35 protein-coding genes (2 of these 35 only partly in view) are annotated in these 57,671 nt (G+C 35.2%); 23 read left to right on the forward strand and 12 right to left on the reverse strand.

All coding sequences use genetic code 11. The annotated features are described in order from the left end of the window. From M0214_RS07050 to M0214_RS07060, 3 genes are all read left to right on the forward strand, one after another. Positions 1–1,597: the 3' portion of a DUF6531 domain-containing protein gene (locus tag M0214_RS07050; RefSeq protein ID WP_248724761.1), read on the forward strand. The gene continues 53 nt to the left of window position 1, outside the view; 1,597 of the gene's 1,650 nt are visible here — the last part of the coding sequence; its start codon lies beyond the left edge, outside the window; its stop codon occupies positions 1,595–1,597. A 12-nt stretch (positions 1,598–1,609) separates the two neighbouring features. After that, the gene (locus M0214_RS07055) at positions 1,610–4,951 is read left to right on the forward strand and encodes a CHAT domain-containing protein (RefSeq protein ID WP_248724762.1); all 3,342 of its coding nucleotides are present in this window, start codon (positions 1,610–1,612) and stop codon (positions 4,949–4,951) included. A gap of 115 nt (positions 4,952–5,066) precedes the next feature. Next, positions 5,067–10,235: a caspase family protein gene (locus tag M0214_RS07060; RefSeq protein ID WP_248724763.1), complete on the forward strand. Its 5,169-nt coding sequence runs from the start codon at positions 5,067–5,069 to the stop codon at positions 10,233–10,235. 3 nt (positions 10,236–10,238) lie between these two features. Here M0214_RS07060 and M0214_RS07065 read toward each other — a convergent pair whose 3' ends face one another. The 9 genes from M0214_RS07065 to M0214_RS07105 all read right to left on the reverse strand — a co-directional run bounded on the left by M0214_RS07065 (position 10,239) and on the right by M0214_RS07105 (position 23,374). Then, positions 10,239–11,018, reverse strand: coding sequence for a hypothetical protein (locus tag M0214_RS07065; RefSeq protein WP_248724764.1), 780 nt, complete (start codon positions 11,016–11,018; stop codon positions 10,239–10,241). Beyond that, the gene (locus tag M0214_RS07070) at positions 10,994–12,160 is read right to left on the reverse strand and encodes a CHASE2 domain-containing protein (RefSeq protein WP_248724765.1); all 1,167 of its coding nucleotides are present in this window, start codon (positions 12,158–12,160) and stop codon (positions 10,994–10,996) included. The genes M0214_RS07065 and M0214_RS07070 overlap by 25 nt, the downstream gene beginning before the upstream one ends. A 99-nt stretch (positions 12,161–12,259) precedes the next feature. Beyond that, positions 12,260–12,535 (reverse strand): F0F1 ATP synthase subunit epsilon, encoded by a 276-nt coding sequence (locus M0214_RS07075; protein ID WP_248724766.1) that lies wholly within the window; start codon positions 12,533–12,535, stop codon positions 12,260–12,262. Positions 12,536–12,577: 42 nt separating this feature from the next. Beyond that, positions 12,578–14,086 (reverse strand): F0F1 ATP synthase subunit beta, encoded by a 1,509-nt coding sequence (gene atpD, locus M0214_RS07080; RefSeq protein WP_248724767.1) that lies wholly within the window; start codon positions 14,084–14,086, stop codon positions 12,578–12,580. 169 nt (positions 14,087–14,255) lie between these two features. Further along, positions 14,256–15,935: a G-D-S-L family lipolytic protein gene (locus M0214_RS07085; RefSeq protein ID WP_248724768.1), complete on the reverse strand. Its 1,680-nt coding sequence runs from the start codon at positions 15,933–15,935 to the stop codon at positions 14,256–14,258. Positions 15,936–15,944: 9 nt separating this feature from the next. Further along, positions 15,945–18,695: a TonB-dependent receptor domain-containing protein gene (locus tag M0214_RS07090; RefSeq protein WP_248724769.1), complete on the reverse strand. Its 2,751-nt coding sequence runs from the start codon at positions 18,693–18,695 to the stop codon at positions 15,945–15,947. 190 nt (positions 18,696–18,885) lie between these two features. Beyond that, on the reverse strand, positions 18,886–20,733 hold the full coding sequence (gene glmS, locus M0214_RS07095; RefSeq protein ID WP_248724770.1) for a glutamine--fructose-6-phosphate transaminase (isomerizing): 1,848 nt from the start codon (positions 20,731–20,733) through the stop codon (positions 18,886–18,888). A 144-nt stretch (positions 20,734–20,877) separates the two neighbouring features. Next, on the reverse strand, positions 20,878–22,542 hold the full coding sequence (locus M0214_RS07100) for a DUF4270 domain-containing protein (protein WP_248724771.1): 1,665 nt from the start codon (positions 22,540–22,542) through the stop codon (positions 20,878–20,880). A gap of 22 nt (positions 22,543–22,564) precedes the next feature. Next, positions 22,565–23,374 (reverse strand): glycogen/starch synthase, encoded by an 810-nt coding sequence (locus M0214_RS07105; RefSeq protein WP_248724772.1) that lies wholly within the window; start codon positions 23,372–23,374, stop codon positions 22,565–22,567. Positions 23,375–23,574: 200 nt separating this feature from the next. Here M0214_RS07105 and panC point away from each other — a divergent pair, with 200 nt between their 5' ends. The 9 genes from panC (at position 23,575) to M0214_RS07150 (ending at position 38,252) form a co-directional block, all read left to right on the forward strand. Beyond that, complete coding sequence (gene panC / locus M0214_RS07110; protein WP_248724773.1) at positions 23,575–24,426, forward strand: pantoate--beta-alanine ligase; 852 nt, start codon at positions 23,575–23,577, stop codon at positions 24,424–24,426. Positions 24,427–24,439: 13 nt separating this feature from the next. Beyond that, the gene (gene panD, locus M0214_RS07115) at positions 24,440–24,790 is read left to right on the forward strand and encodes an aspartate 1-decarboxylase (RefSeq protein WP_248724774.1); all 351 of its coding nucleotides are present in this window, start codon (positions 24,440–24,442) and stop codon (positions 24,788–24,790) included. Between the two features lie 7 nt (positions 24,791–24,797). Further along, entirely contained in the window at positions 24,798–25,757 is a 960-nt protein-coding gene (locus M0214_RS07120) for a lysylphosphatidylglycerol synthase transmembrane domain-containing protein (protein WP_248724775.1), read from the forward strand. A 73-nt stretch (positions 25,758–25,830) separates the two neighbouring features. Further along, positions 25,831–26,979 carry an alpha/beta hydrolase gene (locus tag M0214_RS07125; RefSeq protein WP_248724776.1) on the forward strand — a complete coding sequence of 383 codons (1,149 nt, stop codon included), beginning with the start codon at positions 25,831–25,833 and terminating at the stop codon, positions 26,977–26,979. Then, entirely contained in the window at positions 26,979–28,337 is a 1,359-nt protein-coding gene (gene radA, locus M0214_RS07130) for a DNA repair protein RadA (RefSeq protein ID WP_248724777.1), read from the forward strand. The genes M0214_RS07125 and radA overlap by 1 nt, the downstream gene beginning before the upstream one ends. Before the next feature lie 247 nt (positions 28,338–28,584). Next, positions 28,585–33,558 (forward strand): LamG domain-containing protein, encoded by a 4,974-nt coding sequence (locus M0214_RS07135; protein ID WP_248724778.1) that lies wholly within the window; start codon positions 28,585–28,587, stop codon positions 33,556–33,558. A gap of 115 nt (positions 33,559–33,673) precedes the next feature. Next, complete coding sequence (ileS, locus tag M0214_RS07140; RefSeq protein WP_248724779.1) at positions 33,674–37,093, forward strand: isoleucine--tRNA ligase; 3,420 nt, start codon at positions 33,674–33,676, stop codon at positions 37,091–37,093. Between the two features lie 4 nt (positions 37,094–37,097). Continuing rightward, on the forward strand, positions 37,098–37,478 hold the full coding sequence (locus M0214_RS07145; protein ID WP_248724780.1) for a TraR/DksA C4-type zinc finger protein: 381 nt from the start codon (positions 37,098–37,100) through the stop codon (positions 37,476–37,478). A 147-nt stretch (positions 37,479–37,625) separates the two neighbouring features. Then, positions 37,626–38,252: a lipoprotein signal peptidase gene (locus M0214_RS07150; protein WP_248724781.1), complete on the forward strand. Its 627-nt coding sequence runs from the start codon at positions 37,626–37,628 to the stop codon at positions 38,250–38,252. On the opposite strand, the gene M0214_RS07155 is transcribed toward M0214_RS07150, so the two are convergent. The 3 genes from M0214_RS07155 to rimK are packed head-to-tail and all read right to left on the reverse strand — an operon-like array spanning position 38,249 to position 40,679. Then, a complete protein-coding gene (locus M0214_RS07155; RefSeq protein WP_248724782.1) occupies positions 38,249–38,812 on the reverse strand; it encodes a 5-formyltetrahydrofolate cyclo-ligase in 564 nt (187 codons plus the stop codon). The genes M0214_RS07150 and M0214_RS07155 overlap by 4 nt on opposite strands. Beyond that, complete coding sequence (locus M0214_RS07160; RefSeq protein ID WP_248724783.1) at positions 38,799–39,776, reverse strand: succinylglutamate desuccinylase/aspartoacylase family protein; 978 nt, start codon at positions 39,774–39,776, stop codon at positions 38,799–38,801. Before M0214_RS07160 ends, M0214_RS07155 begins: the two co-directional genes overlap by 14 nt. 27 nt (positions 39,777–39,803) lie before the next feature. Continuing rightward, positions 39,804–40,679, reverse strand: a complete 876-nt coding sequence (gene rimK / locus M0214_RS07165) for a 30S ribosomal protein S6--L-glutamate ligase (protein WP_248724784.1) — start codon at positions 40,677–40,679, stop codon at positions 39,804–39,806. A 214-nt stretch (positions 40,680–40,893) separates the two neighbouring features. Here rimK and uvrC point away from each other — a divergent pair, with 214 nt between their 5' ends. The 11 genes from uvrC to M0214_RS07220 form a co-directional block, all read left to right on the forward strand. Then, entirely contained in the window at positions 40,894–42,687 is a 1,794-nt protein-coding gene (gene uvrC, locus M0214_RS07170; RefSeq protein ID WP_248724785.1) for an excinuclease ABC subunit UvrC, read from the forward strand. Between the two features lie 8 nt (positions 42,688–42,695). Beyond that, positions 42,696–44,939 carry a patatin-like phospholipase family protein gene (locus M0214_RS07175; RefSeq protein WP_248724786.1) on the forward strand — a complete coding sequence of 748 codons (2,244 nt, stop codon included), beginning with the start codon at positions 42,696–42,698 and terminating at the stop codon, positions 44,937–44,939. Positions 44,940–45,158: 219 nt separating this feature from the next. Further along, positions 45,159–46,313 carry a homogentisate 1,2-dioxygenase gene (locus M0214_RS07180; protein ID WP_248724787.1) on the forward strand — a complete coding sequence of 385 codons (1,155 nt, stop codon included), beginning with the start codon at positions 45,159–45,161 and terminating at the stop codon, positions 46,311–46,313. Positions 46,314–46,463: 150 nt separating this feature from the next. Next, positions 46,464–47,621 (forward strand): 4-hydroxyphenylpyruvate dioxygenase, encoded by a 1,158-nt coding sequence (gene hppD, locus M0214_RS07185; RefSeq protein ID WP_248724788.1) that lies wholly within the window; start codon positions 46,464–46,466, stop codon positions 47,619–47,621. A gap of 144 nt (positions 47,622–47,765) precedes the next feature. Then, positions 47,766–48,548 carry a DUF3108 domain-containing protein gene (locus tag M0214_RS07190; protein ID WP_248724789.1) on the forward strand — a complete coding sequence of 261 codons (783 nt, stop codon included), beginning with the start codon at positions 47,766–47,768 and terminating at the stop codon, positions 48,546–48,548. Further along, positions 48,548–49,474, forward strand: a complete 927-nt coding sequence (locus M0214_RS07195) for a tryptophan 2,3-dioxygenase family protein (RefSeq protein ID WP_248724790.1) — start codon at positions 48,548–48,550, stop codon at positions 49,472–49,474. Before M0214_RS07190 ends, M0214_RS07195 begins: the two co-directional genes overlap by 1 nt. Then, positions 49,429–50,745 carry a peptidoglycan DD-metalloendopeptidase family protein gene (locus M0214_RS07200; protein ID WP_248724791.1) on the forward strand — a complete coding sequence of 439 codons (1,317 nt, stop codon included), beginning with the start codon at positions 49,429–49,431 and terminating at the stop codon, positions 50,743–50,745. Before M0214_RS07195 ends, M0214_RS07200 begins: the two co-directional genes overlap by 46 nt. A gap of 3 nt (positions 50,746–50,748) precedes the next feature. Further along, entirely contained in the window at positions 50,749–52,368 is a 1,620-nt protein-coding gene (gene pgi, locus M0214_RS07205) for a glucose-6-phosphate isomerase (RefSeq protein WP_248724792.1), read from the forward strand. A gap of 450 nt (positions 52,369–52,818) precedes the next feature. Next, entirely contained in the window at positions 52,819–55,365 is a 2,547-nt protein-coding gene (locus tag M0214_RS07210) for a TonB-dependent receptor (RefSeq protein WP_248724793.1), read from the forward strand. Positions 55,366–55,377: 12 nt separating this feature from the next. Next, positions 55,378–56,526 carry a hypothetical protein gene (locus M0214_RS07215; protein WP_248724794.1) on the forward strand — a complete coding sequence of 383 codons (1,149 nt, stop codon included), beginning with the start codon at positions 55,378–55,380 and terminating at the stop codon, positions 56,524–56,526. Between the two features lie 80 nt (positions 56,527–56,606). Beyond that, positions 56,607–57,671 carry the 5' portion of an endonuclease gene (locus tag M0214_RS07220; RefSeq protein WP_248724795.1) on the forward strand. It continues 285 nt past the right edge of the window, so 1,065 of the gene's 1,350 nt are visible here — the first part of the coding sequence; its start codon is at positions 56,607–56,609; its stop codon lies beyond the right edge, outside the window.

Here is a 57,671-nt window from a genome sequence, read left to right on the forward strand (position 1 = left end):
ATGTTATGCTGGTGTCAATCTTAAGAACGGAAACTATTATGTGTCTTACACAGATATTGAAATGAATGCATTTCGTTCTGCCTATACAAGTATTGTAAGGACTTATAACTCGAAATCTACAACTGTTGGATTGTGGGGTTACGGTTGGGGTTCTGAAATTGAGACTAAATTGTATGCTTATCCAGATGGAACAATTTTAATTCAAGAGTTTGGTTCTGGTGCAACTACGTATTACAAATCAGATTTGGTAACCGATGATATGATAGAAATTATGGTCGATGAACTTTTAGACATCACACTGTCTGAAGGCGATTTAACAGATTCACCAGATGCCATCATTGCAAGACGAAATAAACTCATGAAAGACATGGAATATAGGTCAAAGCAATGGGATAAATATGTAGAAAAAGGACTGTTGGATTATGCTTTAGATTTTCCAGAAGGTATGGAATGGGAATCTTATCAGAGAGGGAATTCGGCATTAGTTAGAACATCTAATGGTTATACAAGAACTTCACGAAGAGAAATAGAAACTTTTGATTTTAACGGAAACCTTACAAAATACGATAAAGGTAATGGCGTATATAGCATCCTAGAATATGTTGATAACAGACTTTCTAAAATGATAAGTGCCGATGGAAAAGAATTGGTCTTTACACTTAATGACGATGGATTTATAGTAAGTATAGCCTCTAGTGCAGGAAATTCCAGTTACATCTATGAAGGTAAGAAGCTGGTAGAGACTAAAGATGCCATTTCTAATATATTCAAACATACTTATGATGATTTGTATAATATGACTTCGATAAGTTATCAAGATGGTAGTGTTTTTAGAATTGAATATCACCCTAAAACCTATAATGTAAAAAAAATTGTTGGTAGGGATGGTACTGTCACAGGTTACGAATATCATACTTTTTATAACGAAGATGGTTCAATAAATAAAAACCATTATGCTACTTCTGTAATTAAAGAATATTATGGGACTACAAACTCCAATTATTATGAATACCTTATTGGAAGAAAGTCCAACGGCGAACCTTATAATAAAATGATTAAGACCATTGTAAATGGGATAACAACTCAAACGCATTACGACGAGTTGTGTGGCAATCCAACAGCAATCTCCAGAAATGAACAAAAGACCACATTTAAGTACAACAACCGTTGTCTCTTAATCGAAAAGCTGTCAACCTTGGGCGACTCTATTTATTTAAAATATCACCCTAAATTTGAGAAGATAACCTATGTTAAAAATAACGATGTTGAAACCGAATTTGGGTATGATGATAGAGGGAACTTGATTACTGCCAAAAAAGATGATGGCAACCAAATGGAATTGGTTTATGATTCTAAGGGACAAATCATCAAGATGATTCAATTTGAAAGTATTTTAATTTTTGAATATAATGACTACGGTAAAACCATTAAAATCACTAAACAAGGTTATGGTACTGTGAACATAGACTATGACAAGAATGGAGATATGCTAAAAGTTACTAAGAAAAAAGAAAAAAGAATAATGCAAGAGGTCAATGAGGCCTTTCAAAATATGCTGACTTTGGTAAAGCCAGCGGGTGTTAATTTACAGATGTAAAAATGAAATCTAATGTACATCAAAAGGATTACCTGTATTATAATAATGGTTTTTACCATGTCTTTAAGTGCTCAAGAGGGTGAAGCTATAAAAAAGCAATGGGAAGAAAGTCTTAATCTTGGAGTGGCTTTTTTTAAAACAAACAATTTTCTTGATGCTAAGACAAAATTTAAAGAAGCCATTAAGCTTTCTAAAGAGTTATCAAATTCTTTTCCATGGGCAGGTATTAATACAAAGTACTTCTATGCAGCAACCTTATTTAGGTTAAATGATTTTGACTCTGCTAGAGCGAATTATGAGGCGGCTCTAAAAGGAGCACAGGAAACATCTGAAAGAAATATAGAGTTTGAAATCCTTGTTAAAAAGGAGATTATTGGCATTATCTCTAAACTTGGTAATTATCAAGAAGCCATCACGAAACATAAATCGCTTAATGATTTTATAAAAAATAATTATGGCGAGAATTCAGAATTTTATGCTGGTATCCTCACCAGTTTTGGACAGCTATATTTTTCTTTAGACGACTGTGAATCTGCTTTGAGATACTACAAAAAAGCAGAGATTATATTTAATAGACTTGGAATCCAAACACAAGATGTTTCTATATTAAATAATAATCTAGGTTTATGTTATTTTCAGTCTGGGAACTATATTGATACCGATAATGCATATTCAAAAGCTTTTGATATTTTAGAAAAGGTTGGTTTTGAAGATCAAATCTATTATTCCAAACTCTTAAGTAATATTTCTGCTCTTGGATTAGTTCAGGGAGATTATGATAATGCTAAAATTCTTCAGCAAAGATCTTTAGAAATATTATTTGAATTAAATCTTCATAATTCTATTGATTATGCAGATGGATTATTTGTTTATAGTCAATTATTGAAAGAATTAGGGAAGTTTGACAATGCGCTTTATGAAGCAAATAGAGTGATGAAATTATACTTGGAATTATTGCCGAGTAATCATCTCAAATTTGCTAACGTATATAATATTTTAGGGGAGCTGTATCTTAATAATGGCAATACCAAATTGGCTTCTAAAAACTATAATGACGCATATAATTTATTAGAAAAATCTGAATCACAAAATTCCCCGGCTTACGGTTATACTATGCTTGGATTGGGCTATCTCAATCAAGCTTTGGGTGACTATGATAAGTCTTTAGAATATTATATTTCAGGAGCTAATCACTTAAAAACCAATTTTTCTGAAAAACATAAAGATTACGGAATTGCCTTAATGAATATTGGAGGAATCTATAGAGCCAGAGGTGACTACCAAACAGCCTATACATTTTTAGAGACCGCAATAGATATAATTGCAGATTCTATAGGAACAGATAATACTACCTATGGTCAATTGTGCGTTATGATTCTTCAAGTAGCATTTGCAAATCCAGAAGAAACGCTTTCAGAATTGGAGTTTTTGGCAGATTATGCTATAAAAATCTTCAGTTCCAAAGAGAACATAAACAACCTATTTTACAATTATGCACATTTTTTCAAAGCAGTGGCAAGAATGGAAAATAAGGAATATCAAGAGGCCGTTGACTTGTTGCTTACTGTTGAGAAGGAAATAAAAAAAGATGTTGAAGAAAGTAGTCAGCTCCACAATAACGTGGTTTGTCTAATTGCCGTTAACTATCAAAACTTAAACGATTTTGAAAAGGCTTTTTCTTATTATAAAAAAGCCAACAAGTTTACTTTACAATCTATAAATGAGATATTTTCATTTAGAAGTGAAAAAGATAAAAAGAGCTATTTAAAGACCATTGAAAATTGGTTTTCAAATGTCACTTCAATTTCTATGAAAGAGGGATTCGTTAATTCAGAGTTAACAGAATTATCCTTAAACAATCAACTGTTAAGAAAAGGTTTGTTGCTAAACAGTTCAAAAGACATTCTTACTCAATTAGAATCTCTAAAAAACGATAGTATTAGTGCTTTGGTAAAAGAATATAAATCATTTAAAGACATCATTATATATTTAGGAATACTGCCCGAACTAGATGGGGTGAAAGAGGTAGAAGCGGTGAAGAATGATATCAATCGAATTGAAACCCAATTGGTAGAATTGTATAATGAAAACTTTGATACCGAATCGGATTTTAACAAAGATTGGAAAACTATAAAATCTAGTCTAAGAGAAAATGAGGTTGCTATTGAATTTGTTTCTTATATCAATAGTGAATTAGTTGTAAAATACATAGCTTATTTAATAAAGAGTGATTCAAAAGTTCCTGAAGTGGTAACACTTTTTGATGAGCAAGACTTGAAAAATGTTTTAAGTAGAAAAACACCCAGACAACTCTATGCAACTAGGGGCTCTAAGGGAAAAAGTATAACTGTTTCTAAAAGTATGTCTGATATCATTTGGGAACCACTTGAACGGTTTGTTGGCAATGCTGAAACTATATATTATTCACCTGTTGGCTTGCTTAATCAAATTCCATTTGCTGCTATTAGTACAAAAGAAAGTCAACTGTTAAGCGAAAAATATAACTTGTTACAATTGAGCAGTACTAGTTTGTTGTCAAATAGTTTTAATGAACCGAATGCAGAAAACACGTTATTTGTTGGTGGAGTTGATTATGAGTTTGTACCAAGTGCTAAAATTGAAAGTAAAAAAGACTCTGTGTTTGAGTTCTTAAAATCATCTAAGGGCACACGTAGTTTGGGGGCAAATTGGGATTATTTACCAGGAACTTTAAAGGAGGTAAAGGAATTAGGAGCTTTATTTAAACAAAACAATAAAACTTATAGTAGCTTAACTAAAAAAGCTGCAACAGAAGAAACATTTAAAGCTTTGAGCGGGAAAAGCCCAAACATTTTACATATTGCAACACATGGTTTTTTCTTCGAAAATCTTGATATATCAAAAGAAGCCCGTGACCAATTGGCTTGGTCTCAAGAATCTGTTTATAGAATTTCAGAAGATCCGCTTATGCGTTCAGGCTTGATTCTTGCCGGGGCAAATTATGCGTGGGAGCATAACACTAATCCTCATACTAAGGAAAATGGAATTTTAACTGCTTTAGAGATTTCAAACCTCGATTTATCGAATACCGATATGGTCGTGCTATCTGCATGCGACACGGGTTTAGGGGATATTGATGGTAGCGAAGGTGTTTACGGTTTACAGAGAGCGTTTAAAATGGCAGGGGTAGATATTATTGTCATGAGCCTGTGGGAAGTGCCAGATAAAGAAACTGCAGAGTTTATGAAATTGTTATACAGTAATTGGTTAGGCGGAATGAAAGTAAGAGAAGCATTCAATACTACCCAAAGAACGATGTCTGCTAAGTATAAAGATTCACCAGAAAAATGGGCGGCTTTTGTGTTATTTGAGTAGAGAAAATATTGTAAACTGTACAACGTGCCTTAAGGAGCAGACCTTTATAAGTTTAGAATTTACATTAATAAAAAAAGAGTAATTTATAGCTATAGAATTAGCTTTGAGTTTATTTATGAAACCATCCAAAATTTTAAGCACCACTTTAGCTTTACTATTATACACTTGTTTTACTTTAAATGCACAAAATCAAAAGGTTAACCTAAGTCCAAGTAAAGGGTTAAGCATTTCTAGTTTTGATGTTTCTTCTAACGGAACAAAGATTGTTGTGTCAATTTCCCCATTTGAAGAAACAATAGTTTATGATGTGTTTTCGGGAAATGAAATTGCGAGACTATCCGGATACCAAGGGTCTAGTTTTAAAACGATTTACTACGATAATTTAAGAGAACGGATAGTAGTTGTGCATGACTTGAAAGTTGATGTATGGGATTCAAATAATTATCAACTATTAAGTAGTTTCGATAAGCCAAATTATTGTTGGGTTAGTCATTATTGCGAGCTAACAGGTGAATTGGCATTTTTACAACCCAATTCTATCACAGTATTAAATATTGAAAGTGGCAATAATCAATTAATCCCAATACAAGAAGAGACGAATTATACAAGGAAAATCCGGTTTTCAGGATCCGGTAACCAACTAGTTTATTTAAAGAATAAAGACAAAATAGGGGTTTTAAATAGGTCTGATAATTTTTCGAAAGTATCTTTTATAAAAGTTAAGAATGTAGAAGATTTTACGGTTAGTAAAACAAGCTTAGCTACACTTCAGAAAGACGAAAATTTAAATGCCTCATTTCAGTTTTTTCAGTTTGATGGAAGTCCCTCTGGTATTCCAAACCTTACAGGCAGAGGGGCTAACACTTTGTTTAATACCATGCAATCGTTTACAGATGAATTAGCATTATACAACTCTTATGATGGTATTTCGCTTATTGCAAAAAGCGGAAGGCCATATACCTTTAATTATCCAGAAGGTATTGAACAGTTTAAGTTTATAAAAAATGTAGGCTTTGTTACAAGTCATAAAAAGTATTTAGACTTTAAAGATTTTGATGGGAGATTACTAACAAGAATATATGTTAATTCCTTTTTTCATGCCAGTATGGTTTATAATACTTCAAAAAAGGTTAGTGAAGCATCTAGTTACTGTTTTATAGGTGATAAAAAATTATTTTTTATAGAAGATGAGCATTCGAAACCCGAAACTTTCGATTTAGAAAGTGCCTATATTAACAAATATGGTCTCGATAAAAATGTACTGGCTTTTGGATCTAGGGATGGAAAACTTCATATCTGGGATTTAGATGCCAAAAAAAAGGTAAAAAGCATAGTTACAAATAAAGGATACCCCCAAGATATATTGATTAATAAATGGAATGGTTTATTGGTGGCGTCTTACCATCAAGATAAAACCATAGATATTTATAATTATAAAACGAATACATTAATTAAGAAGATACAGTTAGAAGATGCTTCTCCATCGGCAATGGCTATAAGTGATTATTGGTTGTGTCTTGGCACCTCTAAGGGAGATTATTATAGTTGGAAATTAGATAGAAATAATGTTTCTGAAGTTCTAGTTAAGGAACCAGGATTAGGTAATGCTATAACCAGTTTGGAGATAATTGGCAATGAGTCTTACCTAGGGAGCTTTGGGCGAATTTTAAAGGCGCCTTTAGAAGTTAAGCTAAAGCGTGATGAAGGTGAAATTATTAAAGGGCATAACGGATTTATAGAATCTATAAAATCCAGTAGAGATGGCAAGTATTTGGCAAGTACCAGTAGAGATGGAACTACTTTGCTTTGGGATACTAAAACAGGATATGCCTTAGAGAATTTTAAAACCGACTCTACTTGGACCAATCAACTTTTACTTAACGATGAACTTATTGTTTTAGGAAATGGGCCAGGTAATACAGGTACGCTTTTTGGCGATGATGCTTTAATAAATAAATTGGAAAACCCTAATCCAGAATTAGTTATTCAATCTTCTAATGCTTCAGCGGTTCGTCAAATGCAGTTTTCACCCAATGGCAAATTAATAGCCAGTTCTGAAACCGATAAAGTATACGTAAGAGAAGTCAATACCGGTTTTCTTATTAGTGAGTTTACTACAAGTAAAAAAGTTGTAAATGATTTTGCCTTTGATCGCGAAGGAAAGTCAATTATAGTTGCTACAGGAAACGGTGTGGAATTTATAGATCCTTTTACGGGTAAGAGTAAAAAGAATATTTCCATGGAAACGCGAGGTAGAAGCATTCATCATATCGATGTTTTTCCAGATAGAAATAGCTTTGTTGTAAATAACATTCATGGCTGGCACCCACCTCTTTTTTACCACTCTAACTCTGGCGCGTTTTTGGGAGAGCTTAATATAAATCCTAATAGAAATCAAAAAGATAATATAATTTTTGATGTTAAAATATCTACTAGCGGAAAGATGTTGGCAACTTATGGAAGCCATTTCATAAAAGTTTTTGAAGTGGACTCTATTTTAAGAACCAAACAAATACTGGCAATTCCACGTAAGAAAATAAATGGTTCTAACACATATTGGAATAACTATCTAGATTTTAGTGATGATTCACAATATCTGTCTTATGTAGAAATGGATCAAGGAAACAATACGGTTATTTACGATATTAAAGAAAAGAAGGAGTTATATAGGTCACCCGGTAAATTGTCAAAGTTTGGGCAAGGAAACGAGTTTCTTTACATGAATAGCGATGTAGGCTTAAGTTTAAAAAAAGTTAACTCCTCCAGTACACTAAATAGGTTTTATCCCAGTACAAATCATTATAGTTTGATTTCGGCAATTGATTATGATTCCAATAACAAACTTTTTGCAACTGCAGATATATGGGGAAATACCAAAGTATGGAATGCCAATACAGGAAAAACTTTAAATGAGCTTAATCGATTTGATAATTATGTATATAGCGCAGATGTTAGTACAAAAGGCGACTACATTGCTTATAACAATAAAACAGGTATCTATTTATTCGATTTAAGAAACTTTAAAGTCATAAAATTAAAAGGTAATAATTACCCCTATTTTGGTGCTTTTTCAAAGCAAGGAGATATGTTTTACTACCGTAACGGTAATGACTATATGGCTTTTAATCTCTTGACTCAAAAAGTTACTAAGCTTTTCGATTCAGGAGTATCTCACGAACACGCCAAAGGAACACAGCTCTCTAGAGATGGGGCGTATTTAATGTTTGTAAATTCCGAAAACAACCACTTATTGTGTTACAACATCTCTAAAAAAGAGAAATACTTTGAATTAAATCTCGATGGTATTGGAGATTATTTAAAAGTATCTTCACCAGAACTGGTAGACTCCAATAAAAAAGTAATTAGAGCAACAGGACTCAAGAATATTAATGGTAAGCAGGTAGAAATTGAGCTTTTCAACTATAATATAGAAACCAAGAAACTTGATAGGTTATCCCCAAAGCGAATACTTAATTTAGAAGATAAATTTAAAGATTTCTATATCAAGGCTAATATGGCTGTAAACCGTGTTTCTCCTAATGAGAAATATTATGCCTTTCAGGATGACTATCATTTAAAAATTCACGATTTAGTGACCAAAAATATTATATATAATGAGTCTTTAAAGAATATAACAAATACTATAGTCTCGGCTAGATTTTCTAGCAACAGCGAATATTTAATCTTAGCTTATCAAGATGGTAAGATTAGAATTCTATCTATTCCCGATTTTAAAGAAGTTAAGCGTTTTTACGGGGCTACTGGTGGGATTTCTGATATTGATATTAAAAGTCATTTTTTAATGGTTTTAGGAACAGACAATAAAATTAATGTTTACGACTTTAAACAAGATTTTAAGCTATTGTACACCTCTACGTTTAAAGAAGGGGGAGAGTTTCTCATAGCTAATAAAGAAGGCTTTTATTATGCTACAAAAGGAACGATTAAATCTGTTGCCTTTAAAAAAGATGAGAAAATATATCCCTTTGAACAATTCGACCTTTATTATAACAGACCAGATAAGGCTTTGGAAAATTTGGTAGATTTAGGTATAGTAGATTCTGTAAGAACAAAAGCGTATCGTCAGGCCTATTTTAAGCGAATTAGCAAGATGGGATTTGAAAAACTCGAGTTAACAAAAGAACTTCATATACCAGAGATTGAAATAAAGACGGCTAATATACCGGTAACGTTAGAAAACAAGAATTTCACATTTGAGATTAAGGCTAAAGATAGTGTCTACAATTTAAATAGAATTAACCTTTGGGTAAATGACATACCTGTCTATGGCAGAAAAGGAAAGTCGTTAAAACCACTTCAATCTAAAGAAATTACTCAAAATATTGACCTTACTTTAATTAGAGGGGGTAATAGGATACAGGTTTCTGTTACCAACGATAAGGGTGTAGAAAGTTTAAGAAAGACCTTTAATATTAATCATGTTGCTCCCAAAGCAAAAAGTAATTTATATGTAATAAGTATTGGGGTGTCTAATTATTTGAATAGTGATTATAACTTAAAATATGCTAAAAAAGATGCAATCGATGTTGGTTCATATTTTCAATCTTTAAGTGATAAATATGCTACTGTAAATAATATTAAAATATTAAATGAAAATGCAACTACTGAAAATATTCTTAAAGTGAAAGACACATTAGAGAATACAAAACCTAACGATATCGTAATCGTTTTTTTTGCAGGGCATGGCGTATTAGATAAGCACTTTGATTATTATCTCGCAACTCACGATATGAATTTTGATGCCCCAGATTTAAAAGGCTTAGCATATGAAGATTTAGAGAGTCTTTTAGACGGGATACCAGCTAGAAAAAAGATACTTTTATTAGATGCCTGTCATTCTGGAGAGATTGATAAAGATAACACTGAGTTTACTAGTACAACTAATAACAATGGTAACATTAAAGTTGCTTACAGGGGCTCTAAAGCTAAAAGCACAAAAAAAGCAAATGTTGGGTTGAAAAATTCATTTGAACTCATGAAGTTATTATTTGCAGATTTAAGAAAAGGTACTGGGGCTATGGTAATTAGTTCGGCTAGTGGTGTGGAGTTTGCTTATGAAGGCGATAAGTGGCAAAATGGGGTGTTTACATATGCTCTGTTAGAAGGGTTAAGAAGTGAAAAATCTGATATTAATGGAGATGGGGTGATTTCAATTTCTGAAATAAAAGATTATGTAGGTAATGAAGTGTCGCGTTTAACGAATGGGCTTCAAAACCCTACATCTCGAGCAGAAAATTTGGAATGGGATTGGAAGTTATACTAAGTGTTATTTACAAAGTTTGAAGCGTTCACAAAGTATAGCTTCAATTTCTTCCTCTGAAACACCTAAACTTTTTAGGTCTAAGATGAAATCTTTGTAAGCCGTTTTTTCTTCTTCGTACTGGTTTCTATCAATTAATTCAAAGGCGAAAAAAGTTAAATTATCTAAATTGGGAAATGCATCTTGCGAAACGGCCCATTCAAAGTGTGTGCTATCATAAAATATAGGAGACTCATTATATAGTGCCAATTGCGAACCGTTGGTTTCGATTTTCAGTAATTCATCCGTTTTAATATTTCTCAAAAACACATAGTAGAATTCGGTGTTTTCTAAAATCTGCCATTTAAATGTAATTTTAGAACTTGCTATTTTAGAATTATTATTTGGTGAAACCATTAACAAATCACTTCTAAAAACACCTGCAATTAAGGCTTTGTCTTCTTTGGTTTTTAGTAATTCATCCCATATATGTTTAAAGTACGCAGCAGTTAAGTTGGATTTCTTTTGCTCTGACTTAAAATTTAGAATATCTCTAAAACCGTATTTCCCATTAACATTAACAAGATAGGTGTTTCCTGAATTGTCAATAGCCGTAAATTCTGCTTGTGGCAGTACTTTTACAAGGTGCTTTTTATTGATCAACGTGCCTTTTTGAAGAAGATTTAATTTGTTATTGTGCTCAACCATAAAAGCGCCTTTACTTTTATATACACACAAGGTGTCCTGAGCTCCCAGATATTGAAAACACAGTAATAATAAAACTAATCTAAAAGGTAACTTTTCCATTGGTATCGCTTTTTTAGATAATCTAAAAGATATGCATAAAAATCTATCATTTCTAGCCCAAATAAGATAAGGATCAATATGGGCGTAACAGATAAGTATACGTTAACCTTTAACAATAAGAGTGCCAAGTATAACAATACAATTGAGATGCTTAGTTGGTATAATTTAATTAAGACATCAAATGCCAAAGTACTTCTTTTGTAAAAACGCATACCGAACATAGTTAGGAAAAAGCAACAGATTATAGCTATTAAATAAACAAGGTAATCGGGAACTTTAGTTATAAAATTTCCACTGGTTAGCATTTTAATAACATTGGCGTGAATGAGCACACCATACATATCGGGAGTGGATTTTCCTGCAAAATTCTCATTTAAAGGCGTGAAGTGTTTGTCTTCAATATCAAAAGGATTTCCAGTAGGCGTTCCTAGGTACCCTAATAACACAATTTTATCCCTCATTGAAGGTATTGATTCTAACTCCAGTAATTCTTGAATATCAAAAATTAAGAACGCATTTAAATTTCCAAAGTAGTTAATGGGTATGCCTTCATTTAGTTTTTTTGAATCAAAATGGCTTAATTTTCCAGATTTTAGAGCCACTTGAGTAGCAAAGGATAATTTATTTTCAGGTGTTTTATAACCTCTAAAACTTCGTATTACCTTATCCTTGTTGTCGAAGTTTACGTTAATAAAACCTTCGACGGGTTTTTCATTTCTGAAATAATCATGATTTTTAATTAAAGTATCATTTTCAAAGTAGTAGGATGTAACAATGTTGTTATGTTTGTTCAGTGCCGATTTTAAAACAGAATCTGTAAACATTTCCTTTTGTTCTTTGAATATAGCATCTAGGCCTATTACTTTTGGATTTTGTTTCTGGATTTTTTCTATGGCTTGTGCAATAGTAAATCTATCAGCATGTTGTATGTTAACTATAATAATATCCTTGTCTATCTTATTAGTTTTGTGAATTTTAGAGTGATAAATATCTGTAAAGCTAAAATCTTTAAAAGCTCTGTAGAATGGGTCTAAGATATTTACGTTGACGAATATAAGTAGTAAGATTCCAGAGACCAGTAAAGTGAGGATGGTGCAAAAAAAGCTATCTCTCCACAGGAGTTTTTTCTTTTCTGAAATCATAAAGTAATATTCTATGTTTTAAATATATAAATTTAAATATAGAACAAAAAAATAGCGACCTATTGGTCGCTATTCTATATTTCGAAATAAAATTATTGTTTAGTCTGCTAAAACAATAACCTTATTGTCTTTTAACTCTAAAGTCCCAGAATTAATTGCCAGCCAAAATCCATTATCAGATTTAGTGAATTTAGATTCAACTTCCTCATCTAAAGAAATATTACCAACAATCTTTACTTGTCCTTCTTTTAATAAAGATACAATAGGAGCGTGGTCTTTAAGCATTTGGAACTCGCCATTCACACCTGGAACAGCAACCGACTCAACTTCTCCACTAAATAAGGTGGCTTCTGGTGATACAATTTCTAAGTACATAAATTTTTAATTAATAATTAATAATCGACAATTATTAATTGATTACGCTTCAGCTAGCATTTTCTCTCCAGCTTCAATAGACTCTTCAATAGTTCCTTTAAGGTTGAAAGCTGCTTCTGGTAAGTGGTCTAACTCACCATCCATAATCATGTTAAAGCCTTTAATAGTATCTTTAATATCAACTAATACTCCTGGAATACCAGTAAATTGCTCTGCTACGTGGAACGGTTGAGATAAGAAACGTTGAACACGTCTTGCTCTACCTACAGCCATTTTATCTTCTTCAGAAAGCTCTTCCATACCAAGGATAGCAATAATATCTTGTAATTCTTTATAGCGTTGTAACAACTCTTTTACTCTTTGAGCACAAGCATAGTGGTCATTTCCTAAAATCTCTGGAGTAAGGATTCTAGAAGTAGAATCTAATGGGTCTACCGCTGGGTAAATACCTAACTCAGCAATTTTACGAGATAATACGGTTGTTGCATCTAAGTGGGCAAAAGTAGTTGCAGGAGCCGGGTCAGTTAAATCATCCGCGGGTACATATACCGCTTGTACTGATGTAATAGAACCTTTCTTGGTTGAAGTAATACGCTCTTGCATAGCACCCATTTCTGTTGCTAATGTTGGTTGGTAACCCACCGCAGATGGCATACGACCTAAAAGTGCCGATACCTCAGAACCTGCTTGTGTAAAACGGAAGATGTTATCTACGAAGAAAAGTACATCTTTTCCTTGTCCGTCACCAGCACCATCACGGAAATACTCGGCGATAGTTAAACCAGATAAGGCTACACGCGCACGTGCTCCAGGAGGCTCATTCATCTGTCCGAATACGAAAGTTGCTTTAGACTCTTTCATGGTCTCTTTATCAACTTTAGCTAAATCCCATCCGCCTTCTTCCATAGAGTGCATAAAATCATCACCGTATTTTATAATACCAGATTCTAACATCTCTCTTAAAAGGTCATTTCCTTCACGAGTTCTTTCACCTACACCAGCAAATACAGATAAACCACCGTGACCTTTTGCAATATTGTTAATTAACTCCTGAATCAATACTGTTTTACCTACACCAGCACCTCCAAATAATCCAATTTTACCACCTTTGGCGTAAGGCTCAATTAAATCGATAACTTTAATACCAGTGAATAAAACTTCGGTAGAAGTAGATAATTCTTCAAACTTAGGTGCTTGACGGTGAATTGGTAATCCAGCCTCCTCAGTTTTAGGTAAGTCACCTAAACCATCAATGGCGTCTCCAATTACATTGAATAAGCGTCCGTAAACGTCTTCACCTATTGGCATTTGAATTGGTGCTCCAGTAGCTATAACTTCTGTACCTCTACTTAAACCATCAGAGGAATCCATAGCGATTGTACGTACAGTATCTTCTCCAATATGAGATTGTACTTCTAATACTAAGGTAGAACCGTCAGGTCTTTTAATTTCTAATGAATCATAAATCTTTGGAAGTTCTGAACCGGCTGCGAATTCAACATCAATAACTGGTCCAACTATCTGTGCAACTTTACCTGTAACTTGTGACATTACTTATCTGTTTAATATTATGCGATTTAATTGTGTGAAAACACGATGTCGTTTTCGGCTGCAAAGATATGGGTTTTAATTAAATATAAAACTTCTTTTCTATTCTTTTTTGGAACAAAAAAACACCTTTGGGTTAAAGGTGTTTTAAATACTATTTTTTAGTCTTATGTTACTGTAGTGTAGGGGAGTAATTTGTTGGATAGTTCCCTACATCGACCAGATTTCCAGAATCTTCAAAATTAGTTCCATACTGGGCATCTATGGCTTTCATAAACTCATTAGCTGCCATAGCATAACCTCTTGAAGTAAGATGAACGCCATCTAAAGAAAAAGCGCCTCCCGTTACCAGATTCGATTTTAGTATAAAATTATTATAAGGGATTCCAGTACTCGCCAACTGTGTTAACAAAGCATTTGCATCTACAAAAGCCAATCCAGCACTAGCAGCAGTGTTTTGTATAACGGTATTGTAAGCATCAATCGCTGTTTTTATTTCCTGTTGTTCACTTGGAAGTAAAACCCATTTGTCTGACAGAGGTAATGTTATACCTTCTGTAGAAAACTGATCAGCAATGGCCTCAGGCAACTGAAACCCTTGTAGTGCATCAGATGACGTTTCGTTAACCTCACCTATAACAGAGAGACTTGGTAAAACCAGTAAGTCATTTTCGTTTGCTTGTCTAGCTTGTCCATAAACATTACCGAAAATTGTGGCTACCACTGGAGCGGCTTCTGCTGGTAAGCCGAACGATTGTAAGAAACCAGGAAATGTGGGGCTAGCTAATAGTGCTCCTGTAATTTGAGCCGAGAGATCTGTTAGGGTTTCATCGTGAATAACAACACCATTAGCTTCGGTAGTTGAAAATGTAATGGTGCGTGATGGGTCAAGAACCGCGAAAATCTGGTTTAAAGCTCCATAAACATTGTTTAGGGTAGGGATTTGTGCTACCAGAGCAGGGCCATTATCTTCATCGTTAGGGTCTAAGGCATTATAAGGAACTGTGGTAAAGTGAGGGATGTCTGTTACATAAGGAATATTGGCAACAACCCCTTTAGCATTACCAGAAGTTAACGTTGCTACTATAGCTCCGTAGGTTTGGGTAAATCCTACTCCTGGAGGGCCATCAAGCGGGGTGATTGGGTCTGACCCATCACCTCCTGAAGTTGCATAACCCAAAACATCATTGGAACCAATCCATAATGAGAAAAATGTAGGAGATTGAGCCATAGAAAGTTCTAATACCGAGGCATTGGGTGTAGAACCCGTCATTCGAATAAAATAAGGGTTAGCTAAACCTAGGGCAAAATTTGAAAGGTTACCATATCCTGGTGCTAACAAATGAAAACTTTTTGCTCCTGGAACACCCATATTGTTGAATGGTCCCGTTGGATTATTTAACAAGATATCTGTTGTAGACATAACGGGCCCAATGACGTCTTCTAAATTTTTAGGCGCACCGCCAGTGGTCACCAATCTGGGTTTAAGTATATGTTCACCTGTAAGTGGACTAAAGATTTTATTTCCTCCTAATATCAATCCACCAATGTTGTCATTCATAAGTGGTTGGGTGAAATCACCACCTCCCAAGAGCGCAAACTTTTGAGATAGTATATTGGGCATGGAATTCTCCTGAGTTGCCTTGAATAGTGCGTTATCGCTAAATCCAGCTGTTAGTGAGTTACCTACAGCTACATACTTCGTAAAATCTACAGAGCCAGTTGTTAGCGCAGGTAATATAATTTCTGGTTGAGGTTCTATATTAGTATCCTTTAATACATCTTCGGGTTCATTACAGGCTGTAAGAATGAATAAGCCAACTAGTAACCATATATATTTAGTATTCATCATTTTCATTTTTTAGTTATTAATTGTCCAAGAAATATAATATTGAGAACCAATGAAACCAGTACCAAAGGCTGTGAAGTACTCATCACCTAATAGGTTTGTAGCCCCAGCTTTGAAGGTAGATTTAAAACTAGGTACCTTTAAATTTATTTGAGCATCTACTACATGAAATTCTGGTACCAATCCGTTTCCAAATGTTGCTTCCCAGAAATAATCATCACTAAATCTGTAAGCTATATTAAATCCGAAATTTTTGAACAATTCTGTATTACCAAAAGAAGCTTTAAACTTGTGTTCTGGGGTGTTGAAATTGGTTGTAAAATCTGGGAATCTACTTCTGTCAAAGTCTAATTTAGCATAGGTGTAACTACCATTTAAATCGAAATCGCCAAACACTTTTGTTGATATTCCAATGGAAGCACCATAGGAGTTCACATCAGCGGGAGAATTGGTATATGTACTCCAAGGCTGAAAATCGTCGTTAGCAATGGCGGCTACTGAAAGTGAATTGTCTCCTACCGTTCCATAAAAAGGCGATATTACGACTTCTTGAGATATGAAGTCTTTGTACCTATTGTAATAGGCACTAAAATCTACTATTAAATTTTCGAATTTACCTCTATAGCCTACCTCGACAGAAGATACTTGTTCTGGTTTTATGATGTCTGGATTTGCAACCTCTAAAACGGCTGGATTCCCAGTTTCGGCGAGTTCCATGACAGAACTTGCGGTATAAGAGTTTTCGTAGGCCACTCTTCCGGTTTGAGTAACTGAAGACCCTTGCCCAAGAGCTTGTCCTTCATTACTAATATCAAACGTTCTTGTGTATCTGTCTAAATTATCAGGGGCTGAACCTACAAGAATAGCTCTACCGGCATCTAAACCAATAAACAAATCTTGGGTCGTTGGATTTCTAAAACCTGTTTGAACAGATGCTCGAATATTATGATTTTCATTTATTGTTAGACCAGCCGATAATCTGGGCGAATAAAAGCCATCAAAAAACTCAGATTTGTCATAACGAATAGACCCTGTTAGCTTTAGTTCCAACAAATCATTCAACTCAATATTTTTTTGTATTTGGGTATAGATACCAAATTCAGAATAATCTATTGGACCATCAGAATCGGTGTAAATTGTTCCAGAAGAATTCAAACTATACCTTCTGTAAGATCCACCAACTTGTATTTCTGCCCAATCAATTAAATGCCCAAAGTTATAATTGGCATCAGAATGATAGTATTTAGAAGCATCTTGGAATTTGGAACCCGTACTTAAATCTGGGTCATTTATACTTCTGTTAAAAGCGGCTATAAATTCAGGAGACCCTGGTTCGAACCTTCCAGATTCGGCTTGAGCTCTAGCAGCAGCATGAGCTTGCGATTCTGTAGCGCCACCTAAGGTAGCACCTGCAAAAGTTTGAATGTACTCACCAAACCACTGCTCGTCGCTTTTCCATGCTCTGTTAATGTTTATACCAGTGAAAACCATATCGTAGGAATCACCTGCTTTATCGGCTACAACATAACCTCTTAAAAAGAAATTATCGTTTTTAAACTCTAGCTTGTGTTGCTGCTGGAAAAAGTTAGCAATGTTATATCTGTTCGTTCCTTGGTATATTGTAGAACCTGTTCCCACTTTACCAACATATTGAATTTCGAAGTCGTCTTTCCAAGGTCTCAAATATAATCCCCAATCGGCCTTCACACTTTCAGCGTTATAATTTGTTAAATCCCTTTCGTTGTAACCAGTTCTGCTTATGTCCACATTGGGTATAATGCCTTTAACACTCTCTGGTGCGAGTGATCTGATGTTAGCAGAAACTTCATCTCCATATACGTTAATACCATCATAATCTAAATCTGCCCTTGTTCTGGAAGGATCTATCTTATCTATTTCGCTTGTTGCTGCCCAGTCGGTACCTTTCAAATATGCAAAGTTGACTTTAGCTGCAAAAACATCATTGAATTTGTGAGCAGCTCGTATTCCAAAATCCCTGTACGTGTTGTCACCAGCAGATTCTTGAGATGTAATACCTTGTTTGTAATAGGCGCTTATACCGTGGTGGTCGAAAGGATTTTTACTACGCATGAAGAGAATACCATTAAAGGCGTTAGCACCATATAGAGCAGAAGACGCTCCTGGTAACAACTCTACGCTTTGCACATCAGTTTCTATCATACCGACTAAATTTCCTATAGGGAAGTTCAAAGCAGGCGTAGAATTATCCATTCCGTCTACTAATTGCATAAATCGGTTATTAGCAAAAGTTGCAAATCCTCTTGTGTTAATAGATTTAAATGTTAAACTGTTGGTGTTTACATCAACACCTTTTAGATTTTCAAGACCATCGTAAAAGTCTGCCGAAGCGGTGTTTTTGATATCCTTGATTCCAAAGCGTTCAACCGTTACAGGAGACTCGAATATACGTTCGGGTGTTCTTGAGGCAGAAATAACAACAGCATCTAGGGATGTCCCTTCTTTAAGGATAATTGCGATATTCTGACCTTTTTCTGTAATTTCTCGTGTGGTAGCTTCGAAACCGACGATACTAATTTTAATGGAAAATGGTGGGTTTTGGTTTGAGGTTAATTCAAAATTACCATCAAAATCTGATACTGTGCCCGTGGTCGTGCCAACAATAATGATATTAGCTCCTGGTAATGGTTGGCCACTCTCATCTTTAACAGACCCCGAAATTGTTGTTTGTGAGTAAGATAAAGAACAAAACAACAAAAAAATAAAAGGAATAATTGTCTTCATTTAGAGTAAGTGAATTTTAGTTTACATAGCAATATATAAATAAATTATCAAAAAACTATGCATGCATAATATAATTTAACAAAAAACAGGTGGTAATTATGCGTTTTTGATAAAAATAGATGTGGAAAAATAAAAATCTCAAGATTTTACATCTTGAGATTTTTTTATGTTGTTGGTGAATAGTGAAATTTTATTCTACTGTAACAGACTTGGCTAAGTTTCTTGGTTGGTCTACATTTTTACCAAGCAATACAGCTATGTGATACGATAGTAATTGTAGAGGAATAGTAGTTAATAATGGAGAGAAAGGTTCTAACGTTTCAGGCACTTCTATCACATGATCGGCCAGTTCTTTAACTTGTACGTCTCCTTCTGTAACTACGGCAATTATTTTTCCTTTTCTTGATTTGATTTCTTGAATATTACTAACTACTTTTTCGTAGTGTCCTTTTTTAGTTGCAATAACAATTACAGGCATATTCTCGTCAATTAGAGCAATAGGGCCATGCTTCATTTCTGCAGCAGGATAACCCTCTGCGTGGATGTAAGATATCTCCTTGAGTTTTAGGGCACCTTCTAATGCAACGGGGAAATTATAGCCTCTTCCTAAATACAAACAATTTGTAGCATCTTTATATATGTCTGATATTATTTTAATATGAGCATCAGATTCCAGAGCTTTTTCTACTTTATTAGGAATAAGTTCTAACTCTAACAAATAGCGGCGGTAATCGGAGCTACTTATGGTTCCCTTTGCTCTGGATAGTCTAAGCGCCATTAAAGTTAAAACGGTAATTTGTGTTGTAAACGCTTTTGTTGAAGCTACACCAATTTCTGGACCAGCATGAGTGTAAGCTCCTGCATCTGTTTCTCTTGCGATAGAAGATCCAACTACGTTACAAACACCAAATACGAAAGCACCTTTAGATTTGGCAAGTTTAATTGCGGCTAAAGTATCTGCAGTTTCTCCAGATTGAGAAACGGCAATTAAAACATCATTCTCGGTAATAACAGGATTTCTATACCTAAATTCGGAAGCATATTCCACCTCTACAGGAATTCTGGCTAAATCTTCAAAAATATATTCTGCAACTAAACCAGCATGCCATGAAGTTCCACAAGCAACAATAATTATTCTGTTGGCATTTAGGAATTTTTTCATGTTGTCCTCAATACCTGCCATTTTAATTATGGCCTCGTTACGTAAAAGCCTACCTCTGTATGTATCTGTGATTGCTTTGGGCTGTTCGTATATTTCTTTGAGCATAAAGTGGTCATAACCTCCTTTTTCTATTTGCTCAAGATTTAATTGAAGCTTTTGTATGTATGGGTCTACTAAGGTGTCGTCTTTTATCTTTCTGATTTTAATGCCTCTGTGGAATCTAATTATAGCCATTTCTTCATCCTCTAAATAAATAGCATCTTTGGTGTATTCTATAAAAGGAGAAGCATCACTAGCTATAAAAAACTCATCTTCACCAATACCAATGGCTAACGGACTTCCTAATCTGGCAACAACAATTTCCTCTGGTTTGTTTTTATCGAAAACAGTAATTGCATAAGCTCCAATGACTTGGTTTAGAGCTATCTGTACAGCCTTTCCAAGCTTTATGTTTTCTTGTTTCTTTACGTCTTCTATTAAGTTTATTAATACTTCGGTATCTGTGTCTGATTTGAAGGTGTATCCTCGAGCAATTAACTCTTGCTTCAGGGAGTCGTAGTTTTCTATGATACCGTTATGGATAATTACTAAATCACCAGAGTTGGAAACGTGGGGATGTGAGTTTACATCATTTGGAACTCCATGAGTAGCCCAGCGTGTATGACCAATACCAACATTCCCGTGTTTGGTGATTTCTTTATCTGATATTTCTTCAAGATCTGCAACTTTACCTTTAGTTTTAGAAACTTTAAGATCGGTACCGTCAAAAAGAGCGATTCCGGCACTATCATAGCCTCTGTATTCTAAACGTTTAAGGCCTTCAACAATTATTGGGTAAGCTTCTCTGTGTCCTAAGTATCCAACTATGCCACACATATATTATAGGTTTTGATAATTTGGGTTAATAAATAATTAGCAGCACAAATATGAAAAATAAATACCAAACCATTGTATTTATTATATGAATTAATAGTTTTTGACGACGAAATTCAACTAGATTTTTGTTTTTTTAGTCAAAAACTATGGATTAACTTGCTCAGGTTCAGTAGTAAACAGTTTTAGAACCATTCTTTTTTCTGTTGCAGAACTATTGCTTCCATGTAAAATTGTTCCTCTTGGTGTAATTACGGATACTGAAGGAACTTGAGTAATATCATCGGTACTATTAAGTATTTCGGAGTTCCTTACAATATTTACATTACTAGAAAGTACTAGACCTATTTTAGTATTCGTTGAATCTTTTTGTAAAATGTTATTAAGATGTTCGGTAAGCCTTATTTTATACTTGTAGCTTCCATTGTTGTCTTTTAATCTTTGTCCTAAATGAAGTACTTTTGAAAAAAAGGGTTGTCCGGAATTTTCAGAAGGGTCAATTAAGTAATCTATGGTTGGGATGTTGTTTTTTATATCGTAAGCATAAATTCTGTCGAACCTATGGTATGTAGTGTCTACAGGTGTTATGGTTGAAGTTTCGTCTTCGTAAACTAATAAGTAAGCTTCGTTTATAAGTTTGTTAAGGATAAAGTCTCCAGTGGTTTCTTCTTGTAAAAAAGTGTTATTCCCATTAGGAATTCTAAAATCGTCTATAAAATTATCCAAATCTTCGGGTGTTGGAAATAAGTCTACCACAGCCATAGAGCCTTCCATACCCTTTAAGAACAATTTATCATCTCCTTCACTTTGATTGCCATTATTGAGTGTCCTACTAAAGTCATTGATAAATGCATTCAGTCTATTACCAGAAAAATTTAAGGTGTAAGTATCCTGAACTCTACCTGTATTTCCACCTATGATATCTCTGGTATAGTGAAGTGTAACCTTGGCATCTGCGGAGGCCAGGTTCAACATCATTAAACTGCCATTGGCGTTCACTGCTTCTGCCTTCATATACAAACCTCTAAAGAAGTTGTTAAAATTGTTGGCGTTGCTTAATTCTGGTTGCCCATTTTTGCTAATCAAGGTGTTTTGCCAAAATGTACTGTCGAGTTTAATTCTTATTGCTGGTACAGACCTTGTTGTATCTGCAGCTACAACAGTTATTACCGCTGTACTGTCAGGTTTAAAAGTAGTTTCACTCAATAAGTCTCCCCTAAAGTCATCAAAGTTTATTTGAGAGCTGTTGGTAAGAGCCAAATTATCTGTAGAGGCAGTATTTGCGTTTGAAAAATAACTCTGACTAGCATTTAAATTATCGGGGTTAATATTTCTTAGAAAGTAATTGTTCTGATAGACTGATAGTTTGATAGGAGCCTCTTGGTCTCCATAAATCGAATCTAACTCGTACTCTGCAAAACCTACAGAACCTTGGTTAGCAATTCTACTAAAATATGGGATACTCAAGACGACCGAATCTAAAACAGGATTATCTCCAAATACATTTGGCCTGGTAGAAGTGGGGAATGATGTTGGGCTAACCTGAGCTACAATACTTGCCGAAGTAGCACCAAATTCAGGGTCGTTAAAGTAACCGAGTAAATTAGCAGGTAAATTATTGATTTGTACGGCATCTAATTTTTTATTGTAAGACACTATTTTTGGAAACAGTGAATCAATAACAAAATTAGCATTGTCTTTGCCTAGTACAGCACTATCGATTTCGTAAAAGTCTTTGTCGCAAGCAACAAAAGACATCATAAGTATAAGAATGGCAACAGGCTTTCTTAGAGCTTTTGTGGTCTTTTTCATAGATATTTGAAGAAAGATTGGGTTAGCTTAAAACGGCATCATTAACAAATGTTGTATAAGCTTCACCAAATTCATCTCTGTTTTGATATTCCAAAATAGGCTTTTCAGATGCTTTTATGTAGGTTTCCAAATCTTCAGATATATCTTCAGATCCTATAATAAGAGCGTCTGAATAATCAACAGCAATCTTCATTAAATTATTGTATGTAGGCTCTTCTAATACTTTAATCGCATCATCGTTAATGTTGTCAAATTTAACTTTATTAACCATGTCTTTATTTAAAGTATTGTTAAAACTTTGATTGTAGACCGAAGTAATAATTTTACTCTCGTTGAACAGAGGTTCGTCTTTATAGTATTCTTTTAAATACACCGGTAATAACGAGGCTAACCAACCATGTACATGTATTACATCTGGTGACCAATTTAATTTCTTAACAGTTTCTATAACGCCTTTGGCAAAGAAAATAGCACGCTCATCATTATCAGAAAACAATTCGCCATCTTCATCTGTAAGTGTAGCTTTTCTTTTAAAATATTCGTCGTTGTCTATGAAGTAAACTTGTATGCGTTCTTTTGGAATAGATGCCACCTTAATAATGAGTGGCATATCTAAATCGTTTATAACTAAGTTAATTCCCGAGAGTCTTATAACTTCATGTAATTGGTGTCTTCTTTCGTTTATATTTCCATATCTTGGCATGAAAATCCTAATCTGTCCACCTTGTTGATTTACAAGTCTTGGTGCTTCGAACGACATTGAAGAAATTTCGGTTTCAGGTAAATAAGGAACTACTTCAGATGATACATACAATATCCTCTTATCTTTCATATGTTTGTTTTTGTTGGCTTTTAAAAAGCCATTTAACTAGCGTTTAACGATTTCTATTTTAAAGAGAAATTTTGAAAAGCTCGGTTTTTAAAACAAGTCTCACGTTACTAATTCAAAATAAAAAACACGCAAAAGTACAAAAATTTATGCAAATTGACTGTAAAATCTTAAGTTTGCAGGCGTTAATTTTTTATTAAAAAGTGGAGGTTTACTCAGAAAAAAAGCAAATATCAAAAGCAATATCGCTTCTAAAATCAAAAAAAGGGTCGGTAGGTTTAGTGCCTACTATGGGAGCATTGCACCGAGGGCATTTGGCATTGGTCGAACGTGCTTTAGAAAACAATAGTCACGTTGTTGTAAGCGTTTTTGTAAATCCTACTCAATTTGATAATGAAGATGATTTAGAAAAATATCCAAGAACTCTAGATGAGGATGTTGCGCTTTTAAGTACGCTATCAAAGGAAAGAATTCTTGTTTATGCTCCTACTGTTGATGATATTTATGAAGGTAACACGGTTTCGGAAAAATTTGATTTTGATGGACTAGAGTTCGAAATGGAAGGAAGATTCCGCAATGGCCATTTTGATGGTGTTGGAACTATTGTAAAGCGTTTATTTGAAATCATAACGCCAAATAATGCCTATTTTGGGGAAAAAGATTTTCAACAATTGCAAATCATAAAAAAGCTTGTAGAGAAGTGTCATATCCCTGTGAACATTATTGGTTTCCCCATATACAGAGAATCTACAGGATTGGCTATGAGTTCTCGAAACACCAGATTAAAACCAGAGTATCTAGAGGTGTCTCCATTCATACATAAAACTTTAATAGCTGCTAAAAAAAGATTTGGCACAGAAAGTGCTAATAAAGTTACGGAATGGGTTAAAAATCAGTTTTATAACCATGATTTGTTAGATCTTGAGTATTTTATTATTGCCGATACAGAAACCCTGAAACCAACAAAAAGAAAATCCAGTAAAAAAACATACAGAGCCTTTATAGCTGTGTATGCAGGTGATATTAGATTGATAGATAATATCGCTTTAAATTAATTATCTTTGCCGCATGCAAATTCACGTTGTAAAATCGAAAATTCATAGGGTTAAATGCACAGGTGCAGACCTTAACTATATTGGTAGTATTACTATTGATGAAGATTTAATGGACGCCGCTAACATCATTCAAGGTGAAAAGGTTCAAATTGTAAATAATGACAATGGTGAACGTTTAGAAACCTATTGTATCCCCGGACCACGAAAAAGTGGAGAAATCACGCTTAATGGTGCCGCTGCTAGAAAGGTTTCTGTAGGCGATACACTCATTTTAATTACCTATGCCATGATGGATATAGAAGAGGCTAAAGTTTTTAAACCATCTTTAGTATTTCCAGACGAAGCCACAAACTTATTAAAGTAGTATTTTTTTGAATTCTAAAATAAAGCGCATACTAAAAATCATACTCCCACTTTTTTTGGGAGTTTTTTTAGTCTGGTATTCCTTGTCTAAAGTATCCATAGAAGAACTTCTGGTTTATTTAAAACAATCTAATTATTGGTGGATTATTTTAGGAATGTTTTTAGGGTTACTCAGTCACCTATCTAGAGCGTATAGATGGCGCTTTCAACTAGAGCCAATGGGGCATAACATAAAGTTGGGTAATAGTATTATGGCTGTTTTTGCTACTTACCTAATCAATTATACAATTCCTAGAGCAGGTGAAGTAGCTAGAGCTTCAATATTAACTAATTATGAAAACGTGCCATTCGAAAAAGGTTTTGGTACCATTGTAGCAGAAAGGATTGCCGATTTAATTATTATGCTCGGCATTATAACCATAACACTCTTTTTACAGTTCGATTTCATTTATGCATTTATAATTGAAAAGTTTGACCCTATTAAAATAATTTTTGGTCTGTTAGGTTTGGCTGTTTTGGTGTTTGTGTTTACAAGATTCATTAAAAAAAGTCAATCAGGCATAGGTTTAAAAATCAAGAATTTTACGAATGGCTTAATTGAAGGCGGACTAAGCATTTTTAAAATGGAAAAGAAATGGTCATACATTGCGCATACGTTTTTTATTTGGGGAATGTATGTACTCATGTTTTATGTAACGTCGTTAGCAATTCCAGAGTTAGAGGGTATTACAGCTGGAGCAATTCTTATAGGGTTTATCGCTGCTAGTTTTAGTATCGCTGCAACAAATGGCGGTATTGGTTCCTATCCCTTAGCTATTTATGGTGCCTTTGCTATTTTTGGTATTCCAGAAAGCCCAAGTATTGCGTTTGGTTGGATTATGTGGGCTTCCCAAACGCTTATGATTATTGTTTTTGGAGGACTTTCTTTAATTTATCTTCCTATTTATAACAGAAGTCGAAATAACTAAAATCTCAAAATAGATACAAGATTTTTTAATCTGTTTCTTTATTCATTACTTTAGTGTTTAAAATCTACTATTCATGAGGATAATTTGTTCCGTTTTTTTGCTTTTGATTGCTTTCTCTGGTTCAGAAGCACAGGTTAAATATGAAAATTTCCCATCTTCAATTTTAGGTGAAGAACGACAGATTAAGATTCAACTACCTCGAGGATACGAATCTAACTTAGAAAAAACATACCCGTTATTTATCGTTTTTGATGGCGATTACCTGTTTGAGGCCGTTGCCGGGAATGCAGATTATTATTCCTATTGGGAAGACATGCCAGAGGCAATAGTAGTGGGTATAAACCAGATTGATAAACGCTACGACGATTGTTTATACTCAGAGCAAAATTCCTTGCCCATTGAGACAGGAGCTAGTTTTTTTGAGTTCGTTGGCTCAGAACTAATATCTCATATCGAAAAGAATTATAGAGTAGCAGATTTTAGGATAGCTGTTGGCCATGGAGAAACAGCGAACTTTATAAATTATTATTTATTGAAGGCTAACCCAATTTTTAAGGCCTACATAGTTATTAGTCCTGAGTTGGCACCCCATATGCTGGATTATCTCCCGGAAAGGTTAAGTGAAATTGAGTCAAAAATATTTTATTGTTTAGCGCAAACCAAAAACGATTCGAAATCTATCACCCAGATGACCGAGGCCTTACATGCCGATATTTCTACAATAGAAAACGAGACATTTACTTATAATTTTAAGAGTTTTGAAGGGCCATCTCATTATTCTGTACCAGCACATGCGTTACCTAGTGCTTTTGAAAGTATCTTCAAGGTTTTTCAGCCTATTTCAAGACAGGAATATAAAGAAACCATTTTGGAATTAGAAGGTTCTCCCGTCGAGTACTTAGTTAAAAAATATACTACCATAAATGAACTTTTTGGAATACAGAAAGGCATATTAATTAACGATTTTAAAGCCATTGCTGCAGCCATTGAGAAAACAGATCAATATCAGTATTACGAAGAATTAGGTAAAATGGCTAGAAAAGAATATCCAGAAGCACTTTTAGGGAGTTATTATTTGGCTAGATTTTATGAAGAGGCAGGGGAACCTAAAAAAGCTATGCGAACTTATCAATCGGCTTATTTGCTGGATGAAATCGCTGGGCTAACCAAAGACTTAATGTTAGAAAGAGCCGATGATATTAAACGAGATTTTGGATATTAATGGCTAAAGTAAAAACGACGTTTTATTGTCAGAACTGTGGTGCTCAATATGCCAAATGGCAGGGGCAATGCAATGCGTGTAAGGAGTGGAATACCATTGCAGAGGAAGTCATTCAAAAACCAGAAAAAAATGATTGGAAAGTAGGTGAAGTATCTACCAAGCGGGTTTCAAAGCCATTAAAAATTAATGAAATAGATGGCACGAGCGATTTAAGAATAGCAACCTACAATAAGGAATTTGATCGCGTTTTAGGGGGAGGTATCGTTCCTGGGTCGCTTACACTTTTAGGTGGAGAGCCGGGAATAGGAAAGAGCACTTTATTATTACAGATAGCATTGAAACTACCTTATAAGACACTTTACATTTCAGGGGAAGAAAGCCAAAAACAAATAAAAATGCGTGCAGAGCGCATTAACCCTAATAACAACAGTTGTTATATTCTAACAGAGACTAAAACACAAAATATCTTCAGGCAAATAGAAACCCTTGAACCAGATATTGTGGTGGTAGACTCCATTCAAACCTTGCATAGCGATTATGTGGAATCCTCGGCCGGAAGTATCTCTCAAATTAAGGAGTGTACTACAGAACTTATAAAATTCGCTAAGGAAACGGCAACCCCAGTAATTCTTATAGGGCATATAACTAAAGATGGACACATAGCTGGTCCTAAAATATTGGAGCATATGGTAGATACGGTACTTCAGTTTGAAGGTGATCGTAATCATGTGTTTCGAGTTTTAAGAGCTAACAAAAATAGGTTTGGGTCTACCAACGAATTAGGCATTTATGAGATGCAAGGCACAGGTTTACGTGAAGTATCTAACCCCTCCGAAGTCTTAATTTCAAGAAAAGACGAAGAGCTTTCCGGTAACGCCATCTCTGCTACCCTTGAGGGTATGCGTCCATTAATGATAGAGGTACAAGCCCTAGTTAGCACTGCTGTTTACGGAACACCGCAACGTTCTGCTACAGGCTTTAATGCAAAGAGACTCAATATGTTATTGGCAGTTTTAGAAAAGCGGGCTGGTTTTAGATTAGGAGCTAAAGATGTCTTCTTAAACATTACCGGAGGTATTACGGTAGATGATCCTGCTATAGATTTGGCTGTGGTTGCCGCCATTTTATCTTCAAATGAAGACGTTGCTTTACAACGCGATTTCTGTTTTGCAGCAGAAATAGGGCTTTCCGGAGAAGTTAGACCTGTACAGCGTGTAGAACAGCGTATTTTAGAGGCCGAAAAGCTGGGTTTTTCAACAATTTTTGTTTCTAAATACAACAAAATTACCCTGAGTAACACTAAAATTAAGATTCAGCTCATTTCTAAGATTGAAGATTTAGTAGATTTAATAGTTTGATGAAATTAATTGAGATAAATAACACATAAAAATGCATTTCGTCGATTTTTTATACATTTAATCGTTAAAAATAACCGTTTATTTTAGGTTTTCTTCTTCCTATATTATAATATTGCTTTGTAAAACACCTGTAAAATAGGGTTTTACAGGAATAACACGTTTCTCTCAAGTGTTAGTTTAATCCAAGAACGCAAAGGTTGTTGTTTGGTATTAGATAGTTTGGTTTCTAATACATAACAATTAATCTATGAAAACTCTTATTAAACAGTGTTGGGGCATTGCAGTAGTATTATGTTTCTCAATGTCGTTTGTCTCTCATGCACAAACGGTAATAGACTCTGAAGATTTCGAATCTGGAAGTTTTTCGGGAACTATTTGGAATGATGGTGGTTCCAAATGTAAAATTAAGGACGATTACAAAATGTCTGGTGAATATTGTGTTGAGCTAAAGGAAGATGACAGTAGCTCAAATACTTATTCAGATGATATAGATTTAACAGCTTACACATCTGTAACCATTGAGTTTGATTTTAAAACAAAGAAGTTTGATTCTGGTGAAGAGTTTTTTGTTGAGTTTTCCGATGACGGAGGAAATACATGGGAAAGTACGCCTATATTGCAATATTCCAATGGAACAGATTTCAATAATAATACTACATATTCCAATATAACAGCAACCGCTAACAATTCAACTTACACTTTTACTTCGAATTCTAAGTTTAGATTCAGATCAGATTCAGATTCAGGAGATGAAAAAATTTATATTGATGATATTGTTATCACCGGTTATGGCAGTACTTCAGGTGACGATGACGACGATGACGACGATGACGATGAAGACGACGATGACGAAGATGATGACGAAGATGATGACGACGATGACGATGAGGACGATGAGGACGATGATGATGACGACGATGAAGACGATGATGATGATGAAGATGATGATGACGACGAAGATGATGATGATGAAGATGATGGTTCTTCAGGAACAGAAACTACAATAGATTCTGAAGATTTTGAAGGAGGAAGCTTTCCATATAATATTTGGCAAGACGGTGGAGATAATGCTGTAATGACTTCTTATTATGCAATTTCTGGTTCTTATAGTCCATATATCCGAGGGAATACAAGCAGTTCACTCATATATACAAGTAATTTGGACCTCACAGGCTATGACTCGGTAACTATCGAGTTCGATTACTCGGCATGGGGTTATGATAACGGCGAAGATTTTTTCCTGGAGTTTTCAGAAGATGGAGGTGCCAGTTGGGACAGTACGCCAGTTTTGCAATATGTTATGGGGACCGATTTTACCAACTACTACACCTATACCGATGTTACAGTTACTGCAGAAGCTTCAACATATAATTTTACATCAACCTCAAGATTTAGATTTAGATCAAATAGTTCATCGACTTACGAAGATATAACGCTCGATAATATTGAACTAACAGGTTTTGCAAGTTCAAGTTCGGGAGGTGGAACTAGCGCAGATGAATGCGATCCGGTAGCTTCCGGTAATACAGATACGGATGGTGATGGTGTTAGTGATGTTTGTGATGTTGATGATGATAATGATGGAATTTTAGATACCATAGAGTGTGAAAATCTCTTAATAGATAGTGGATTTGATAATAAAACAGGCCTAAACTATGGTAACAATATAGGCGTGGATATTTCACCTTGGATTTTAGGAGGTGGTGACCAAGCCAATATTGTAAAAGTAGACGGTGCAGGAGGCTATGATTATGGAAATGGTGGTCCGTTTGAAGACGCCAATCCAGCTACTGGTTCTGGTGTGGATCAGTATTATTTAGACATTGCCTCTGGTTCCAACGATTTTTATCAGTCGTTTACCGTAGCATACGATGCTCTATTATCGTATGGAGGTTATTTTTCATCTCGCGATGGGCTAACAGGTACGGCTCGTTTAAGAATATTTACCGGTAGTTCAGGTAGTTCAGGAACCTTGGTTGCCGATAGTGGTACGTTTTCTGTAAGCCCTACTGGAGGGGATTCCTCGAATACGCCATGGCAATTTTTTGATGATACTGTTGATGTTTCTGCAGGTACTTATTCTTTTGTGGTAAGTATGGATAACCATATGAATTTTGACGAAGGTTATGCCGGTGCTTGTTTAGACAGGGATGACGATGGTTTTTACGACTACATTGATATAGACAGTGATAATGATGGTATTCCAGATAATATTGAAGGACAATCAACTTTCGGGTATATTTTACCTAGTGGTACTGTAAATACTTCAGGGTCTTACAAAGGATTGTGGGATAACTATGGAACAGGAATAACACCAGAAGATACAGATTCCGACTCAACGCCAGATTACTTAGATTTGAACAGTGATAATGACATGTTTAATGATGATGATGAAAATGGAATGAATAATTCGAACACTGCAGCAGATAAGGATAATGATGGATTAGGGAATTCATACGAAACAAATGGTATAAATGATTCTGTTTGGGATGTTAATGAAGATATAGAAGACCCAACAGATTTATCGATTCTTCCGGATTCTGATTCTGATTTAACAACAGGAGGAGATTTGGATTATAGAGATGTTTTTACAGTCACTCAGGTAGGGTCTGCTTCTTTAGATTTTGATGGTGTCGATGATTACTTAAACGGTAGTAGTGTTATTAATGGATTGAGTAATGTTACCATAATGGCGTGGATTAAGATTGATTCTGATAATGCTGGTGCTACTAAAAACACTATTGCAGGTGAGGACATTGCTTGTAGGCTATTTGTTGAAGATGGTAATGAAATAGAGTTTAGTATTAGAACATCAGCAGGTGTTTTAAATATTGTTGGAGGTACCGAGATAAATTATGAAGAATGGCATCATGTAGCGGGTGTGTTTTCCTCTACAACGGGGGAGCAGAAAATTTATATAGATGGTGAAATCGTTGAAACAGATACTAATAGTAGCAACATAGGAGAAACCATCAGCCCGTCTTCAGATTGGACGGGAGATTTTGAAGTTGGTAGAATTTCTAGTTCTGTTTCAGATAGAGAATATTTTAAAGGAGCAATTGATGAGGTAAGGGTATTCAATGTTGCATTAACAGATTCTCAAATACAAAACATGATTTATCAGGAGATAGAAAACAGCTCTAACAATGTAGCTGGAGTAATTGTACCGAAAGATATTATTGACAATGATTCTAAAGCGACCATTGCATGGAATAGTTTGGTTGCATATTATCCTATGACAGATATAACCGAAAGTATAGTATCTGATAATTCTGATAATAATTATGCCTTAACAATGCACAATATTACCACAGTAATGAGTCAAACTGCACCAATGCCTTACAGAACATCAGGTGATGGTTCTTGGACTTCGGAGTCAGCTTGGCAATACGGAAATGTATGGGATATTGAGGGTGTTTCAAGCTCAAGGGAATGGTGTATTGTTAAAATTGAAAATGACATCAGTATCTCTTCATCAATATCAACATATGGTTTAATTATAGATAGTGGGAAAACGCTAACCGTAAGCGGAAGTAACTTAGTTAAGAATACAGGTTATTTTGAATTAAACGGGACTTTAGATTTAATGAACGATTCCCAATTGGTTCAAACAAACACGAGTGATTTAGTGACTTCGACCGATGGAAAGACACTCAGACGTCAAGAAGGTACACCTAGTGCTTATTGGTATAACTATTGGACAGCACCTGTTGGTGTAACTGCAGCTACAACTTTAGTAGATAATAATGCAACAACCAATAATCCTAATAACACTGCTTTTAGTGTAGGTATGTTAAAAGATGAGTCTGGTTTCGACTTTCAATTTACAAATGGTCATACAGCAAGTGGGAATTTGAGCACCTATTGGTTTTATTCTTACAAGAATGGTAAAACTTATTGGGACTGGTCAAAACTTAGCACATCATCAAGTATAGAACCTGGTGTGGGGTATACTTCTAAAGGAACAGGAGTTTTATCTGTAGACCAGCAATACATTTTTCAAGGTAAACCTAACAATGGTACCATTTTGGTAAACGTATCAGATGTTGGTGGTCCTGGTTCTGTACAGAATGTTTCTAAAACACAATGTCTCTTAGGTAACCCTTATCCATCTGCTTTAGATATTCATACCTTTATTGATGATAATGTTTCTGTTATTGATGGAACGCTTCAATTATGGCAACAGTGGAGTGGTTCATCTCATAACCTCAACGAATATAATGGAGGGTATGCACAAGTAAACAAACTAGGGTCTACCAGAGCTTATCAGTTTGTTGGCATTAACGGAGAACACAACGGTTCCCAAGATGGAACACTAGTACCATCTCGATATTTGCCAATTGGGCAAGGTTTTATGGTAGAAATCATTGCCGATGGTAATGTGGAATTTAATAATGCCCAACGTATTTTTGTATTAGAAGAAGACGCCGATGGAAGTTACGATAATGGATCTGTTTTCTTAAAAAACACTAAGTCTAAATCTAAAGGAGGTAGTGCTTCGAAAACAGTAACAAGTTCAGAAATTAGTCCGTTCAAAAAAATTCGCTTGGCGTTCTCTTCTGTTGAAGGTCCTGAAACTAATAGAGAATTATTGTTAGGATTTAGTAATACGACTTCAGATGAATTTGATTACGGCTATGATTCAGAATGTGATGAGGTAAACAATAATGATTTGAACCTTAACCTTGAAGGAAAGAATATGAATATTCAAGCCTATGGAGCGTTAACAGAAGACAAGATTATTCCCCTAAACTTTAAGTCATCGGGAAGTAATACCTTCGAAATTAAAATTACTGACTTAGAAAATATAGACGAAAATCAGGATATTTATATCAAGGATAACTTAACGAATTCTTATTTCGATTTGAGTAATGGAATGGCTTACAGTTTCTCTTCAGAACAAGGTAAGTTTAATGAACGATTCGAAATTGTATTCCAATCTCAACAACAATCGTTGAGTACAGCAGAAGCAAGTTTCGAAGAGAATTTTATTTACTATCTAAATAGTAGACGAAGAATCTATGTGAAAAAAGTGAGTGCTTCGGTTACAAGAATGTCGTTAATAAGTATGACTGGCCAAACCGTTATGGAATTACAAGATGTCCCTTACGAACTCTTAAGTAATGGCATAGAGATACCTAATGTTGCTTCTGGAGGCTATATTGCCTGTTTTAGAACAGACGATAACCAAGTACTTACCAAGAAAATAGTTGTGAACTAACCAACCAAAAAATCCCACTAAGCCAAAACGTTGTGTTTTGGCTTTTTTTATGTTCAAAATCTACCCGTTTCAGGATAATTCATTAAATTCGCAACCTTATAATATTTTAGCGTAAATGAGCAGTAAATTTCCTGAATATAAAGGACTTGACTTGCCAAATGTAGCAAACGAGATACTACAATATTGGCAAGAAAACGACATCTTTAAAAAAAGTATTGCGTCTAGGGAAGGGCAAGAATCTTTCGTGTTTTTTGAAGGGCCACCATCGGCAAACGGATTGCCAGGAATCCACCATGTTATGGCGCGAGCTATTAAAGATATTTTTTGTCGTTATAAAACCCAAAAAGGGTATCAGGTAAAACGTAAAGCAGGATGGGACACGCATGGTTTGCCAATAGAACTCGGTGTTGAAAAAGAACTAGGCATTACCAAAGAAGATATTGGAAAAACAATTTCCGTTGAAGATTACAATGCTGCCTGTAGAAAGGCTGTAATGCGCTATACCGATGTTTGGAATAACCTAACTGAAAAAATGGGGTATTGGGTAGATATGGACGACCCATACATCACCTACGAGCCCAAATATATGGAAAGTGTTTGGTGGTTGTTAAAGCAGATTTATAATAAAGATTTGCTCTATAAAGGGTATACCATTCAACCATATTCTCCAAAAGCAGGTACAGGTTTGAGTTCCCATGAGTTGAATCAGCCAGGTACATACCAAGATGTTACAGATACAACCGTAGTGGCTCAGTTTAAGATTAAGCCATTGAGTGAGCAAACCTTAGAAGTCTTCCCTTCTGGGGAAGATTTAGATGGGGCTTATTTCTTAGCATGGACAACCACACCTTGGACCTTGCCTAGTAATACAGCATTGACTGTTGGACCAAAAATAGATTATGTTTTAGTTGAAACATTCAATCAATATACATTCGAACCAATCAAGGTAGTTTTAGGAAAACCCTTGCTGGCCAAACAATTTGCAGGTAAGTTCACTCAGGTTGAAGATAAATCTGAATTAGAAAATTACAATGCTGGTGACAAGAAAATCCCATATTGCATAGTAAGCGAATTTAAGGGAGTAGATTTAGTAGGCATTACTTATGAACAATTATTACCTTATGCGCTACCTAATGATAATCCAGAAAACGCTTTTAGGGTAATTTCTGGAGATTTTGTAACTACCGAAGACGGTACAGGTATTGTACACACGGCTCCTACTTTTGGTGCAGACGATGCCCTAGTAGCCAAACAAGCCACACCAGAAGTGCCACCTATGTTAGTGAAAGATGAGCATGGTAATTTGGTGCCATTGGTAGACCTGCAAGGGCGATTCCGACCAGAGATGAAGGAGTTAGCGGGTAAATACGTTAAGAACGAATATTATGATGATGGTGAAGCACCTGAGCGCTCTGTTGATGTTGAAATTGCCATCAAATTAAAAGAAGAAAATAAAGCCTTTAAGGTTGAAAAATATAAGCACAGCTATCCAAACTGTTGGCGTACTGATAAACCAATTCTTTACTATCCGTTAGATTCTTGGTTTATTAAAGTTACTGATGTTAAGGATCGTATGCACGAGCTCAACCAGTCTATAAACTGGAAGCCTAAAAGTACCGGTGAAGGTCGTTTTGGAAACTGGTTAGCGAATGCTAACGACTGGAACTTGTCTCGCTCACGTTATTGGGGTATCCCATTACCAATATGGCGAACCGAAGATGGTAAAGAAGCGTTATGCATTGGTTCTGTAGAAGAGTTAAAAACCGAAATGCAGAAAGCCACAGAGGCTGGTGTTTTAAGCGAAGATATTTTTGCCGATTTTGAAGTTGGTAATATGAGTGAAGAGAACTATGCCAAATTAGATTTACATAAAAACATTGTGGATCAAATTACATTAGTCTCTCTTTCGGGTCAACCAATGAAACGCGAAAGCGATTTAATAGATGTATGGTTCGATTCAGGTTCTATGCCTTATGCCCAGTGGCACTATCCGTTTGAAAACGCAGAATTAATAGATGAGGGCACCACCTATCCAGCAAATTTTATTGCAGAAGGTGTGGACCAAACACGAGGCTGGTTTTATACCTTACATGCCATCGGAACCATGGTATTCGATTCTGTAGCTTACAAAAATGTAGTGTCTAACGGACTGGTATTAGATAAGAACGGACAGAAAATGTCTAAGCGTTTAGGAAACGCCGTGGACCCCTTCGAAACTTTAGGGAATTACGGAGCCGATGCTACACGTTGGTACATGATTAGTAATGCCAACCCATGGGACAATCTAAAATTTGATTTAGAAGGTATAGAAGAGGTAAAGCGTAAATTTTTCGGAACACTTTATAATACTTATTCATTCTTTAGTTTGTATACCAATTTGGATAATTTCAATTATTCAGAGGCTGATATTCCATTAGAAGAAAGACCAGAACTTGACCGTTGGATACTTTCAGAATTGTATACGCTTATTAAGAAAGTAGATGCGTATTACGCAGATTACGAACCTACCAAAGCTGCAAGGGCAATTTCAGATTTTACTCAAGATTATTTAAGTAACTGGTTTGTACGTTTAAGTAGAAGACGTTTCTGGAAAGGAGATTATCAAACCGATAAAATCTCGGCATACCAAACATTGTATACCTGTATGGTAAATATTGCTAAGTTAGGAGCGCCAATTGCACCTTTCTACATGGACAAGCTATACCAAGATTTAAATTCGGTAACCAAAAAAGAAACTGTTGAAAGTGTGCATTTAGCCAATTTCCCAGTTTACGATGAAAGTTTTGTTGATAAGACTTTAGAACGTAAAATGGAAAGTGCACAGACCATATCGTCTCTTGTATTATCGTTGAGAGCTAAAGAAAAGATAAAAGTGCGTCAGCCATTACAAAAAATCATGATTCCTGTAGATAGTGATCAACAAAAGCAAGAGATTTTAGCGGTTTCAGATTTAATAAAACACGAAGTAAACGTTAAAGAAGTTGAGCTTTTAGAAGATGCCTCCGATATTTTAGTGAAGCAGATTAAGCCCAATTTTAAGGTGTTAGGACCACGTTTTGGAAAGGATATGAAGCTGGTTGCAAATGCCATTAGAGGTTTTGAAGCGACCGATATTAAAAAAATTGAACAAACTGGTAATTTAGACCTTGATATTAATGGAAAAAATATTACTTTAGGGCTTGAAGATGTAGAAATTACATCCCAAGACATTGAAGGCTGGTTAGTAGCTAACGAAGGTACTTTAACAGTCGCCCTAGATGTTACCATTTCTGAGGATTTACGAAGCGAGGGAATTGCGAGAGAACTTATCAACCGAATTCAAAATTTACGTAAAGATTCAGGTTTTGAAGTTACCGATCGAATAGATGTTAAACTTCAAAAAAACGAGCATATAGTTAATGCTGTAGGTTCTAATATGGCTTACATTAAAACGGAGACGTTAGCAGATGAGCTAGAAATAATTGATAAATTAGATAGTGGTATTGAGATTGCTTTTGATGATATAAATACCAAATTGTTTATACAAAAACATTAAAATTATGGGAGCAACAAGTGCTAGATATTCCGATGCGGATTTAGAAGAATTCAGAGCTTTAATACAGGAAAAAATTAATAAGGCTCAGCATGATTTAGAACTTATTAAAAGTGCTTACATGAATGATCATAACAACGGCACCGATGATACCTCACCTACTTTTAAGGCCTTCGATGAAGGTAGTGAAGTAATGAGTAAAGAATCGAATTCGCAATTAGCAATCCGTCAGGAAAAATTTATTCGTGACTTGAAAAATGCTTTAATTAGAATTGAAAACAAGACTTATGGTATTTGTAGAGTTACGGGAAAACTAATTAACAAAAAACGTTTAGAACTGGTACCTCATGCAACTCTAAGTATTGAGGCCAAGAACATGCAGAAATAATAAATTCCTTTGGAAAAGGGAATCTAAAAATAAAGAAACGCCTATCATAGTTTATTGTGAAAGGCGTTTTTTATTTGTCATTCTCATATCACACTGAACACACGATAGAAGTGTTTAAATCGCGATTCAAAAATCATAAATTCATTAATGTCCATTAAAAAATCAATCATACTTATCATTATTATTTTACTTATTGATCAGATAAGCAAAATTTACATAAAGACTAATTTTCGTTTACAAGAAAGTGTAGAGGTGTTTAGTTGGTTTCAAATCTATTTTATAGAGAATGATGGTATGGCGTGGGGAACAAAAATTAGCGATATATTTTCATTTGTAAATGATAGAACAGCCAAAGTTGCATTAACATTATTTAGAATCGTAGCTATCTGTGGCATAGGTTATTGGCTCTATGATACCACAAAAAAATTAAAACCTAATGTTTTAATTTTGGCCATTGCTCTAATCTTCGCAGGTGCATTGGGTAATATTATCGACTCGGTATTTTATGGTGTCCTTTTCAACGACAGTTATATGGATGTTGCCAGTTTTTTACCTGAAGAAGGGGGATATGATTCTTTATTACACGGCAAAGTTGTAGATATGCTATATTTCCCTCTGTTTGAGATAGATTTACCACAATGGATGCCTTTTTACGGTGGTAAACGTTTCAACTTTTTTGAACCAGTTTTTAATATTGCCGATATGGCTATTAGCACTGGCTTTATCATGCTTATTGTTTTCAACAAAAAGGCATTTCCGAAGAAAGAAAGCTAGAAAGTATAAACCCTTTTTGGCGTTACACAAAAATCCAGTTTAATATCACCTTCAAAAACATCGGTGATTTCATTTTCAGCTTCAAAAAAAGAGAGTCCAATTTTTAGGGTTTTGGGTTTACAGTTGGTTAAAAAACGATCATAAAATCCTTTGCCGTAACCAACGCGGTTACCTCGTTTATCAAACGCTAAAAGAGGAATAAACACGACATCAACTTTGTGATTGCCTATTTCAATGCCATCTAAAGGCTCTGGTATATTATAATGGTTCTTCTTTATTTTGGTGCTATCGGTGAATAAAAAATGGGTTAAAGTACCCGTTTCAAAATTACTTTTAGAAATTAATATGTTTTTATCCTTACCAGACAGAACACTCAAAATAAATTCGGTATTTACCTCTTTTTGCTCTTCAATAGAAAGGAAAATATGATAGAAAGATAAATCCCAAATGGGCATTTGTATGAGCTTATTTGCAATGGCCATACTTAGTTCATCTAAGGCATCAATAGATAAATTCTTCCTAAGCGTTTTATATTTCTTTCGTAATTCAGTTTTTGTCATTTAAAACGGTGCTAATATGAAACAAGGCATCACCTTGATATACAATAGGTGCTTCGTTAACGTTTATGATGTACCCTGAATTAGGTGACTTTACAAAGTAGTTTAGTTTGCCATAGGGGTCGGTTATATTACCTAATAAATCACCTTTTTCTACAAAAGCATTTAAACTTATGAAGGGTTTAAACATCCCAGAGTATTTAGCACGTACCCAACGCCCCTCCTTTATAAAAACACAGTCTTTTTTTGGTTTGGAAGTTTTAAAATTCGAGTTAAGCATACCAAAGTGTTTTAATATGCGTTTGGCACCGTTAACACCAGAATTAGTGACCACATCATCTATGTGAAATGATTTCCCACCTTCAAACAACAGCAGGGGTTTGTTAAGTTTTTGGCAAGTATTTCTAAAAGACTTATTTAGATTTTTGGAATATAATACAAAAGGTGCGCCAAATATTTTTGCTAGTTGCTTAAGTTCTATATCGTCCTTAATTATTCTAACCTGTGGTGCATTAAACCTTCCTGAACCACCAGTATGAAAATCCATGATGTAATCTACATGAGGAATAATTTCGTGTATTAATTTAAAGGCTACTCTACTTGCTAAAGAACCTTTTGGGCTTCCTGGAAACACTCTATTTAAATCTCTGCCATCAGGAAACTCACGAGACAAATTTATAAACCCAAAAATATTGATTACAGGCATGCAGATTATGGTGCCTCGCTTTGGTTTGTTAATACCTTTAGCGACTAACTGGCGTACAATTTCTACCCCGTTAACCTCGTCACCATGTATACCGGCTGTAAAAAGTACAATAGGGCCTTCTTTTTTAGAACGCTCTATTATTACAGGAATATTTACGGGGGTTGAGGTGTGTAAATTGGCCACATCAAAGTTTACCTCCTTGCTTTCGCCAGGAGCAATAGTTTCATTAAGAATGGTCAAAGTCTTCTTTTCTGTACTCATAAATCAAATTGTCGTGCAAATATAGACTTAACGACTGTTTCTTTCTATATATGTAATAATGCTTTTGGCAATATTTTTACCAGTTGCTTGTTCAATACCCTCTAATCCGGGTGTGGAATTAACCTCTAAGAGCAGTGGCCCTCGCTTAGATTGTAACATATCAACCCCGCAAACCGGAAGTTTTAAGGCTCTAGATGCTTTCATGGCTACTTTAAGCTCAGCTTCGCTTAGTTTAACGATTTCGGCAGAACCTCCTCTATGTAAATTTGAACGAAATTCACCGTCTTTACCTTGGCGTTTCATAGCACCAATAACGTGTCCGTCTACCACCAAGGCTCTCAAATCGGCACCTTTTGCTTCTGCTATGTATTCTTGAACCAAAGCTCTGGCTTGTAATCCGTTAAAGGCTTCCAAAACAGATTCTGCAGCATTTTTAGTTTCTGCTAAAACTACGCCAAGGCCTTGGGTGCCTTCTAGTAATTTTATAATTACAGGCGCACCTCCAACATGGGATAGTACTTTTTCAATGTCTCGAGAATAATTTGTAAAAACCGTTTTAGGCATACCTATACCAGCTTTAGAAAGTCTTTGGAAACTTCTAAGTTTATCTCTAGAACGTATTATGGCATCCGACGTAACAGAAGTGAACACATTCATCATTTCAAATTGTCTTACAACAGCAGAGCCAAAAAATGTAACAGAAGCTCCTATTCTAGGTATAATAGCGTCAACATAATCTAGGTATCGGTCTTTATAGTAAATGGTGGGTTTTTCTTTTTCGATAATGAGGTCGCATTTTAAGGGATCAATAACTTCTATTTCATGACCTCTATTTTCACCTTCTTCTATAAGTCGAGCTGTAGAATATAAATTAGCGTTCCTGGAAAGAATTACTATGTTCATTGAAGTACTTAAAGTATCTAAAGTTAAGTTGAAATAAATATAGTAAACTTTAAGTACTTGAAACTTTAAATTGAAAAGAATTCCTTGGTGCTATGTATCTAGGTTTCCGAAGAAATGTCGTTTCCGTTAAAACGAATATCTCCTTGGGTAAGGTTTGTACTTTTCAAGCTAAAATAGTTTTTCTTTTTGGTCAAATCCTAATACCTTTGGTTTGATGAGTAATACACCCTTAGATATTCAGCTTAAAACCTTACCTAACGCTCCGGGGGTGTATCAATATTTCGATGCCGAAGGCACCATCATCTACGTTGGGAAAGCTAAAAATTTAAAGAAACGCGTAAGCTCTTACTTTACCAAAAACCATGATTATGGCAAAACCAGGGTTTTAGTAAAAAAGATAGCCGATATTAAACATATTGTAGTCGAAACTGAAACAGATGCTTTGTTGTTAGAAAACAATTTAATTAAAAAGCACCAGCCTAGGTACAATGTCATGTTGAAAGACGATAAGTCTTATCCTTGGATCTGTATAAAAAAAGAGCGTTTCCCAAGGGTATTTTCTACAAGACGTGTTTTTAAGGGTGGTGGTGAATATTTTGGCCCCTACACAAGCGGGAAAACCGTGCACACTTTGTTAGATTTAATAAAAGGGTTATATCCTTTAAGAACCTGTAATTACGATTTAGCAGAAAGTAAAATTGAAGCTGGGAAATACAAAGTTTGTTTAGAATATCACTTAGGGAATTGTAAAGGAGCCTGCGAGGGTAAGGAAACCGAAACAGAATACAACGAGAACATAAAGGCGATAAGGCAAATATTAAAAGGTAATTTTAAGGATTCATTACATCAGTTTAAGGAGCAAATGAAACAATTAGCTGAAGACATGTTGTTTGAAGAAGCTCAAAAAATAAAGGAAAAAATTGAAATTTTAGAGAATTACCAAGCACGTTCTACTATTGTAAATCCTAAGATTAGCAATGTTGATGTGTTTTCCATAATGAGCGACGAGACCTACGGGTATGTTAATTTTTTGCAGTTGTCCTATGGCTCCATAATCAGGTCTCATACTTTAGAAATTAAAAAGAAGCTAGATGAAACCGATAAGGAGCTACTCGAGTTGGCCATTACTGAAATTAGGCAGCGGTTTCATTCAAAATCAAAAGAAATATATGTGCCTTTCGAAGTGGAACTAGGCGATAAGCTCAAAGTGACCGTTCCAAAATTAGGTGACAAGAAGCATATTTTAGATTTATCTTTACGAAATGCCAAGTATTACCGTATGGAGCGGTTTAAACAAGATAAAATTGTAGATCCAGACAGACACGCTAATAGGATAATGGCACAAATGAAGGCAGATTTACGTCTATCTGAAGAACCAAGACATATAGAATGTTTCGACAACTCTAACATTCAGGGGAGCAATCCTGTGGCAGCCTGTGTGGTATTTAAAAACGGCAAACCCAGTAAGAAAGACTACAGACATTTCAATATTAAAACGGTTGAAGGTCCCGACGATTTCGCTTCTATGGAAGAGGTCGTATTCAGAAGATATAAAAGACTACGCGATGAGGAACAACCTTTACCACATTTAATCATCATAGATGGAGGAAAGGGACAGCTGTCGTCTGCATTAAAGAGTTTAGATGTCTTAGGGTTAAGAGGTAAAATTGCCATTATTGGAATCGCTAAAAGATTAGAGGAATTGTACTATCCAAATGATCCAATTCCATTATATTTAGATAAGAAAAGTGAAACACTTAAAATAATTCAGCAATTACGAAATGAAGCGCACCGTTTTGGTATAGAGCACCATAGAAATAAGCGCAGTAAAAATGCGTTAAATACAGAGTTGGAAACCATTCCCGGTATTGGAGAAAAAACAGTTGTGGAATTATTAAGACATTTTAAATCGGCCAAGCGGGTTGCCAATGCCAAACTCGATGAGTTGGAAGAAGTCGTTGGTAATAGCCGAGCCGAAAAGGTTTATAATCATTATCACAGCAAATAGTTGTTAATTTGAAAAGACCAATTCTAATATTATTTTTAACTTTTTTAGGTTGTATTTCTTCACAAGCTCAAACGGAATTGAAATCTGAAACTCCTAAAGTTGGTTTGGTCTTAAGCGGTGGCGGCGCCAAAGGTTTGGCCCATATTGGTGTACTAAAGGTTATTGATAGTTTAGGGGTTGATATTGACTACATAGGAGGAACAAGTATGGGAGCCATAGTTGCTGGTTTATACGCATCGGGTTACTCAGGTAAAGAACTGGATTCAATTTTTAGTAAAGCTGACTTTGAAAATATAATTATTGATAATCTGCCAAGGGCATCAAAAGGATTTTTTGAACGTAACAACGATGAAAAATATGCTATAAAACTCCCATTCGATGATTTTAAGCTCAAACTTCCATCGGCCTTGTCTAGAGGTCAAAACGCTTATAACTACTTGTTAAAATTACTGCTTCATGTTAATGAAATTGAAGACTTTAGTAAATTGCCCATCCCATTTTTTTGTATTGCTACTAATGTAGAAACAGGACAGCAAGTTATTTTAGAAAAAGGTAATCTTCCCAAGAGTATCATGGCTAGCGGTGCTTTGCCAACGTTATTTCAACCCGTAAATCTAAATGGGCAACTATTAATAGATGGAGGAGTTGTAAATAATTATCCCATTGATGAACTAAGGGCTAGGGGCGTAGATATTGTGATTGGTGTTGATGTGCAAGACGGACTTATGAACCGAACAGAACTAACCTCTGCACCAGATGTTCTCCTTCAAATAAACAATTTTAGAACTATAAAGGATATGGAAATTAAGTCTAAAAAGACCGATATTTACATAAAACCGGACATAAAAGATTTTAACGTAGTATCTTTCGATGCTGCCAAGAAAATAATCGATTTGGGATGGGTAGCGGCTAAACGTGCTCAGGATAAACTAAAAACATTAGCCTCAAAAGAAGGAGCGTCTTCACTTTCTCTAAACACTAAATCTTATGTACAGGATAGTATCAAGATAAATAAAATTAGTCTCTCGGGTTTAGAAAAATACACGAGGTCTTATGTGCTAGGAAAGCTTAAACTAAAATCGGATGAGAAAATCAGCTATTCTCAACTTAATAAAGGAATAAATAGCTTAGTTGCTACTAATAATTTTGATGTTTTAGACTACCAATTAAAGACTTCTGAAGAGAAACCTGGATATGATTTTTATGCCAATTTAAAAGAAGCGGATAATGCTACTTTTTTAAAATTTGGAGTTCATTATGATGACCTCTACAAAAGCGGAGCATTGTTCAATATTACCAGAAAACATTTATTTTTTGATAATGACATAGCTTCCTTAGATGTTGTTCTGGGTGATAATTTGCGTTACAATTTTGATTTTTTAATCGATAAAGGATTTTATTTGAGTGTAGGTATTCGTTCCTCATTTAACGACTTTCATAAAAACATAAGCGCAGAATTATTGCTTAATGACTCTGAGTTAGACGCAGCCGGCCTTAATAAAATAGATGTAGAATTACAGGATCAAACCAATCAGTTTTATTTACAGACCCTGTTTCGAAAAGACTTTTCGCTTAGTCTAGGGGCAGAGCATAAAAGGTTAGAGATATCTTCAGAAACTTTAGCTGTTGGTGATGAGGATGACGAGTTTATTTTCGAAAACACAGATTATGTGAGTTTGTTTTCAACCTTGCAGTTAGACACTTATGATAATAAGTATTTTCCAAAGAAAGGCTTGTTCTTTAACGGAGATTTACATTATTACTTTTATGCCTCTCATTTTAATGAAGGCTTTGATGCCTTTGCCATAGCAAAGGCCGATTTGGGTTATGCGTTTAGTATTTCAGATAACTTGGCCTTGAATTTACAGACGAGTGGCGGTTTTAAACTTGGGGATAAATCTACACAAACTTTAGACTTTGCACTTGGTGGATATGGGAACAACCTTATCAATAATTTTGTGCCTTTTTTGGGTTACGATTTTATATCCTTAACAGGAAATAGTTATGTTAAGGCTTATGCGGGCTTAGACTATGAGATTTTTAATAAACACCATGTTACACTCGAGGGTAATTGGGCCAATATTGAGGATAATATATTCGATACCGGAGAATGGTTTACTCTACCCACTTACAGAGGTTATGCCTTGGGATATGCTATAGATACATTTTTGGGACCCATACAAGTAAAGTATAGCTATTCTCCAGAGCGTAATAAGAGTATCTGGTTCTTCAATCTGGGATACTGGTTTTAGAGAAACATAAAAACAGGTATACTTAACGTATTGTTAAGATTTTGACCTAATAAAATATTGTATCTTTAGTAACGATGAATTTATTCTGGACATATCTTTTAATTCATTTACATTACCTTCTCAAGAGAAATCCTGAATAGGCAGGCACTTTTGTATGTCAATACGTACTGATATTTAAAGTTTTACAGCTTTAGTTTTTAAAATTTAAAATTTAGTAAAATGCCTATATATCACAAACTTGGAAAAATTCCGCATAAGCGTCATATTCAATTCAGAAAACCCGATGGGAGCTTATATCATGAGCAACTGTTTGGAACTATTGGTTTTGACGGTATGTCAACCAATTGCTATCATGAGCAACGACCCACACAGGTAAAAGACATAGGGAATCAATATAGTGTTGCTCCAAAAGTAACTGTTAAGAATAATATTAAATCTCACCTGTTTAAAGGGTTTTCGGTAAAAACAGAAAACGATTTTTTAAAAAGCAGAAAGACTGTATTGGTAAATAGTGATTGTGCTATCGTTCTTGCTGCTCCAAAACAATCATTAAAAGATTATTTCTACAAAAACACCGATGCCGATGAACTAATTTTTGTCCATAGAGGAACAGGAACATTAAGAACCATGTTGGGTGATCTTAACTTTAAATATGGTGATTATTTGCTTATACCTAGAGGTGTAATCTATAAAATAGATTTTGATACTCAAGATAATCGACTTTTTATAGTAGAATCACATCGGCCCATTTATACGCCAAAACGCTATCGTAACTGGTTTGGACAGTTATTAGAACACGCTCCGTTTTGCGAGAGAGACATTCGTCGACCTGAAGAATTAGAGACCTACAACGAGACAGGCGATTTTTTAATTAAAGTGAAAAAACAAAGTGATATTATAGAAATGGTTTATGCTTCGCATCCTTTTGATGTCGTGGGATATGATGGTTATAATTATCCTTATGCTTTTTCTATTCATGATTTTGAGCCAATAACGGGCAGAATACACCAGCCGCCACCTGTACATCAAACTTTTGAAACAGATGCTTTTGTGGTTTGTAGTTTCGTCCCGCGAATGTATGATTACCACCCTTTGTCGATTCCAGCACCTTATAATCACAGTAATATAGATTCTGATGAGGTTTTGTATTATGTTGATGGCGATTTTATGAGTCGAAACGCTATTGAAGAAGGACATATTTCGTTACATCCTGCAGGTATTCCACATGGACCCCATCCTGGAGCTGCGGAACGAAGTATAGGGAAGAAGGAAACAAATGAATTGGCCGTAATGGTCGATACGTTTAAACCTTTAATGATTACAGAAGAGGCCATGAAAATTGCAGAAGAGGGTTATTATAAATCGTGGCTTTAGGCCTCTCTTAATTTTTCCGAAGGGACAGAGAATAGTGACTTAAAGATTGATTAGTAGTTCAAATTCAATTAGGTAAAATAAGATTAATAAACTCCCAGCGTCCAGTTTAGAGTTCCCTCCTTTTGGGAGGGTTAGGGTGGGCTTTTTGAAATGAAAGACATAAAACCAGTAAACTACGGTTTAGAAAAAATATTTAAAGGGGCGCAAGATTTTTTGCCGCTTCTTGGTACAGATTATATTGAGCTATACGTTGGTAATGCCAAACAGGCAGCCCACTTTTATAAAACAGCATTTGGCTTTCAATCTTTTGCTTACAAAGGATTGGAAACAGGAAGCAAGGACACAGTATCCTATGTAGTTAAACAAGATAAAATACGATTGGTGTTAACCACGCCTTTAAATTCAAAAAACCTTATTAATAACCATATTGTTAAACATGGTGATGGTGTAAAAGTAATAGCGCTTTGGGTTGAAGATGCCAATAAAGCCTACGAAGAAACCACGAGTAGGGGAGCCGAGTCCTACATGGAGCCATGTGTTGAAAAAGATGAGTATGGCGAGGTAGTGCGAGCAGGAATCTACACTTACGGCGAAACTGTTCACATGTTTGTAGAACGTAAAAACTACAACGGTATTTTTATGCCTAAGTTCGAAAAATGGGACTCTGATTATAATCCAGAAACCTTAGGTTTAAAATATGTGGATCATATGGTGGGCAATGTTGGATGGGGGCAAATGAATACTTGGGTAAAATGGTACGAAGATGTAATGGGTTTCGAGAACTTTCTCTCGTTCGATGATAAACAAATCCATACTGAATATTCTGCTCTAATGAGTAAGGTAATGAGCAATGGTAATGGCCGAATAAAGTTTCCAATAAACGAACCGGCAGAGGGGAAGAAAAAATCTCAAATCGAGGAGTATTTAGATTTTTACGAAAGCCCTGGTGTACAGCATATTGCTGTAGCCACAGATGATATAGTTTCAACCGTAGAAGGTATGCGAGCAAGAGGGGTAGAGTTCTTGTCTACACCCCCACATACTTACTATGAGTCGGTTCCGGAAAGATTACTGACTCATAATCATAAATTGAAAGAAGATATTAAAACGCTTCAAGATTTAGGGATTATGATAGATGCCGATGAAGAAGGGTATTTGCTTCAAATTTTCACTAAACCTGTACAAGACAGACCAACATTATTTTTTGAAATCATTCAGCGTATGGGGGCTCGAGGTTTTGGTGCCGGTAATTTTAAGGCGCTTTTTGAATCTATAGAAAGAGAACAGGCCAAAAGGGGTACGCTCTAGTTTTCTGTAACAAATAATTGTTAAGAACGTCTTACAAAAACAGGTGCTCCCAAGATTTTTTATATTTTTGGAATAGTAATTGTAATTTTTTAAGTACAACAATAAATAAGTACTTAATTAGTTAGTTACATAACCCAAAGAAAAATGAAAAAAATACTACTTATAATATTTGCTGTTTGCATATCAACAATATCCTATTCGCAAGAAGAATCGGCTTTTGGAGATGGCGAATGGTTTAAATTCAAAATGAGCTATAGTGGCTTTTTAAAAGCTGGTAATGCTACGCTAACCGTTAGCGATGCTACCTTGGAGAATAAAGAGGTTTACCATGTTGTTGGTAAAGGCTGGACCACAGGTATGATTAAATGGTTTTTTAAAGTAGAGGATCGTTATGAAAGTTACTTCGATAAACAAACCATTATGCCTTATAAGTTCATCAGAAATATAGATGAAGGTGGCTACACCAAAGACATAGAAATAGATTTTGACCAAGAAAACAATAAGGCTTACGTAAATAACAAGAAGCATAATAGACAATCTGTAATCGATACCAGGCCAAATATTCAAGACATGGTCTCAACGTTTTATTATCTAAGGAACAATATGGATACAGATACGCTTAAAATTGGAGATGAGGTTCGTGTAGATATGTTTTTTGATGAAGAAAATTATGGGTTTAAATTAAAGTATCTTGGCGAAGAGATTTTGGATACCGAATTTGGAGATGTGGAAACCTTAAAATTTAGACCATATGTAATGGCAGGCCGTGTTTTTAAGGAAGAAGAAAGTTTAACCTTATGGGTCTCGAAAGACAAAAATAAGCTACCTTTACGCATTAAAGCAGACTTAGCGGTAGGTTCCTTAAGAGCAGATTTAGATGCTTTTAAGGGGCTAAAGCATCCGTTTCAAATAGTAGTTAAACGATAATGGGGTCAGATTCCAAAATTACTAATCAGCTCGAAGAGAAATACCAAAAAATAGATCAGGATTTAGAAGATCATCTAGAAGGTCTTCTGTACAGTAAACCAATAAATTATTGGGATTACATACAAATTGATGCACTCTTAAATTTACAAATTACAAGAACAAGTTTTCCAGATGAGAAGGTATTCATTATGTACCATCAAATTTCGGAGCTCTTGTTTAAAATGATACTCAGTGAAATTGAGCAAATAGCAGAAAACGACTCAATAGATGCTGTTATATTCACAGATAAAATAATGCGCATTAGCCGTTATTTTGATGTGTTAACTTCCTCTTTCAGTATTATGAAAGATGGTATGAGTATAGAACAGTATAATAAATTTAGGCAGACACTTATTCCAGCAAGCGGATTTCAAAGTGCACAATACAGAAAGATTGAATTTGCATCCACCGAACTTATCAATTTAATCGATAAAAGATTTCGAGATACAATCGATAGAAATTCGTCTTACGACAATGCTTTCGAACACTTATACTGGCAAGCTGCCGGTAAGGATTATAAAACAGGCAAAAAGACCTATACTTTAGCTGTTTTTGAAGAGCGCTATAAGGAAGAATTTATTAGATTTACTAAGTTTTACGAAAAAAATAACCTTTGGTCTAAATTTAAAAGTTTACCAAAAGAAGCTCAAAAAGATAAAGATTTGGTTAAGGCGATGCGACACTACGATTTAACGGTTAACGTAAAGTGGGTTATGGCACACTATAATACCGCAGTTCATTACCTAAATATTGGAGGAAAAACAACAGATGCCACCGGAGGTAGTGAATGGGTTAAGTATATGCACCCGAAGTATCAAAAAAGAATATTTTTTCCAGATTTATGGACCAAAAAAGAGATAGAAGATTGGGGAACAAATATTTTATAGTTTTAGCATTTGCACTTGTTCTTTTCAGTTCTTGTAGAGAAGATAAAAAAGAGGTTACGGAGCAAGAAATTGCTGAGGTTAAAAAACCAGTAGATGTTTATGAGTTTGGTTTTAACTTAAATAACTACATCGTAAAACGAGATACAGTAAAGGCAGGTGAAAGTTTTGGGCAAATTTTGGAGCAAAACAAGATTGGTTACCCTAAAATTTTCCATATTGCCGAAAAAACTAAAGAAACTTATAATATTGCTAGGTTTTTTCAAGCAGGCAAGCCTTATACGATTCTCTGCTCAAAAGATTCTTTAGAATTACCGGAATCCTTTATTTATCAACCAACCAAAGAAGAGTATGTAGTTATTAATTTCAAAGATTCCATTCATGCTTTTAAAAGCAGGAAGCCTATTAAATATGTAGAAAAAACGGTTACAGGTGTTATCAATAGTAGTATTTCTGAAACTTTAGATAATAAGGGTGTAAGCGCAGTTTTGACTAACTTGTTAGCAGATAATATTTATGCATGGACTATTGACTTTAGACGTCTTCAAAAAGGTGATCGATTCAAAGTCATTTACACAGATAAATATATAGATGATTCAATTTATACAGGTGTGCATGATGTTAAAGCGGCTTATTTTGAGCATAATTCAGAGCCGTTTTATGCCTTCCAATTTGAAACAGATTCTGTAAAGGGGATTAAGGATTATTTCAACGAAGAAGCAAAAAATTTACGTCGAGCCTTTTTAAAAGCTCCTGTTAAGTTTAGCCGTATTTCTTCACGTTATAATTTAAGGCGAAGGATTGCGGTTTACGGTTATAAAATAAGAGCTCACAAAGGAACCGATTTTGCTGCTCCTATTGGTACGCCCATTATGGCTACAGCTAATGGAACCGTTACTAAATCTGAACGAAGAGGAGGAAACGGTAATTATGTAAAGATTAGACATAACGCTACTTACGAAACACAATACCTTCACATGAAAAAGCGTAAGGCAAAAGTGGGCGATTTTGTAAAACAGGGCGATATTATAGGTTGGGTTGGTATGACCGGAAATACTGGAGGGCCTCATGTATGTTATCGTTTTTGGGTGAACGGCAGACAGGTAGATCCATTTAAGCAAAAACTACCCGAAGCTAAACCCATTTCAGATTCATTAAAAACACAATATTTAAAATATATAAAACCAATCAGGGTTCAATTAGATAATATTCCTTTCGATGATGAAATACTCGAAGAACCAATGGATGAAAACCTAATAACCCAGAATTATTAACTTATGGCATTACCAACAATAAACCCTACACAAACCAATGCTTGGAAAAAACTCCAAGACCATTACAATGAAATAAACGGTCTACATATGAAAGATTTATTTGCTCAGGATAGTGAGCGGGCAAATAAATATACCATTACATGGGATGATTTTTATGTTGATTTCTCTAAAAACAGAATCACAGAAGATACCTTTACATATTTACTGGAATTAGCCAACGATGTAAAACTAAAAGAGGCAATAGAGTCTCAATTTTCAGGTGAAAAAATAAATCAAACCGAAGGTAGAGCAGTATTACATTCGGCTTTAAGAGCACCAGAGTCTGCTGTTGTTCATGTTGATGGAGAGAATGTAATCCCAGAAGTATTTTCAGTAAAAAGAAAAATAGAGACGTTTACTAACGAAGTTGTAGATGGGTCACGAAAAGGCTATACAGGAAAAGCTTTTACCCATGTTGTGAATATTGGTATTGGCGGTTCAGATTTAGGTCCCGCTATGGTGGTAGATTCTTTGCAGTTTTACAAAAACCATTTAACCACATATTTTGTTAGTAATGTAGATGGGGACCACGTTAATGAAATAATAAAAAAGTTAGATCCAGAGACTACGCTATTCGTAATAGTGTCAAAAACGTTTACTACTCAAGAGACCTTATCTAATGCCAACACGATTAAAGATTGGTTCTTGAAATCGGCTTCAGAAGAAGATATCGCGAAGCATTTTGTGGCGGTTTCTACGAATTTAGAAGCCGTTCAAAGTTTTGGAATTGACCCCAACAATATTTTTCCAATGTGGGATTGGGTTGGTGGACGATTTTCACTTTGGAGCGCCGTTGGCTTATCTATCAGTTTAGCGGTTGGATATGATAATTATGCCAGTTTATTAACTGGAGCCAACAAGATGGATGATCATTTTAAAAATGAAGACTTTTCAACCAATATCCCAGTCGTCTTAGGGTTGTTGAGTATTTGGTACAATAATTTCTTTGATGCCGAAAGTGAGGTTATTATTCCTTATTCTCAGTATCTAAACCAGTTTGCGACATACTTGCAACAAGGTATCATGGAAAGTAATGGAAAGTGTGTAGACAGAAAAGGAAATGCTATAGATTATCAAACGGGAACCCTAATATGGGGTGAGCCGGGAACAAATTCACAACATGCTTTTTTTCAATTAATACATCAAGGAACAAAATTAATTCCTGCCGATTTTATTGGTTTCACAAAAAGCTTGTATGGTAACCAAGATCACCAAGATAAATTGATTTCTAATTTTCTAGCACAAACAGAGGCTTTATTAAATGGAAAAACAGAAGAACAAGTTATTGATGAAGGTGCTAAAGCGTCTATTGTTCCATTCAAGATTTTTGAAGGCAATAAACCAACAAATACTATTTTTATTGATAAACTTACCCCAGAAAGTTTAGGGAAGTTAATAGCCATGTATGAGCATAAAATTTTTGTTCAAGGTGTTATATGGAATATTTACAGTTACGATCAATTTGGTGTTGAGCTAGGAAAGCAATTGGCTTCTAAGATTTTGAAGGAGTTTGGTGGAGGTATTACTAATGCGCATGATGCTTCAACAAGTAATCTTTTGGCGCATTATAAGAGCAAGCGATAAGATACATAAACGTATACAATCAAATTTAAAGACTAGGTTCGGATTTTAAAAATTCGAGCCTTTTTTTATGAGTGCTTGTTGAATGTTTTGATAGTTTCTGCTTTGTTTATCCAATTTAGAATAGGGGCCGCTTTATAATTTTCCAAACCGTTTCAATCTGTATTATCTAGAAATTGAATTGACTTAGAAAGCGTTTTTTAATGTGGGTTAGTAAGAGGCTAAGGGCTGAAATAAAGTCTAACTTATAAAGATAGTGTACTAAACTGTATAAACAAAGAGAAAAGTATGATACTTACAATTTGTAACAAAAAACAAAAAAATAGAGAGGGTTTTTATCAATAAACATTTTAATGTGTATAAAAATTGTTAATTATTGTTAACAAATGCTTAACATTTAATGTGCTTTTATCCGTAAATTTGCATGACTAATTCAATTAATTAATTTTTCTCATGAAAAAAACTACTCAATTTTTATTGTTGACTGTAGCTATGTTATTTAGCGCAACAATTTTTGCTCAGACAGTCTCAGGTACAATTGTAGAGGCTGGGACTAACGTTCCGCTTCCTGGGGCTAACGTTATTGAGAAGGGCACCTCTAATGGTGTGACTTCAGATTTTGATGGAAACTTTTCTTTAAATGCGTCTTCTTCTTCGGGAGAGGTAGTCATTTCCTTTATTGGTTACAATTCTAAAACTATTGCTTTTTCAGGCGATACAGATTTAGGTGTAATTACACTGGAATCAAGTCAGTTTGGTTTAGAAGAGGTTCAAATTATTGCATCGGTAGCTGTAGATAGAAAAACTCCTGTGGCGGTTTCTACTATTAAATCTGCTGATATCGAATTAAAATTAGGATCTCAAGAATTTCCAGAGATTTTAAAAACAACACCAGGTATTTATGTTACTAAAGCCGGTGGTGGATTTGGTGACGGTCAAGTTAGGATGAGAGGTTTTGGCTCTGTAAACGTGGCAGTTATGATTAACGGTATTCCAGTAAACGATATGGAAAATGGTCGAGTATTCTGGTCTAACTGGGCAGGTCTTGGCGATGTTACAAGTACCATGCAAACGCAAAGAGGTTTAGGAGCAGCTAAAATAGCAGTGCCTTCTATTGGTGGTACAATTAATATTATAACCAAAACTACAGATGTAGAAGAAGGTGGTAATATAATCACTTCTGTTGGTAATGACGGGTATTCTAAATACGGAGTAACATATTCAACAGGATTAATGGATAATGGGTTTGCTGCTACTGTTTCGGCAGCTAGTACTCAAGGAGATGGCTATGTAGATGGTACACAGTTTAATGGTGTGTCTTACTTTGTTAACCTTTCAAAAGAGTTCAACGATCAACATAAATTGTCTTTTTCTGCTTTTGGTGCGAAACAACAACATGGACAAAGACAAAATAGACAACTTATAGAAACCTACAGAAATAGTGAAAGAGGTAGAAAGTTTAATGCCGATTGGGGATATTATAACGGACAGGTTACTTTCCAAGAGGATAACTTTTATCATAAACCTCAAATATCCTTAAACCACTACTGGAATTTAAATGAAAATACATCTATAAACTCCTCTGCTTATGTATCCTTCGGAACTGGAGGTGGTGGCGGTATTAGAGGTGTAAATAAGTTTACATTTAATGCCGACGGAAGTAGTGAATACAGAGATGGTCTTTATGGTCCTATCAACTTCGATAAAATTGCCGAAGAAAATGAAGCGCTTGGTGCCTTAGGTTCTGAAACTATTCTAAGAGCATCACGTAACGATCATAACTGGTACGGGTTATTAACAAACCTAAAAACAAATTTGAACGACCAAATGGTTTTACAAGTTGGTTTAGATTTTAGATCTTACAAAGGGATACATTTCCAAGAGGTTACAGACCTGCTTGGTGGACAATACTTCTTAGACGATAATAATGCAAACAACCCTAATTTTGCTGCTGGCGTTGGTGATAAAATTAATTACGATAACGACGGGCACGTTGGTTGGATTGGAGCTTTTGGACAATTAGAATATGATGTAACAGAAAACTTCAATGCTTTTGTTGCTGCCGCTTTCTCCAATACTTCATACAGAAGGGTCGACCGTTTTAATTATTTAGATTCAGATCCGCTTCAGGAAACAGATACCTATAATTTCATTGGTGGTAGTATTAAAGGTGGAGCGAATTATAGAATTGATGGAAATCATAATGTATTTGCAAATTTCGGTTATTTTGAAAGAGCTGCAGATTTCGATGCAGTTTTCTTAAACTTCAGTAATGATAACATCAATGACGATGCAGAAAACCAAAAAATAACAAGTTTTGAGTTGGGTTACGGATATAGAAGTGAAAAACTTGCCGCAAATGTGAACTTATACAGAACGCTTTGGAACGACAGAACAGAAATTGCTACATTCCAACAACCTGATGGAACCCGAGCTTCTGCAAATATTCTTGGGGTTAATGCCATTCACCAAGGTATTGAGATTGATTTTGTTTACAAAGCAACAAATCAGTTAAGTATTAATGGTATGGCTTCTATTGGTGATTGGAGATGGGATAGTAATGTAACAGATGTACAAGTATTTGATGAAGAACAAAACCTTGTAGATACTGTAAACCTGTTTATCAAAGATGTACATGTGTCTGATGCCGCTCAAACCACTTTTGGGCTAGGAGCAAATTATAAGTTTGGTTTAGATACCAGACTTGTGGTGGACTATGTTTACAACGCAGATATTTATGCCGATTTTGACCCAAGTGACAGAAATACTCCTGGGCCAGACGCATGGAAAATGCCCGATTTTGGGTTATTCGATGTTGCCATGACTCATGGTTTCGATTTTGGGCCTTTTAGAGCCTCTTTAACAGCACGTGTTAATAATGTGTTCGATACTGAATATATTCCTGATGCTCAGGATGGATCTGGCTCAACAGCCGAAACTGCACTCGTGTGGATTGGATTTGGTAGAACCTTTAATTTAGGTGCAAAACTTAATTTCTAAAAAACTTTGAAAATGAAAAAAATAATTTATTTAATCACAATGGTTCTAGCGGTTGCTCTTGTAGGATGTGATCCGCTTGACGAAATTTTTCAGGATATTGATGCTAATGCAGTGCCTATTTCTGGAGATGTAGAATTAGAATTGACCGATGAAGATTACGATGATTTAGGACTTAACTTTCCTAACTTCGGTTCAGAGGATCAAGCTAAAGAGTTAATACCTGGTTTGTTAGATGAGAAATTTCCAGCTTTAAAAGATAACTCTAGTGCTATAGTAACATACGATTTGTTCTTTCCTAAAAGAGATGAGCGAAGCCTTATTAGATATGAGGTTACCGACCAGGATTACGATGATCTAGGCCATAGATTTGGTAATTTCGATAGAGAATCTGAAATTTTTGAGTTTTTAGAATGGAAATATCCTAGCCCAGCAGATAGAACACTCGTTTCTTTAACCTATGAGTTTTTTAATGGTAGTGTTAATGAATTCAATAACGGATACCTATTTATAAATGGTGCTTGGGAAATGATGTTAGGATTTACTGATGACGAATATACCCTAATGGGAGAAGGGTTTCCTAACTTTTCCTCGGAAGATGAAGCTGTTGCTAAAATTCCAATATTTCTAAAAGACAAACTTAAATTTGAGACTTACGAGGCTGGCGACATTATTGGTACCATGTACAAATTATTTGTTACCGATGTTGATGATATTGATGGCGATGGTCGTACAGATGATAGAACGACTTACAGTTATGTGAAATACTTCATTTTCGATGGTGCTGAATGGGCAGAATATAATAATGTAATTACACAAGTGCTTCAGTTTGGTCATGATGGTACAACTTGGGTGCCAGACAATACTATTAAGTACACGCTTACAGGAGAAGATGTTGCCCTGATAGAAAGTTCTTTTATAGAGAAATATCCAGGACCTGCAGATAATGTTGGTTTCTTCGGAAGTTTTGATAGAAGATCAGGAAGCTCGAATTTCTGGAGTGACGATATGCTGTTAGAGGCGTTTAATGTGGTTTTAGATACAAGAAACCCTGGTGCCGAAGACGGACAGAAGTATATTTTAACTTTTGTTGTTTACACAGGGTCTACTGGTAATGAAACAAAAGCCGTTATCAAAGAAGGCGGTGTTTGGATTTACCAATAAATTAAAAATACCTATTAGAAAAACCACCTCGTTTTTAGAGGTGGTTTTTTTCCTTAGGTTTTAATATCCTTTAAATTGTTATGAATAAGTTAGTTGCTTCATGCCTAATTGCCGTTTTCTTTTCTTGTAGTAGTGGTGGAGATGATTCGGTTACTCCCGAAGAAACACCTAAAGATGATGGTGTTCCAGTGGCTGTAAACGATACTGCGACCACTACCGAAGATACCGAACTCTTTTTATCTAATCTTTTAGATAACGACACGGTTGTAGATAATGCAAGAGTAGAGTCTTTCGACAGTACCACAGCCAATGGTGGTATAGTAGTAGATGAGCGTACTCGCTATGTTTATACTCCAAAAGCAGGTTTTGTAGGTGAAGATTCTTTTACTTATACCTTATGTGATGACGATAGCCCTGCCAATTGTTCCACGGCAATTGTAACGGTTACTGTTACAGACGAAGGTGATCCAATAGCAAATGCAGATAGTTTTAGCGTTGTAGAAAACGCGTTAACCGTTCTTGACAAATTATTGCTTAATGACGACACTGTAGACGATTCGGTTATTACCGCTATTGATGATAGTAATACTCAGGGTACGGTGGTCCTTAATATGGATAAAACGGTTTCGTATACTGCAAAAGCTGGGTTTTTAGGTGAAGATTCATTTACATATACTATTTGTGACGATGATTTGCCAGAAAATAACTGCTCCACAGCAACCGTTACGATTACTGTAGTAAGGGAGATTAGTTTAAGTATACCTACAGAAATTCAATCCTATTATTCCGGAACAACCTTTACAGATGTTCCAGACATCATGCGTTCTAATCTAGAATCCTTAACAATATCAAAACACACCACAATACTATCTTACGGACAACGACATCAATATCTTTACGATGCCGATGAAGATATAAACAATACAAGCAACGTTATTCTGATGTATTCTAGTGAAAGTAGGGACGAAAGAGAATGGACATCTGGTTCTAATACACATTCGCCTCAAACTTTTAATACAGAGCACGTATATCCTCAGTCTTTATTAAATGCAGACGATGCTGTAACAGATTTACACCATTTAAGGGCTTGTGATGCCACGGTGAACAGCGACAGATTAAATTATCCGTTTATCGATGGTTCTGGA

This window comes from Seonamhaeicola sp. ML3 (assembly GCF_023273855.1).
In the GTDB taxonomy this organism is placed as follows: domain Bacteria; phylum Bacteroidota; class Bacteroidia; order Flavobacteriales; family Flavobacteriaceae; genus Seonamhaeicola.

Excerpts from the sequence above, each read along its gene's own strand:
- M0214_RS07075 (WP_248724766.1), bottom strand. The coding sequence starts at position 12,535 with ATGTACTTAGAAATTGTATCACCAGAAGCCACCTTATTTAGTGGAGAA.
- M0214_RS07215 (WP_248724794.1), top strand. The coding sequence starts at position 55,378 with ATGAAAAAAATAATTTATTTAATCACAATGGTTCTAGCGGTTGCTCTT.
- M0214_RS07060 (WP_248724763.1), top strand. The coding sequence starts at position 5,067 with ATGAAACCATCCAAAATTTTAAGCACCACTTTAGCTTTACTATTATAC.
- M0214_RS07055 (WP_248724762.1), top strand. The coding sequence starts at position 1,610 with ATGTACATCAAAAGGATTACCTGTATTATAATAATGGTTTTTACCATG.
- M0214_RS07210 (WP_248724793.1), top strand. The coding sequence starts at position 52,819 with ATGAAAAAAACTACTCAATTTTTATTGTTGACTGTAGCTATGTTATTT.
- ileS (WP_248724779.1), top strand. The coding sequence starts at position 33,674 with ATGAGCAGTAAATTTCCTGAATATAAAGGACTTGACTTGCCAAATGTA.
- M0214_RS07160 (WP_248724783.1), bottom strand. The coding sequence starts at position 39,776 with ATGAGTACAGAAAAGAAGACTTTGACCATTCTTAATGAAACTATTGCT.
- M0214_RS07190 (WP_248724789.1), top strand. The coding sequence starts at position 47,766 with ATGAAAAAAATACTACTTATAATATTTGCTGTTTGCATATCAACAATA.
- panD (WP_248724774.1), top strand. The coding sequence starts at position 24,440 with ATGCAAATTCACGTTGTAAAATCGAAAATTCATAGGGTTAAATGCACA.
- rimK (WP_248724784.1), bottom strand. The coding sequence starts at position 40,679 with ATGAACATAGTAATTCTTTCCAGGAACGCTAATTTATATTCTACAGCT.
- M0214_RS07100 (WP_248724771.1), bottom strand. The coding sequence starts at position 22,542 with ATGAAAAAGACCACAAAAGCTCTAAGAAAGCCTGTTGCCATTCTTATA.
- M0214_RS07155 (WP_248724782.1), bottom strand. The coding sequence starts at position 38,812 with ATGACAAAAACTGAATTACGAAAGAAATATAAAACGCTTAGGAAGAAT.
- M0214_RS07105 (WP_248724772.1), bottom strand. The coding sequence starts at position 23,374 with ATGAAAGATAAGAGGATATTGTATGTATCATCTGAAGTAGTTCCTTAT.
- glmS (WP_248724770.1), bottom strand. The coding sequence starts at position 20,733 with ATGTGTGGCATAGTTGGATACTTAGGACACAGAGAAGCTTACCCAATA.
- M0214_RS07125 (WP_248724776.1), top strand. The coding sequence starts at position 25,831 with ATGAGGATAATTTGTTCCGTTTTTTTGCTTTTGATTGCTTTCTCTGGT.
- M0214_RS07090 (WP_248724769.1), bottom strand. The coding sequence starts at position 18,695 with ATGAAGACAATTATTCCTTTTATTTTTTTGTTGTTTTGTTCTTTATCT.
- M0214_RS07145 (WP_248724780.1), top strand. The coding sequence starts at position 37,098 with ATGGGAGCAACAAGTGCTAGATATTCCGATGCGGATTTAGAAGAATTC.
- M0214_RS07065 (WP_248724764.1), bottom strand. The coding sequence starts at position 11,018 with ATGGAAAAGTTACCTTTTAGATTAGTTTTATTATTACTGTGTTTTCAA.
- radA (WP_248724777.1), top strand. The coding sequence starts at position 26,979 with ATGGCTAAAGTAAAAACGACGTTTTATTGTCAGAACTGTGGTGCTCAA.
- M0214_RS07150 (WP_248724781.1), top strand. The coding sequence starts at position 37,626 with ATGTCCATTAAAAAATCAATCATACTTATCATTATTATTTTACTTATT.
- M0214_RS07200 (WP_248724791.1), top strand. The coding sequence starts at position 49,429 with ATGGACCAAAAAAGAGATAGAAGATTGGGGAACAAATATTTTATAGTT.
- M0214_RS07195 (WP_248724790.1), top strand. The coding sequence starts at position 48,548 with ATGGGGTCAGATTCCAAAATTACTAATCAGCTCGAAGAGAAATACCAA.
- M0214_RS07070 (WP_248724765.1), bottom strand. The coding sequence starts at position 12,160 with ATGATTTCAGAAAAGAAAAAACTCCTGTGGAGAGATAGCTTTTTTTGC.
- M0214_RS07085 (WP_248724768.1), bottom strand. The coding sequence starts at position 15,935 with ATGATGAATACTAAATATATATGGTTACTAGTTGGCTTATTCATTCTT.
- uvrC (WP_248724785.1), top strand. The coding sequence starts at position 40,894 with ATGAGTAATACACCCTTAGATATTCAGCTTAAAACCTTACCTAACGCT.
- pgi (WP_248724792.1), top strand. The coding sequence starts at position 50,749 with ATGGCATTACCAACAATAAACCCTACACAAACCAATGCTTGGAAAAAA.
- M0214_RS07135 (WP_248724778.1), top strand. The coding sequence starts at position 28,585 with ATGAAAACTCTTATTAAACAGTGTTGGGGCATTGCAGTAGTATTATGT.
- hppD (WP_248724788.1), top strand. The coding sequence starts at position 46,464 with ATGAAAGACATAAAACCAGTAAACTACGGTTTAGAAAAAATATTTAAA.
- atpD (WP_248724767.1), bottom strand. The coding sequence starts at position 14,086 with ATGTCACAAGTTACAGGTAAAGTTGCACAGATAGTTGGACCAGTTATT.
- M0214_RS07180 (WP_248724787.1), top strand. The coding sequence starts at position 45,159 with ATGCCTATATATCACAAACTTGGAAAAATTCCGCATAAGCGTCATATT.